Raw genomic sequence first — 57,671 nt, forward strand, 5'->3', positions numbered from 1 at the left:
GAATGATTTATCAGTTTAATTATTGAGGAGAACCCCTATGTCTCGTTTAGCTTCCCGTTTTGGCAATGCTTGCTCTATTCGTCGTGACCGCCCGCTAACCATTGAAGAATTATTCCGCACAGTACCTAGCGTATTTTCAGAAGAAAAACACGAATCCAGAAGTGAACGTTATACTTACATCCCTACGATTACCTTATTGGATAGTCTTCAAAAAGAAGGCTTCTATCCGTTCTTTGCTTGCCAGACTCGTGTACGTGATGCTAGTCGCCGAGAGCACACCAAGCATATGTTAAGACTTCGACGCCATGATCAAATTACAGGAAATCAAGTGCCTGAAATCATCTTACTCAATAGCCATGATGGCTCAAGTAGCTATCAAATGTTACCCGGCTTCTTTAGAGCCATTTGCTGTAATGGCCTCGTTTGCGGTGACACGTTTGGTGAAGTGAGAGTACCGCACAAGGGCGATGTGGTGAATAAAGTCATTGAAGGGGCTTATGAAGTGTTAGATACGTTTGATGCTATCGCTGAAAAACGTGAGCAAATGCAGTCCTTACTATTACCGCCACCAGCACAACAGATCTTCGCCCAAGCCGCTCTCATGTATCGTTATGGCGAAGAACATCAACCGATCACTGAAGCCCAAGTGTTACAACCTCGCCGCTTTGAAGATAAAAAAGACGATCTTTGGACAGTGTACCAACGTTTGCAGGAAAATTTAATCAAGGGAGGATTATCAGGCAGGAATGCCAAAGGTAAACGCGCTCGCACGCGTTCAGTGAATGGAATTGATGGGGATATTAAGCTTAATAAAGCGTTGTGGGTACTGACAGAACAAATGCATGCTCATTTTGCTGGACGCGAACAACTATAGCCACAGCATACGTTAAATAATTGAATCTTACGGTGAACGCGATGAAACTATCAGAACGTCAACTAAAAACCTTGGGTAATGTGAAACTCAATTATGCCTCACTCTGCAACAAAAGGACACTCAACTCGCTGGAGAAAAAAGGAATGATTCAACTACATACATCAAACCATTGGGTCTTAACGGAGTTCGGTTTTCATATCGATAACATGAGTAAACGGCGTTGCTTATAAAGCGTTAGCGCTAACATAAAGACTTATTCCGTATTTTGGTACTTGATAATATCGAGCATACCAACCTATTCAAGAAAGGAGAGAATTCTTTAAACATCATTTTATTCCCTTCCATTTTGACTCACTCTCTCATCAACTCTTTTTCTTATTTAAGCACCAAAACAACAGTTGATCGATTACGCCGATCGATAACCGTTTATTGATAGTTACGATCGATATTACCGATCGTATTTTAATTATTGATAGGTAAAACAGATCGATTAAGTTAAACTGTCTCACGCTAAATTATCTTTATGTCAGTGATATTAAGGTGATTGAGTCAAATCTTTCATGCCTTCCTCTGACATAACGCGATTCAACCATACTTAATGTGATATTGATTAAAAGGAAATCAATCATGAAAAAAGCGTTTATTGTTCCCGCCCTAATGGGGTGCATTTCATTACCAGCATTCGCTAACACGGATGACAGTAAAACGGGGCTTTATGTCACGGGTAAAATGGGCGCATCCATTGTGCAAATGTCTGGCCAGCAGTTTGTCTACAGCGGCTATGCTGATGCCGGTGATAATGGTACAAAAAATGGAGATAGCCATCGTACTGGCGTATTTGGCGGTGGACTTGCGTTAGGTTATGACTTTTCCAATCAGTTTGATATCCCTGTTCGCGCTGAATTGGAATTTATGGCGCGTGATAAAGCGAATTCAACCTACAATATCCTCGACCGTGTGCGTAATGGCGTACATCAAACTCGTGATATTAAAAACCAAATCAAACTCAATACGTTAATGGTCAATGGGTACTACGACATTAAAAATAGCTCAAATTTCACGCCGTATATCTCTGTCGGGCTAGGCTATGCGGCCGTGGATTTTAAAACTACCCGCGCTGATGCTTATACTCCAGGACTCTCTCTGCATGATACTCACACGCATACCGCCAATAACTTTGCCTGGAGTGTCGGTGCGGGGGTGAACTATGCCATCAATGACGATTGGGATATGGGGCTGAGTTATCGCTATTTAGATGCTGGAAAAGCCGACATCACGACAGCGGTAGGCGATGGGGAAAACACCTCAAAAATCAAAGTGAAGGCCAACGATATCATGCTTGGTTTAACTTACCGATTCTAATCTCTGGCATTCAGCCTTAAAGATTACCCTCAACTTACCTAGCCAACATGCCTTTTTGATGTTGGCTATTTTATTGGTTAAACAAAAAAAATAACCACGGTTAAATTTTAACCACAAAAAAATTGTAATAAAAAGAGGTAAAAATGAATTCAATTAATCATATTCGTTTAGGTGTTGAACGAATTTTTTTCATCATTAGCTTAGTGCTAGTATTCGGTTTTACAGTCATCATCGCCAATCACTATAGTATCGACTCATTTATTGGTAAGCCCTTAATGTATCTACTGTATTACCTTATCGCGATGTTAGCTCCACTCTTGATTTCTCAAATATTGTTGTGGGTCATTTATGGGTTTAAGGGTATCCCTTTCCGTTTAATGCTAACGCGAAAAATTTTGGCATTCGTCTTCGCTTTCATCGCCTCTTTATGTGTTATCTACTTATTGCTCATCGGGATTATTCCTTTTATGGTTTTTGACCATGCTTTAATTTTTATACTTTATGAATACTTTTTTATTTTCCTCCTTTTCGCCTGCCTTATCGGACTGAGCGCTGGCGTTATTGTCTATATCCATACCGTTAAAAATGTATCCCATCCATTTCAATACCCGCATCCTATTTTCCGTTTAATGACATTCTTAGCGCTATACCTTGTCATTATGAATGCCTTAGCGATAGGCATTGGCAACCAAATCAATCTCAATATCATGGTGATTCTAGCGGGTACTATCGCAGGTTATGTGGGGTATTGGGGGTATGGCTTCCTACAACAATACACGGCAACGCGTTCTCGGAAACTCAGGATAACCCTGTCAACAATCATTTCCCTTGTTATCTTAGCGCTACTGGCACTCCTTAACGTTCTATTGCCTAACCGATTAAATATGTTCGGATTATTCCTGCTATTTTTTATCGAACTGGCTATTGCAATCACATTAGGTCGACTCACCTATCAGAAAAACAACCATCAGAAAGACGGTTCAACAATGAGGATAAATCATGACTAAATACGTATTTATTTTCATGGTGTTTTGCCTCAATTTTACCGCGAGCGCCTTTAACACGAATGTATTTGATACCGCCATCGATAAAAGTGGTTTTACACCAATGTGTAATAACCAAGCGATTGCCGATAAGGATTGTCGTGTTGACGATTACCTAGAGGGACGTTATGTCGTCACGAGCACAGTAAATCTGGGCGCTAAATGTGCCTTCGTAATTGCCGAAGTGATTGATAGTCAAACCAACCAACTATTTAGTACATCAACTGGCGATTGTGAAGACGGCCCTCTCGATACCTATTACCGCTTATCCCGTATTAACAAAAAAGTGTGGCTGGATGCTTACAGTCAAGGAAAACACATTGACCATGTGGAGGTTATCTTTCAATGAAAAATCGCACATTAAATAGCCTTCCTTTTGTGGGAATTATCGCAGTCGTCATATTGGGGATTTATTTCGGCAAACAACCTAAGCCAACCTATCGAGATTGTGTTGAGTTCAGCCCATTTCCTGTCAGTACGCTTCAGGTTTATGATCAACCCGATAGAGCTTCCAAGTCTATCAACTATCAGCCCACATCAGGAAAAGAACAATTCTGGGTCGCTAAACGAACAGCTGATGAACAATGGGTACAACTCTACCATGCCATAACACTTTTTGATGATTTACCTGAATCAGCTAAACTCGGATGGGTTAGTACCACGAACATAAACACATTGGGGATATTTGAGTGCATGACTAAGAATTAGCACTCATGATAAAATAATAATTGAAGGTGGGTAACCTCACCTTCATTATTGTCCATCTTAATTAGAGTTCACTATATACCTGTATTGCGTCCAATACTCACTAATGCAATAGGAGGGAAGCCAAAATAAAATGGCATACTGGATGGTATACCAATAAAACCCCAAAAAGAAAAATGCCATGCTAATCAATAGCATGGCATCAAATTTTGGCGGAGGAGGAGAGATTCGAACTCTCGGATGGTTTCCCATCGGCGGTTTTCAAGACCGCTGCCTTCAGCCGCTCGGCCACCCCTCCGCAATGACGTGCACTATAAACATCCTCTCATTGGATGTAAACCCCTAATGTGATCATTCGCTTTAAAAATATACGTCTTTCATACTGTTAGGCGAAAATATCAACATTCTAACGACTTTACTTGGGTTACATCTCTATTTTTGCTAAATTTACGTTCTAATTTTATTTGAGTTGAAAAAGAGTATGTTGGTTTTTAATAATCAAGAAATAGAAACAGATGCGCAAGGTTACCTGCTTGACAGCCAACAATGGAGTGAAGAATTAATTCCTTTACTCGCACAGCAAGAAGATATTGAAATTACCAATGAACACCTCGAAATTATCCGTTTCGTCAGGAATTTCTATTTGGAATTTAATACCTCTCCTGCTATTCGTATGTTAGTTAAAGCAGTTTCCCAGCAGTTTGGGGAAGAAAAAGGCAATAGCCGCTATTTATACCGGTTATTTCCTAAAGGTCCTGCTAAACAAGCGACTAAACTTGCAGGCCTGCCAAAACCGGTGAAATGCATTTAATTTCCGCTAATAGCGGACACTAAAGTCCGCTATTGGCTCGGTTTTCCAGTTTTCGGTAAAAAAATGGTCTACCTTTGCCCCTGGAGGCCCCCCAGCTTTCAGCCACTCATCAACAAACTCAATATCTTGCTCTGAGCCATAAATAGCTAGCTTAACACTACCGTCATCCCGGTTACACACAAAGCCTTTTATGCCATTCTGATTAGCCCAATGATAGGTCTGGTAACGAAACCCAACCCCTTGAACACGACCATAAATATAAAAATATCGACCTGATGTAATCATGTGAGCCTCCATTGTCAGAGCATAATGTATTGATACCTTCTTTTAACAGTTGTTTTTTATTCATTGAACAGATAATCTGCTAAATGAGGCACTGCTTTTGATCGTTACGTATAAAGACAGTGTATTGCGTTATTGATAATTGTCTATATCTTAGCTTGAAAACGCGTAGCACTGCCCACATATAGTTTGAAGTATAAGCAAGGCTTTTAGGAGGTCGCTATGATGATCACCAGTAAATATGGAATCGGGCAACAAGTTAGACACAAACTTCTCGGCTACTTAGGCGTTGTTGTCGATGTAGACGCTGAGTATTCGCTCGAACAACCACATGATGATGATATTGCCGCTAACAGCACACTACGCGATCTACCTTGGTATCATGTTGTTATGGAAGATGACAATGGGGATGCTGTTCATACTTATTTGGCTGAAGCTCAAATTACTTATGAAACCGTAGAAGACCATCCAGAGCAACCATCAATGGATGAACTAGCGGAATCAATAAGGTCTCAGTTGCAAGCACCTCGCCTTCGCAACTAACCTTCAAATATTTATATTGTTATTTATGAACGCAACCGTAAAGCAGCTCACTAGCTGCTTTACTTTTTTAACGCTAGAAATACTTTATTTTTCAAGACCTAAAGCAGGTATTTCTTGTTTTGGGCATTTATCCATAACAAACTGCAAACCAGCCTGCAAAGCGATTTGCTGTGCTTCTTCACTAATCACCCCTTTTTGTAACCACAAAACTTTAGCTTTAATTTCCACTGCTTCTCTGGCCACTCCTACTGCAGCTTCTGCATTACGAAACACATCGACCATGTCAATAGGCTCTGGTATATCACTAAGTTTTTCGTATACAAGCTGCCCTAATAAAGTTTGCCCTGCCAATTTGGGGCTCACTGGAATAACGGTATAGCCTTGATGCAAAAGATATTCCATAACTTCATAACTCGGCCTATTTGCCTTATCACTCGCTCCCACTAAAGCAATAGTTCGAACACACTTTAAAATTTCAGCAATTTCTTGATCTCTCATCAAAATATCTCCCAAAACCTATAAACTATTCATTAGCATTATGATATATGTTGTATATCTTTGCTCATTCAATTTTTAAAGATGTTTATCTCGCATCTTACTTAAGGGAATATCATGGAATCAACAACCCGTAAAATTACAGCCTCAAAAAATATTGCTTTGGTTGCCCATGACCACTGTAAACCTTCATTATTATCTTGGACTAAGAAAAACAATGAACGGCTCCAAACTCACAAATTATACGCAACCGGCACAACAGGTAATTTAATCCACCAGCACACTGGGTTGCCAGTCACCAGTACGCTAAGTGGCCCTATGGGGGGAGACCAGCAAATAGGCTCAATGATCGCAGAACAAAAAATCGACCTCTTGATTTTCTTCTGGGACCCTCTTAACGCTGTACCTCATGACCCTGATGTTAAAGCATTGCTACGTTTGGCTACAGTTTGGAATATTCCTGTCGCGACCAACCCTGCAACTGCTGATTTTTTAATCACATCACCCTATTTTGATAATGTAATAGACGTCGTTATTCCTGATTACGAAAGCTATTTAAATAAACGAACTAACTAATCTACCAATGTTAAGCGCCACAGCATTCTGGCGCTTAATACAAAATAAGATTACCTTAAGGTTTCTTTTGCTTTGGAACGCCCAATTGCTTGAGTTCATCAACAAATTCTGACGGTTTTTCTGGGTCATAGAGTAACCAAACTTGCTGCTTAGCCCGTGTTAATGCGACATACAGCAAACGTCTTTCTTCTGCGTGATCAAAATCTTCTGGTTTAGGCAATAAAGCTCGCTCAATGATTGATTCGCGCGCAGGAGCAGGGAAACCATCCTTTCCGCTATTCAGACCACAAATGATGACATGGTCTGCTTGCTGCCCTTTTGAGGCATGAATCGTCATAAACTGAATATTTAATTTTGGCCAGCGAGTTTTGGCTTTATCTAAAATAGTAGGTTTTAAATAATGGTAGCGGGCTAGCACTAATACCGTTTCATCATCAAGCACATAGCCACTCATTTTGTCCAACAAACGTTCAAAGGCATCCTCACAAAGAAGAATAACCGATTTTTTATTCCCTTTCGTTAAGCTATTCAATGGTTTATCTAGCTGCATTGGGTTTTGTAAAATAAACTGGTTAGCCACTTCACCAATACGCTCATTAAAACGATAAGTGGTGTCTAAAGCGCAAAGTTCTCCAATGCCAAAGTTATGCTCAAACGATGTTGTTAAGTCTAATTCTGCACCACTAAACCGATAGATAGCCTGCCAATCGTCTCCAACAGCAAATAACGTCGTTTGCTTATTCTGCTGTCGTAGTACCTGCAATAATTTAGCTCTAAGAGGCGAAATATCTTGGAACTCATCGACTAAAATATGTTTCCATGGGCTAATAAAACGCCCTTTCTCTAAAATATTAATGGCCTGATGAATTAATCCAGAAAAATCAATTGCACCTTCATCTTTCAAAGCGCTTTTCCACACTTTCAATAACGGCGCCATTAAACGAATGCGCTTTTGGAAAAGGTCCCTTATTTCTTCTTCCGTATTATCAATCATGTCCTTCTGGCTACCGCCATGCATACGCATTAAGCTTAGCCAACGGTCTAACCTAGCAGCCACTTTATTGCTTAATTTTTCGTCTTTCCAAAACTCACCGTCTGGAATTTCCCACTGCAATTCTTCAGAAAGCCATTCTCGCCAGCCTTTTGCTTGTGCTTTCTTTGCTGAACATTGTTCTCGCCATTCATTTAATAATAGTGTTTGCCGTTTTTGAGTGTCAGTTTCTAACTCACTAATTACTGGCGATTTTTTGCTACCTTCACGAATAATGTGTAAAGCAAGAGCATGGAAAGTTTTTGCTTCAATATCTTGTTGTAGTCGTGAATGAATACGTTCATTCATTTCATCTGCCGCTTTGCGACCAAAAGCTAACAATAGGATTTGTTCTGGTTTTGCCAAACCTCGCAAGATCAACCAGCCAGCCCTAGCCACGAGGACTGATGTTTTACCACTCCCAGCCCCCGCCAGTACTAATACGTTATCCTCACCATTAATTACAGATAAAGACTGTGAATAATTGAGTGGTGATGTTTCTACTTGCTGGAAAAAATCGTGATAGTGAACTAAGACAGACTCACACCAGTGATCGTTAATTTGCCGTCGACAGTTTTGGCCATTATTTAGCCAATTTAAGCATTCGTGATATTGTGGTGCACAATTTTCAAATAATAAAAGGCGCGCCAAAGGCATAGGTAGCGATGAGAATTTCTGTGATATTTTATCTTTTATCTCGGCTAAGTGGCGCAACGTCAACCAATGATCTTGTTGCGTCAATTGTTCAATCGAATTAACTAATTCACTCAATACACTAGCACTGACGTGGCTCATTTCAGTGCTCCATTGTTGCCATTTTTCATTTAAGTAATGATAAAAGCGCTGAGTTTGCTTCCATTCCGTACCATGTAAACGAACAACCTGCTCATTCACAATTTCAAATTCTAACTCCCCCCAAACAATCCCTCTCTTACAACGAATATCAATGAGTTCATTAAATGGGATAAGATATTGGTGGTTTTCACCACTCACTTCAATACCTGCGTTGAGCAAGCGAACCCGATTGTAGGGATGCTGAGCCAGACGCTGTCCAATCTGTGTTGATTTCAGTTCCATACGTCCTGCACCTGAGAAAATCAATGACAAAAATACGGTTGGCTTGATTCCAAACGGTTTTTTATTCCTTGCAAACAAGCTATCCTATATAGATTAGGGCTTGTCTTACCTTTGAGGTACTTTGTGCTAACACTGCTTACCAGTTATCGTCGTGTGCTATATAACAGCCATATTTTATATTATATCCGAATCTTTATAGCCCTGACAGGCGCAACCTTGGTGCCGTGGTTATTAAACCAAGAGCCTAAAATCACTATCCCACTTACCTTGGGCGTGGTTGCTGCAGCACTGACTGACTTAGATGATAGGCTAACTGGCAGAATAAAAAATTTAATTATTACACTTTTTTGTTTTTTTATTGCATCCGTTTCAATTGAACTGCTGTTTCCATACCCTTTGTTTTTCTTTTTTGGCCTCGCCTTTTCCACGTGTGGTTTTATTCTTCTTGGTGCTTTAGGGCAGCGATACGCAACCATCGCATTTGGTGCACTGTTAATTGCCATTTATACCATGCTCGGTGTACCTATTTTTGATACTTGGTACCAACAACCTGCATTATTACTCACAGGGGCAATTTGGTATAATATCTTAACTTTGATTGGCCATATTTTATTTCCTGTTAGGCCACTACAAGATGCAATAACCCAATGCTACCAGCAACTTTCAGCTTATCTAGATGCAAAAGCCAACTTATTTGACCCAGACTTAGAAGATGACTACCAACGTTCAGTTTATGATTTAGCTTTAGTAAACAGTCATTTAGTTAGCACCATGAACCAAGCTAAAATTGCATTACTGAGCCGATTAAAAGGAGATCGGGGACAAAAAGGCACGCGAAATTCACTGCATTATTATTTTGTTGCCCAAGATATTCACGAACGAGCAAGTTCATCTCACATACAATACCAACAACTTAGCCGTACTTTACGTCATTGTGATATTTTATTTCGTTTCCAACGCCTACTAACCATGCAAGCAAGAGCCTGCCAGCAAGTTGCTCAATCGGTTTTATGGCGTAAACAATACCAACATAACCCTCGTTTTGAACGTACCTTCACTTACATTGAAAAATCGCTACAGCTACTAAAACAGCAATCACCTGAGCTTCATGAAATTAAAGCTCTGTATAACTTGCTTAAAAACTTAAAAGGCATTGACGTTCAACTTAAAGGCCTAAGCCTTGAGCAAAGTACATGGCAGCAAAATAATAAACAAATAGAGCAATTATCTGACGAATCGTTATCAGGTATTAATGATATTATTTCGCGAGTTAAACACCATTTAACCCCGAAATCCTCTTTATTTCGCCATGCGGTCAGAATGTCAATTCTCCTTTGTACTGGCTATATCATCATCCAACTATTTGATATGGAAAGAGGATATTGGATATTACTCACTAGCTTATTTGTATGCCAACCTAACTACAGCGCCACTAAACGCCGTTTAGCTCTACGTATAATAGGCACGATTGTTGGTATTCTCATTGGCTTACCCTTGCTGAATTTAATCCCTTCAATGGAAGGCCAACTCACGCTAATCGTTATTTCTGGTTTACTGTTCTTTATGTTTCGCAGTAGCCAATACGCCCAAGCAACCTTATTTATCACGCTACTCGTCTTGTTTTGTTTTAACCTACTTGGCGAAGGGTTTGACGTTGCACTTCCACGGATCATTGACACATTAATTGGTTGCTTTATTGCATTACTTGCCGTCAGCTTCATTTGGCCTGACTGGAAATTCCGTCAACTTCCCCAGGTCATACAAAAAACCATGGATAGCAACTGCCGTTATTTAGATGCTATTTTACAACAGTACTACCAAGGTAAAGACAACCGCCTTGAATATCGAATCGCACGAAGAGACGCACATAATAATGATGCAGAATTCGCTTCTATTGTCTCCAATATGGCTTCTGACCCTAAGTCTTATCGAATCACTCAAGAACAAGCTTTTCGCCTTCTCTGCTTAAACCACACTTTACTCAGCTATATCTCTGCATTAGGTGCGCATCGTGAAAAAATGCAAAATGAAGGTAATCTTTCATTACTCAACGACGCTATTTGTTATGTTGAATCATCGCTACAAATCACAACCATTGACCCACTCGTTATTGATGAAAAATCAGATAAACTTCGCCACAGTTTATTGCAGCGCATAGATAACATTTCAACCAGTGATGACGAAAAAACGTTACTTATCATGGAACAAACTAAGTTATTGCTCGAACTAATTCCTGAGATAAAACAAATAATTCGAACCATTAGTGCGTCATAAATATACCGATGAGCGGGTATTGAAATTCTAAATACCCGCCCATCTTCATATGGCGTAATGTAATATTAACTACAAAAATACCAGTCCACTTTCGCAGGTTTAGGCTGACGTCAACTCAAAACTATTATACCAAGCAATTAACTCTTGTTTGATATCCTTGGGTAAAACAGCACTATGGCACCCCTCTATTGCAGCGGCTAAGCCAATGAGTAACTTAATACTGGGGTTATTCCTACCATGTTTTTTTAACTTCATAAAACAAGCCTTTGCGCCCATCAAACGCAAATCATCAACATGAGATACACCTATTTTCCCTAGTGCGCGCTCAACCGACATATTCATATTAGGCAAATCTTTTATACGCATAGTCATTGATTGCTTTTGTTTTAATTCCTCGATAGCTGAACGGTATGCCAGCTCAATATATTGAAGAAACAAGGACTCGTCATGCCAAACTTGTTCCGAAAGTTGGTAGTAACGCATTTCCAATGGAATGCCTTTTTTAGTATAAACTAATCGATTAAACCCTGACGCTTCAAAGTGACTTCTTGCCACTAAGCAGCCACGCAAATAAAAACAACCGTCGAGTACCAACCCTACAATTGCATCATCGACTAATAGACAAAACCCACCGAAATGATTTTTACGTTTTAACTCGCCAAACTGACTTAACAAACGGGATAAATAAAAATTTTTTTCTTCTTCTAACAACATTACCAAACTCCTTTTTGGGTATGCTCAATTTTCATCCTTGAGAAAATTAATTTTATAATTTCTTTTTTTACAGATAATTACGCATAACCAATTTTGAGAGCATCCATAAAAAATGCCAAGAAGAATGCAGAAAAAAACAACAAAGTTGCGAAGCGCTTTGAAAAAATAGTCTTGATATTGGATGGATATACAGTTACTGTATGTTCATACAGCATTGTAACGAGGTAAATTATGAGCATCTATTCTTGGAACAACTCAACAGAACATTCTCTTAATAATTACGCACAATCAATCCCTGCGACAGGGCTTACTAACAGCTCTATGCAACAAGGTATGGTGAGCGAACTTGTTTACGATGAAAAACACCCTATTATGGATTACATTTTATTACCCATGCTTCGCCAGTTTGGGGTTCAATCACGCTGGTTACTCTGGCTAAGTCCTAATAAAAAACTCAGTAAACACTGGTTAGAACAATCAGGTATACCCACCAATAAAGTTATGCAATTAAATCATATGGAAGATATCACTACGATTGATGCCATGGAAAAAGCATTAAGAAGTGGTAATTATAGTGTGGTTTTGGGGTGGCTGCCGGAAATAAGCGAGCAAGATTTTATTCGTTTGCAATATGCTGCTCAAGAAGGCCGTTCTATCGGTTTAATTATGCGCCCACAGAAAACATATGATATGGTTAGTACACAAGCAAGACAGTCAAACCACTTAAAAATTCATTCAAATCATTACCACTAGGCAAGATTAAGAATTTTCTTACTAAATTTAACCTTTAGACATATTTGTCTCTAAAGTTAAATTAAAAGTATTGTAGATCAATCAGATAGATTAAAAATAATCATTGCTAAAAATATACATATCTCTCTGATTTATACACTAAAAAAACACTTTTTTTAACGATTATTGCTCACTCTACTTGTATCTTTTTAAGTTCGTTGTAGACTTTAGCTTGTTCGGCTTATGGCATTATTTTTTTACTTTTCTTATTTTTTTGTAGATAATGTCTGCGAAACCTAGCAAGTAAATTAAACCAATGGCATATAATAAGGCTCAGCGAAGCCAAGCCAATATTGGATGATAACGAGGCGTAAAAATGAAAAAAACAGCTATCGCAGTAGCAGTGGCAGTAGCAGCTTTTGCAACCGTTGCACAAGCAGCTCCAAAAGATAACACTTGGTATACCGGTGCTAAATTAGGTTGGTCTCACTATGAAGACACTAAATTCACTTCACCTGAAACTAATCTTCACGTAGGTAATACTACTGACCGTGATACTATCGGTGCTGGTGCATTTGCTGGTTACCAATACAACCAATATATGGGCTTCGAGCTTGGTTACGATTGGTTCGGTAAAATGAAATACAAAGGCGCTGGCAACAGCGGTGACCTGAAATCTATGGGTGTTTCATTAACCACTAAATTAAGCTATCCAATCATGGATGACTTAGACGTTTACACTCGTTTAGGTGGTATGGTTTACCGTACAGAAGCTAAAGCTAACCAAACTCAAGGTCGTTTCAAAGAAACTGACACTGGCGTTGCACCTGTATACGCACTGGGTCTTGAGTACGCAATCACTCCAGAGTGGGCTACTCGTTTAGACTACCAATGGGTTAGTAACTTAGGTGACAAAGACAACATCGGTACTCGTCCAGACAACGGCATGCTGAGCGTTGGTGTTGCTTACCGTTTCGGTCAAGCTGATGCTCCAGTTGTTGCTCCAGCTCCGGTTGTTGCTCCAGCTCCAGTTGTTGAAAACAAACGCTTTACTCTGCGTTCAGACGTTCTGTTTAACTTCAACAAAGCAAGCCTGAAACCAGAAGGTCAAGAAGCTCTGAATGAGCTGTACAACGAACTGAGCAGCATCGACCCAACTCAAGGTCGCGTACTGGTAGTTGGTTTCACTGACCGTATCGGTTCACAAAACTACAACCTGCCACTGTCACAAAAACGTGCTCAGTCTGTAGTTGACTACTTAGTTGCTAAAGGCGTTCCAGCTAGCGCAATCGCTGCAGAAGGCCGTGGTAAAGAAGATCCAGTAACTGGTAACAAATGTGACGATGTTAAAGGCCGTGCTGCTCTGATCGAGTGTTTAGCGCCAGACCGTCGCGTTGAAATCGAAATCCAAGGTACAACTGAAGTTGTAACTCAACCAGGTGCTTAATTCTTAGCCCTAGTTTGAATTTCGAACTGAAAAACAAAAACCCCAATGAATATTGGGGTTTTTTATTGTCAGAAATAACAAAACAGAACAAGTACAACCCCAAAATTTACTTTCAAAAATCTAATTCTGTAATAAGGGTATCTTGCTTGGACACACACGATTAAGCGACGCTCATCACTGATTTTCTTTAATTATCCCTTCCCTTTGGGGTCCCAAGGATCGCTTGTAAATCTTGTTTCAATGAGCTCATCTGGCTTTCATATTTATCTTTATGTTCCGCGTCCTCAATCAACTGAATAATAGTTTCAGACAACGTCTTATTACGCTTCACAGCAAGATTAGACAAACGCTGCCACACCGAAAAGTTTAAATCTATTGATTTCTTACGTGTATGTGGGTGTTCTGCATTAAAATGACGCTTGCGCCTCGCTCGAATACTCTGTTTCATTCGATTATCAAGCTCTGGATTCATATGCAGAGTGATCCACTTTAGTACATCAATCGGTCTATTTTCCATTTTTAGCAGCAAGTCTATCGCTTCTTTTTCTGCGCTTCTTTCTTTATAGCGGGTAATTGCTTCGCCACCCCTTGCCTTATTGACGAGGTATTCCCATTTCCAGCCACATTCAAGATTTTCAAGCTGCTGATATTTCATAATTTTTCCTGAAGAAAATTGAACCTATCTTTATATTAGCAAGATTATATACAAAATACTCAAGCAGATATTCGATTTAGTGGAATATTCACTCTTTCAATAAAGAAGATAACCTGCCCTTGTAAAAATAGTGTACAATCTGCCCCTATCTGTTAACAAATTAATAAAACTGCATGTCCACATTTGAATACATACTCGTCATCTATGGGATTGGCGGTGTATGCGCAATGCTATTTACCCTACTCGTAACAAAAGACCCTAACTGTTTTATGCGCTTACTGAGCGCCATACTTATTGGCTTAACTTGGCCAATGACACTACCAATCGTATTTATGTTTTCATTATTCTAGTCGATAATTCAACAATTATTGCTGCAAGATTGCCTATCAAAGGCTAATATAGCAAGCTTGCCCATTGGGTAATGAATGAGCCTGAAATTTGTTTATAAAACAAACAATGTTATTTAGCAAATTTATTAAATAAACCTTATTCAGGCATATACGCCCAGCTTATTGGCAGGCATTTTATTTATAACCCTATTAATAGCAGATAATTATAGTGATCAGTCAAGAACTAACATGGCAAGGCCTAATTCCTAACTTATCGTCATTTCAGACGAAATTTGTATCTTCAGAAACGTTGCCCCCTACAGTTTTATCAGATATTCAGCCTAGGCTATCTGATGGCATACAACATTTCGTTGATGAATTTGCCCAAACACGCTTTATGTTTATCAAGTCTGATGAAAGTGAGGCGTATCTTAGCCTTTATGCTAATGCAATTACCCCCTTACTGGCAGAGATAAATACCATTGATGGTGATTATCAATTATCTGAAGATAGCCGTCTTTTTCAGTGGAAAAGTGGTGTTAAAAGCCGTTTCTCTTCTCATGAAAAAATCGCTTACCGTAGTTGGATAGAACCCGAACAATTATTTGGCTATGTCACCCCTTCATTGAATTTAGTGCCAGGATTACTTCACCAAATTAATGGCGGGATCTTAGTTATCGCAGCTAGCGCATTAATCAACCAACCTTTAATGTGGGCTCGCCTAAAAAATATGGTTAACCGTCAACAACTTGAATGGTTGCCTTATTCTGAAAATCAGCCTTTACCGATTGAAATTGAGCCACAACCTTTAGAGCTTAAAGTTATTATTGTTGGTGATAGATTAGCTTTAGAAGAATTTGAATTTACATCACCGGAGCTATTTAGCTGCGCTATTTATGGCGAATATGAGCCTGTTATGTTCTTCGAAGATGAGGAACAATTGAGCTTATGGATGCGTTATATAAAATCCATTATTGACTCCAATAAATTACCACATATTTCGCCTGATGGATGGGTCCCTTTTATCCAACAAGCTGTACGTTACTGTGAGGATAAATTTAATCTTCCTCTTGATATTCTTTGGTTAGTTCGCTCTCTTGTTGATGCCAGCCATTACCATGTTAACCATTTGTTGACTCAAGAGTCATTTAAGCAAGCAAATGAAAACCGCCAATGGCGCCACAGTTTTCTTGCTGAACGTACTCAGGACGATATTCTGCAAGAACAAATCTTCGTTAAAACTGAGGGCGAAGTTATCGGCCAAGTTAATGGCTTGTCTGTCTTGCAATATCCAGGGCACCCTGACGCCATTGGTGAGCCATCCCGTATTACCTGTGTCGCACATTTAGGTGACGGTGAATTCACAGATGTAGAACGTAAAGCAGAGCTCGGTGGGAATATCCATGCCAAAGGCATGATGATCATGCAAGCCTATTTAAATTACGAGCTTAAATTAGAGCAACCTCAGCCTTTCTCCGCCTCTATCGTCTTTGAGCAATCTTATGGTGAAGTTGATGGTGATAGCGCATCACTCGCAGAGCTGTGCGCTTTAATTAGCGCATTATCACTACAGCCTATTGATCAACAAGTTGCTATCACAGGTGCGGTTGACCAATTTGGCTATGTTCAACCTATTGGCGGGGTGAATGAAAAAATTGAAGGTTTCTTTGATATCTGTGAAAAGCGTGGGTTAACAGGCAACCAAGGTGTCATTATCCCAATGGCAAATGTTCGCCACTTATGTACTAAATCAGCTGTCGTTGAAGCCGTACAAGAAGGCCAATTCCATATTTGGCCTGTTGAACATGTCGCCCAAGCCATTACTTTACTGACTAAGCAACCTTACTTTGAACAGCAAGCTGAAGAAGAAAATGTACACCTGTTAGCTTTAATTCAAGAAAGAATCAATCAAGCAAACTCACCTGATAAAGCCAGACTTCCTTGGTTCTTAAAATGGATTAGTTAAGTAAAGATTGCGTAAAAAATAGCAGATCGGAGTTGTTCAGCGTACAAGTGTAAGCTATCCTGTAGCCCTACACATAATAAAGGCTATCTTAAGAACATGGTTGAGAAACGCGGATCCTACACAAAAGATGATTTAATTGCTTCTGGTAAAGGCGAGTTATTTGGAGAAAATGGTCCTCCACTCCCATCAGGAAACATGTTGATGATGGATCGTATCGTCAGTATGACTGAAGATGGCGGTACATTTAACAAAGGTTATGTGGAAGCTGAACTGGATATTAATCCAGACCTTTGGTTCTTTGGCTGCCACTTTACAAACGACCCTGTCATGCCAGGCTGTTTAGGCCTCGATGCAATGTGGCAGCTAGTTGGCTTCTACCTTGGCTGGCTCGGCGGCGAAGGTAAAGGACGTGCTCTAGGTGTTGGCGAAGTTAAATTTACTGGCCAAGTTCTGCCTACTGCGAAAAAAGTCACTTACCGCATCAGCTTTAAGCGCGTGATCAACCGTAAGCTGATCATGGGGTTAGCTGACGGTGAAGTATTAGTTGACGGTAAATTAATTTATACTGCAACGGACTTAAAAGTGGGTCTTTTTAAAGATACGAGCGCATTCTAAACATTTGAAATGCAAACCTCCGCAATCGCGGAGGTTCTTAAATGAATTGATATCTTAAACTTAAAAACCCGAAAAATACTCAAGAAAACGAGTACAGGTTATTTAAGCTAAACGATCAAAGAATGTGGGGGGTTACACCACCGCTATGGTTCGATCCTCCATCGCCTTTCGCCAACCACCTAGCCAATGCGACCGAGCATCTACTGCTTGATACGGGCACAACTCTTTAGAGCGCCCTGCTAAACCTGCTTGATAACCTCTTGATAAAGCTCTTTCTAAACGGTCTCGCTTCTGTCTTTTCATGCCTTACTTCCCTCATCATTTAAATGGAAAAGAAAACAGCACCTACTATTTTTAATAGGTACCCTATAGAAATAGCGCCCGTTGATAAAAAAATCAAGTAAAGATTTTCATATATTTGTCATAAATGGCATAAATGTGACTTGTATATGACAATTAACATAACCTATTGATTTTAATTCAAAATAAAAACATTCTTTTATTTATCATAATATTAGAGAACAAAAGCAATTATTATTCACTAATATATAAATTAAAAGAATATCTATATTTAATTAAATTAAAAATGCACCTTGAATATATAAACCACATATATTCAAGGTGCATTTAATATAAATTACTTAAGTAATAACCAAAGATTAGTATTTATCTATCTCTTTCGCAATACTCTCAGCCACTTGTTGCCAACCCATCGATAACGTACGAACCAGCTCAGGGTAGCCATCTTCATTTTGGTCTAGCTGCACATCAAAATTACGGCGGATCACATTTTTATCATGAGAGTAAGTCCAAAAACCTTGGATTAATACTTTGCCGTCATATCGCCCATTAAAGGCTGTTAAAGTAATATCAAGTGTATCCGGTGAGTTCTGTAATGGCTGCAAAGACACCAGTTTTTCAGGTAACGCTGCAGATAATTCACTCACCATCGACTGGCCAAGCTGTTGCTCTAATGGGCTAGCCCATAGATGTGTACTTGCATTGGTATAACTGACATCTGTCGTCTGGTAGGTAATCCCATTTGATGTCAGCACATCTGATAACATAATGCGTTGCAACCATACTTGGCCTTTATTCATCACCTCTGCAGATTGTGTCTGAGGAGTTTTCATTGGCAATTGGTAGTACTTTTTCTCTGGAGTACTACTACAAGCTGCCAATAATAAAACAAATATCGATAGTAAATATCTCATTATTTTTTCACTCCTTTAGGCTCAACATCCTTCGTTGGTTCAGCTTCGAAAACTAACGCATTACTCTTATTATTCAAAGTACGTAAAAGTGGCTGAACTTCTCTCAATACTTGGTCTAAACGCTGCATGTTATCCACCATTTTATTATAGGCTGGTGAACCAGGTTGGAAACCTTGCATTGCACGGTTCATTTCTTGCAGTGTTTTTTGCAAGTCATGAGGTAAATTTTGGAACTCTTTACTCGCCATAACTTTGTTGAGTTGTGCCAACATCGCATTAGCTTCTTTAACAACTTTCTGCCCTTCTGCCAATGTTTGTGTTGTTTGGTTAAGCATCGGTTCAATTGGCATATTGTTGATTTTATCCAACACCGCAATGACTTTTTGTTGAATTTGCGCTAAGCCTGCACTGGTTGTTGGGATGATTTTATAGCCAGCAACCACAGTTGGGCCTTTATAAGGCTCAGCATTTTGCACAAAATCTAGATCAACAAATAATGCGCCAGTGAGTAAATTCCCTGACTTTAATGATGCCCTCAAGCCATCTTTCAAGGCTAAATTTAATTCATTTTTCAAATTAAAGTTCTTACCGACATCCTTAGAGAAACGTTCCGGCTCAATGTGGATCAAAACAGGAATTCTAAAGTCATTATCCAGAGATTGGTCTAAACCTTCCGTATAAAAAGGCACTTGTGCAACGGTACCTAAACGAATACCACGGAACTCTACCGGTGCACCCGGTTGCAAGCCTCGCACTGAGTCTGAGAAAAATAAGACAAAGTCTTGATACTGTGTATACAAGGAGTTTTGAATACTGCTTTGGTTGTCAAACAGTTGGAATTCAGTATTTTCCTTCACATTTGCACCAGGAACCCACCCCGTTGGAACATCAAAACTTACACCACCGGTAAGCAGTGTAGCAATTGAGCCCATTTCAACATGAACACCTTGGGATGACATATCAAAAGCAATACCGCTGTCTTTCCAAAAACGTACATTTGAACTAATCAATTTGTCATAAGGTGCATTGATAAATAATTGATAGCGCATATCGCGTTTATCCATATCAAAGTCGCTGGTTTCAACAGAACCGACTCGATAACCACGGAATAACACTGGGTCACCCGGGTTTAGCTGCCCTGCCTTATCGCTCACCAATACAACACGAATTCCCTTGGCATCTGGTGATGCAAGAGGCGGAGTATCCAATAGAGTGAACTCGAAATGCTCTTTTGCCGCTAACCCCGGCTGAAGCTCAATATAAGCACCTGAAAGTAATGTGCCCAGCCCGGTGACGCCATCACGCCCGATTGTCGGTTTTACAATCCAAAACGCGGAATCGGTACGCAACAACTCTTTCATTTCGTTATTCAAGCGCGCTTTAATGATCACTCGACTAAAGTTATCATCAAGTGTCACACTTTCGACAACGCCAATATCAACGCTGCGGCTTTTAATTTTGGTTTTACCCGCTTCTATTCCTTCGGCATTGTAAGTGATTAATGTCACTTCAGGGCCTTGGTTGCTAAAGTGGTAAAATAAGACCCAAGCACCAAGCAAGACTGTCACTATTGGGATCACCCATACAGGCGACCAACTTTTTAGCTTGCTAATTTTGGCATTGGCCTGTGGTGTTTCTTTATCAGTCACCCGATGACTCCTTCTTGTTCAACAGTATTTACTGCATTTTTTCTTTCACAGCGATCCCAAGTTAATCTAGGGTCAAAAGTCATCGCTGCAAACATTGTGAGAATAACAACCACACCAAAGAAAATAATCCCCATCGCAGGGACAATATTCATCAACTGCCCCATTTGAACCAAAGAGGCTAAAATAGTGATAACAAACACATCTATCATTGACCAACGGCCAACATATTCCACTAACTCATAAATAAAATGCATACGATGTGGGTCGCGATTACCGTACCCTTTGGAATCTAGGCAAAGCCATGCAATTCCAATCATTTTCAATGTAGGCACCATGATACTGGCAATAAAAATCACCATGGCAACAGGATATGATCCGTCTTCCCACAGCAAGATGACGCCATCAATAATGGTCGAATTTAATGCTGTTCCCAACGTATTTGTGGTCATCATTGGCAACACATTTGCAGGGATATACAACATAATTGATGTCACTAAAAGTGCCAAAGTCCATTGTAAACTTTGATTTTTCCGTACACTACCATGAGAGTGGCAGCGTGGGCATTTTGATTGTTCAGCAGGTAAAATTGCCGTACACACAAGACATAAACGTACATCTTGCTTAATACCCGTCTGGCCGACGATTAACGGCCTATCTAATTTAGGTGCTGCTTCAATTCGGTTCCATAGCCAATGGCGGTCTAAGCATTGAAAAGCTCTCACTTGCAGCATACAAAATACACAATAAGGTAAAAAGCTTAACCCAATGCCAATATCGCCATAAGCGATTAATTTAACAAAACTGACTAAGACCCCCGCTAGAAAAATCTCAGCCATACACCACGCTTTCATTTGGAACAAAATACGGGTGATCACCACTTTAATGCCTTTAGGAATATGAACTTGCAACCCTAAAAGGATAATTGTGACCATGCAAAATGCAGGGATAATCAATGAAAAGAATAGAAAAAAGAGTGCCAAACCGCTATAGCGCGTGGCGGCTATAATTTCAATAATTTGGAATAGCGAGATTTCATTTTCAATCCCTGCGGCGCCCATCTTAACAAAGGGGAATAAGCAGGCAACAAATAGCATAATTAATGCGCTGAATGCATATGCTGCTGGCTGCTTATACGGATATCGCCACTTTGAGACCAATGTGGTTTCGCAGCGTGGACATGTTGCCTTGCTTCCTTGCTCCAATTCAGGAACCGCAACCAACATGTCACACTGAGGACAAAGCACATGTTCATGAGACTCATGGTTGCACAAAGTGTATTTGCTCCTTTAATTAAAGCGTTATTAGCCGTTTTTCAGCAATTCAAGCTCTTGCCAACGATCAAACGCTTGCTCCAATTCAGCTTCTTTTGAAGATAGCTGACTCAGCGTTTTTTCTGTCACATCATGTGGTTGGTTGAAAAAATCAGCATCACCAACTTGAGCTTGCAGTGTTTCAATATCACGTTCAAGTTGCTCCAATTTTGCTGGCAATTGTTCCAATTCACGTAATAAATTATAACTGAGCTTATTTGACCGTTTTACCGCTTCTTTCGGTTTCGTCGGTTTATCTTGGCCAGCTACTTTACCTGTTTGTTCTGCTTTCAAACTCACGGTTTGTGCTCTTTGCTGTTGAGCATCGTAATACCCGCCAGCAAAACGGTTAATGACCCCATTACCTTCGAAGATCCAGCACTCTGTCACGCTGTTATCGACAAACTCTCGATCATGGCTAACCAATAAAACCGTTCCTTGGTAACCATCAACTAACTCTTCGAGTAACTCTAAAGTTTCGACATCAAGGTCGTTAGTCGGTTCATCGAGGATCAATAAGTTACTTGGTTTTAGGAATAAACGTGCAAGTAACAAGCGGTTACGTTCACCACCAGAAAGCGCCCTAACAGGGGTCATCGCACGTTTTGGTGGAAACATAAAGTCTTGCAAATAACCAAGAACATGACGTGGCTTACCATTCACCATGACTTCTTGTTTGCCTTCCGCTAAGTTATCCATCACGGTTTTATCTGGGTCCAATGCCGCACGGTGCTGGTCGAAATAAGCGACTTCCAACTTAGTACCACAATGCACTCGTCCGCTATCTGCTTGTAAATCCCCCAGCATTAAACGCAACAATGTTGTTTTACCACAACCGTTTGGCCCAACTAAAGCGATTTTATCACCACGTAATACTTGAGCTGAAAAATCTTTTACCAGTACTTTATTATCAACCTGGTAATTCACATTTTCCATTTCAAACACAATTTTTCCAGAACGGGCAGCTTCACCCACTTGCATTTTCGCTGTGCCCATCACTTCACGACGCTCTGAACGCTCTACGCGTAACGCTTTCAACGCACGAACACGGCCTTCGTTACGAGTCCGTCGCGCTTTAATACCTTGGCGGATCCACGTCTCTTCTTGGGCTAATTTACGGTCGAATTCTGCATTTTGCATCTCTTCAACACGCAAAGCTTCTTCTTTATTCACCAAGTAGTCATCATAATTACCCGGCCAAGACGCTAATTGCCCACGGTCTAAATCAATAATACGCGTTGCCATATTGCGGATAAATGAACGGTCATGGGAAATAAATACGATGCTACCTTGGAAGTCTTTTAGGAAATTTTCCAGCCAAAGGATCGTTTCAATATCTAAGTGGTTGGTTGGCTCATCTAAAAAGAGTACTCGCGGGTTACTCACTAACGCACGACCTAAAGCCGCTTTACGTAGCCAACCACCTGATAATGAAGATAGTTCTGCGTCCGCAGGTAAACCAAGTTTTTTCAGTACATCACTAATACGAGAGTCCAATAACCATAAATTACGGTTATCCAACACCTCTTGTAATTCAGCTAATTTATTGAGATTTTTTTCGCTCGGGTCGGTTTCGACCTCTTTCGCAACATGGTGATAATCTTTAAGGTACTGAGCTTGTTCTGCAACGCCTTCAGCCACAAAATCAAAAATAGTACCTTCAATATTACGCGGTGGATCTTGCTGTAAGCGAGCAACAATCAAGTCTTGTTCGTAAATTAATTGACCGTCATCCAGCGGCTGCTCTTTCGTTAACACACGCATTAACGTTGATTTACCCGCACCATTGCGGCCAACCAAACATACACGTTCGTTATCTTCGATATGAATTTCAGTATTATCGAGTAAAGGTGCATCACTAAACGAAAGGTATGCACCCGACAAATTAATTAAAGCCATTGATTCTATCCTTACTCTGCGTGGCTAATTAGCCAGCAGTTATGTATTTGACGGTTACGAGCAAAATCTTCTGACAGTGTTTTCGCTGTGATTTCTTGTGCTTGTAATCCTAATTCTTTAATTGCTTCAAGATCCATTTTGAAACCACGTTTGTTATTAGAGAACATCACGGTTCCACCACGGCGTAATAACCGTTTTAGATGGGTAATCAACTGGATATGATCCCGTTGTACATCAAATGTACCATCCATACGTTTTGAATTTGAAAATGTTGGGGGATCAATAAAGATCAAATCAAATTGTTCCTGGCTATTCGCCAGCCAACTCAAGCAATCCGCTTGAATTAAACGGTGTTGACGACCTGTTAGCCCGTTCGCTTGTAGGTTTTTTTCAGCCCACTCAAGATAAGTACGTGACATATCAACGGAAGTGGTGCTTTTCGCGCCACCAAGCCCTGCATGCACAGTAGCAGTACCGGTGTAACAGAACAAATTTAAAAAGTCCGCATCTTTACTCATCTGGCCTAACATTTTACGGGCAATACGGTGGTCAAGAAATAACCCCGTATCCAGATAGTCCGTCAAATTCACCAACATTTTCGCATTGTATTCTTGTACTAAAAAGAAATCGTCTTTTTGCGCTAATTTCTCATACTGCTGCTTGCCTTTTTGGCGCTGGCGCGTTTTTAGCACTAGCTGATTCGATGTCAGTTCTAACACATTCATTGTTGCAGTGATCACATCAAACAAACGTTGACGAGCTTTGCGTTCATCTACGGTTTTCGGTGGCGCATATTCTTGGATCACCACTTTATCGCCATAAATATCAACCGCAACATTGTATTCAGGTAGGTCGGCATCATAAACACGGTAGCAATCGATCCCTTGCTGCTTCGCCCATTTACTTAATTTCTTGATATTTTTACGTAAACGATTTGCAAAATCAGGTGAAATTTCCGCAATAGTTTCTGACGGTGTAGCCGCTAATTGATAATTCTTTTGAACGCAATCTAAAGGGCCGTTTTTGGCTTTAAACTCACGCTCTGAACGCAGTTGCAAGCAGCTGAGTAGCTCAGGAGAAGCACTAAAAATTGATAAACGCCACCCGGGGAATCGGGCCTTCACGATACGCCCTAACTGGCTATGTAGCGCAATTAAAGCAGGCTCACTTTCTAAACGCTCACCATAAGGTGGGTTACTGATAATGGTGCCTAGCGTATCAGTATTAACTGGGTTTTCTAATGCTGCTGCATCACCTTGCTTAAAGGTAATTAAATCTTGTAACCCTGCGCGACGCGCGTTAGCACGAGCCATTTCAAGTACACGCTTGTCGATATCAAAACCATAAAAGCGGGATGTCGTCTCTTTCAAACCTTGGCGAAAACGCACTTGTGCTTCCGTAGTTAATTCACGCCAAAGTTCCGCGTTAAATTTAGACCACGCATAGAAACCCCAATGCGTACGGTGTAAGCCGGGGGCTTTATCCGTTGCCATCATTGCAGCTTCAATTAATAATGTTCCTGAACCACACATCGGGTCGACCAATGGGGTTCCTTGCTGCCAACCTGAGCGGTTAATAATTGCCGCCGCCAGTGTCTCTTTTAAGGGCGCTTGGCCTGCCAAATCACGGTAGCCACGAATATGTAATGAATCACCACTTAAATCGAGTGCCACACTGGCTCTCTCTTTATTCAGGTAGACGTTGATACGAATATCTGCTTGTTGACGAGCCACATCAGGGCGCTGGTCAAGCTTGCGTACGAAGCTGTCAACGATAGCATCTTTCACTTTCAATGCACCGTATTGGCTATTGCGAATTTCTTCATTAGTCCCAGTAAAATGAACAACAAAGGTATCATTAACTGAAAAAATTTCACTCCAGTCGATAGCTTGTACACCCAGGTACAAATCTAAGTCACTGTAGACATCAAAATCATTCAGTGGCAATAAAATACGCGATGCCAGCCGACTCCACAGTAGGCTTTGGTACATGACACGTTCGTCGGCTTGAAAATAGACACCCCCTTGGGCCACTTTGCATTGGCTAGCGCCAAGCGATTCTAATTCCGTTTTCAGTAGTTCTTCAAGGCCGCGAGCTGTGCTGGCAAACAGAGAATTCATAGTATTTATTACCAATTTGGATGAAAAATTGTTGCGCATTATAGCTAATCTTATGCAGTTGTCATAAAGTTGCTACGCACAATTATAAGGATTAAAAAATGATAACGCTTTCGCGCCTTTACACACACCCAGTTAAATCTATGCGAGGAGTTCGTTTATCCCACGCCTTCGCTGATATTAGCGGTTTGACTTTTGATCGTAATTTTATGGTAACCACGCTGGAAGGTAAATTTATTACGGCGAGAAAATATCCACAAATGTTACTTTTTACACCGGTAATGCTCAATAATGGTCTTCACTTGCGAGCACCAAATGGCGAAAGTGCAACGGTATTGTATCAGGACTTTAACGATAAGCAGAGCCCTACTGAAGTTTGGGGCAATCATTTTCATGCACTTATTGCGCCTGAAGCGATAAATAGTTGGTTAAGTACCTTTTTTGATGAGCCCGTACAACTACGCTGGCTGAGCCCACAGCTTTCTCGCCGTGTCAAAGAACACCAAGATGTGCCGATGTCTTTTGCTGATGGCTACCCTTTCTTACTGATCAACGAAGCTTCAGTCCAAGAACTACAGCGCCGTTGCCCTGCTAGTATTAAATTAGAGCAGTTTCGTGGCAATTTAATTATTACAGGTGCCAAGCCTTTTGAAGAAGATACATGGAAAACCATTCAAATAGGTGATGTCGTCTTTACATTAGATAGGCCATGTAGCCGGTGCATTTTAACGACCGTTAGCCCAGAAAAAGGAATTAAACATCCTCACAGTGAGCCACTTGCAACACTGCAAACCTTCCGTTCAGATGAAACTGGTGATGTCGATTTCGGACAAAATGTAATTATTAAAAATACGGGGGTTATTCGTGTTGGTGATACCCTGACGGTATTAGAAACTAAACCAGCAAAACAATATTTAGTTCAAGAACGGGAAAGTGATCTAGCTGCTAATAGTTTAAAAACTCAAGCCAATAATGTCAGTTTAATTTTTGAAGAAACAGAATATGAAGGTGATAACCAAAATGTGATCCTTGAGCAATTAGAATCCAATGGTCTAACGATCCCTTATTCATGTCGTGCTGGTATCTGTGGCCGCTGTAAAATTAAACTGATTTCGGGGGAAGTCACCCCGTTAAAACAAAGCGCCATTAAAGAAAATGGTTATATACTCGCTTGTAGCTGTATCCCGAAAACATCCGTTAAATTAGCATTTAATTAAGCGTTGGTTTTGCTTTTTAACACCATCAAGGGTTCAATTCTATGATGGTGTTAAACACTCAAAACGAGATTAATTAAATTAACAAAAGCCTATTTATTTAGTTATTCTTTTTTCCACGATCTTTGGCGATCACCTAAATAGCATTACCGTATAGTTGACGTTTCACTTTAGATGAATATTCAAGCATGCGATCGTTCATGATCTTAATTGGATCGCAAAACCGTAAAGTTCGATCGGGTAATTCTAATATTGGTTCAGCTAATAAACATAAACTCGCAGATGGACCAGCTTCCGCAATAATAAATGTGAAGTAACGGTTCGTATTTTCTAAACACACTTGAATTATTTGCCCTTGCTTAGGCTCACGAATATAGTGAAATGAAGAAAAATACCAACTCTTTGGCATCTGTGGTTTTAAAAAACGAAAAGCAACTAAGCTATTTAAGACTAATTCAGCTCTTTCTTCATGAGTAATATTTAATCTTTTAGCCTGCTCATCAAATAAATAATATTCACCCGCATCTTCGATACTAAATGGCATCTCATTACGAGCAAAAACCGTTAGCATCTTAGCAGGAAAACATGAACGAAATATCATGCCGTTGGCGAGATCTAACATCACCCTATTATGGTCATGATCAAAATACCAACGCCAATGATCATCAGGTTTAATATTCATAAACGATCCTTTAGCGATTTACCGGTAAATATAATAGAAAGGATCGGTATCATGATCTTCTCTAAATTTACTCTAAAGCGTATTTTTATGCGCTAAATTATCTGCTAAATAAATTACTTTATAAATAGTCGGATAATGTCGTTATCTAAATAGCAAACTAGCTGCAAATTGGTATCAATTTGATATAAAAATAGCCACTATTAGCAATATAGTTTAAAAGGGGGAATAAATAAACCCCCTTGATACGTAAATTTACAATTTATTACTAGATATGATTAACAATATCTTTAATTAATTTTGGCCCATGGTAAATAAAACCAGAATAAATTTGAATTAAAGAGGCACCCGCTTCCATTTTTTCACGTGCCGCGGTAAGGGAATCAATTCCACCGACTCCAATTATTGGCAGTTTTCCATTTAACTCACGTGAAATAAGTTTAATAACTTGCGTACTTTTTAATTGCACAGGACGACCACTTAACCCACCCGCTTCATTACAATGATTAATCCCTTGAACCAAAGAGCGGTCTAACGTGGTATTCGTTGCAATAACGCCATCGATATTATGTCTAACTAGGCTATCTGAAACTTGGATAATTTCCTCTTCAGATAAATCAGGCGCAACTTTGACAGCAACTGGCACATATTTTTGGTGCTGTAATTGTAATTCAAGTTGTTTTGCTTTTATGCTACTTAATAAATCATCCAGTGCTTCGCCATATTGTAATGTTCGCAACCCTGGTGTATTTGGGGAAGAAATATTAATAGCAATATAATCGGCATGTGCATAGACCTTATCCATGCAAATTAAATAGTCATCTTTACCTTGTTCGACAGGCGTATCTTTATTTTTACCAATATTGATACCGATGATCCCACCGTAATTCGATTTTTTAACATTCTCGACAAGGTTATCGACACCTTTATTATTAAACCCCATCCGGTTAATTAAACCTTCAGCTTCTACAAGTCGAAATAACCGCGGTTTGTCATTACCAGACTGAGGACGAGGAGTTACCGTACCAATTTCGATAAACCCAAACCCCATGGCACCGAATGCATCAATACACTCACCATCTTTATCTAAACCCGCTGCGAGTCCTAGTGGGTTTTTGAAGGAAAGTCCCATGCATTGAACGGGCTTAGTGGCAACAGATTGGCGAATAAGGCATTGAAAAGGAGAATGGTTTAAACGTTGAAGCTGGCGAAAAGTCAATTCATGAGCTTTTTCAGGGTCGAACTGGAATAGTGCCTTGCGGGCAAGGTGATATAGCATATCCAATAACCTATTTTTACTAGTACGTTTCAATAGAGTAGACATCATGTCGCATGCTAAAACCCCGCCAAATACGATTTGCCGAGCTGCCATTCATACATGCGATTTTTTTCGTCGGATAAAACGCGCTATAGATTACCCTATCTCACCGCCCTTTTACCATGAAAAAATCAATAAAAATTCATTTGCCTAGTTTTTTGAGGAAAACAACCACTTCATGATAGTTATCTCTCATTTAATATTCCATTCTTGCCATAAACAAATAAGCCGCTAAATTAAATTTTAGCGGCTTATTAAAACTAATAATTGGTTAGCTATATATAAATCAGCTTTCTAACGCTTTGGTAATTTTTTCAAATAGATCACCAGAAAGGTTATCGAGCGCTTTTAATTGCTCAAGCGCTTTGCGCATCTGCGCTTGACGCTTTTCGTCATAACGTTTTAAACGGATCAACGGTTCAATCAGTCTTGAAGCCACTTGCGGGTTGCGTGTATTCAGATCGACTAAAATTTCATACAGGAATTGATAACCACTGCTATCTTCCGCATGGAAATTAACAGGATTCCCCGCTGTGAAAGCCCCAACAAGTGAGCGAACACGGTTAGGGTTACTCATGCTAAATGAGCGGTGCCCCAATAATTCACGTACATTAGCAAGGGCTTCTTTCGCAGGGTTCGCCCCTTGTAGGGTAAACCACTTATCCATAACTAACCCGTCATGGTGCCAACGCTCATCAAAGTCTGCCATTAACTGTGCTTTACAAGGTAACAGTGATTCGTTAGCTGCGGTCAATGCGGCCAATGAATCCGTCATGTTATCGGCAGATTGGTATTGTTCCAACACTAATTTGTTCGCCAGCTCGCTATCATCACCCGCGGCTAAGTATTGCAGGCAAATGTTACGCAATGAGCGTTTAGCGATATCTTGGTGATCAACACGATAGCCATCAATATTAATGGAGCGATAAACCGAGAGAAGTTCATCATGCATTTCTACCGCTAAATGATGATGAATAAAGTTTACAACTTCGTGGATCGCAACAGGGTCGATAACCGTAAATAATTCTGCCAGCTCATTTTCGGAAGGTAACGTTAAGATCAATGCGACTAATGCAGGCTCAATCGAATCACTTAATAATACACCGCGAAAAGCATCTACCACGGGCTCAGGTAAAACTAATGTTTCACCTTTTTGATAATGAGCTACATTAATTTTTACATAATTATTAATGAGTTGCTGAGCCGCATCCCAACGAGCAAATTCATTACTTGCATGCTGCATCAAGAAAGCTAGTTGCTCATCTGTATAGTTGTAATCTAATTTTACAGGGGCTGAAAACTCACGCAATAAGGATGGAACTGGGCGGCTTGTCACCTCATCAAAAACAAACGTTTGAGTTTCTTGCGTAATGTTTAGCACCGAATTTACCACGCTACCCTCACGTTTTAGCGTGATAATTTCACCTTGTTCATCATAGAGCTCAATATCCAATGGGATATGCAATGGTTGCTTTTCAGCTTGATCTGCCGTAGGTGGCGTCATTTGGCTAACATGTAGCGTATATTGCTGTTTTTCTGGCACATATTCATCACGAACAGTTAAAACTGGTGTCCCTGATTGGCTATACCAACGACGAAATAATGATAAATCAACATTTGACGCATCTTCCATCGCCTGCACAAAATCGTCACAGGTTGCCGCACTGCCATCATGGCGATGAACATAAAGTTGTATACCTGCTTGGAACATCTCCTCACCCAGCAGAGTGTGGATCATGCGAATGACTTCCGATCCTTTTTCATATACCGTCAAAGTATAAAAGTTGTTCATTTCAATAACTTTGTCTGGGCGAATTGGGTGCGCCATTGGGCTTGCATCCTCAGCAAACTGAGCCGAACGCATTACTTTGACATTGTTGATACGGTTAACAGAGCGAGAGCCTAAATCTGAACTAAATTCTTGGTCGCGAAAAACGGTTAGCCCTTCTTTAAGGCTCAATTGGAACCAATCACGACAAGTAATGCGGTTTCCTGTCCAATTATGGAAATACTCGTGGCCAATTACGGATTCGATATTCAGATAGTCTTTATCCGTCGCTGTCTCGCTTTTAGCTAAAACATATTTAGAGTTAAAGACATTCAACCCTTTATTTTCCATTGCTCCCATGTTGAAAAAATCAACGGCAACAATCATATAGATATCAAGGTCATACTCTAAACCAAAGCGCTCTTCATCCCATTTCATGGCATTTTTCAGGGACTGCATTGCCCAAGGTGCGCGGTCTAAATTACCTTTATCAACAAAGAGCTCTAACGCAACTTCACGACCACTGCGAGTGACAAAGGTGTCTTTTAAAACGTCAAAATCACCTGCAACTAAGGCAAATAAATAACTTGGTTTTGGGAATGGGTCTTCCCACTTCACCCAATGGCGCCCATCATTCAGTTCACCTTCTGCAATACGGTTGCCATTTGAAAGTAAATAAGGATAACGTGATTTATCAGCTGTAATTGTGGTGGTATAGCGCGCTAAAACATCTGGTCGGTCTTGATAATAGGTAATATGGCGGAAACCTTCCGCTTCACATTGTGTGCATAACGCCTCACCTGAAACATATAACCCTTCTAGGGCGGTATTTTTCTCAGGGCTAATTTCATTCACAATCCGTAGTGTGAAAGATTCAGGTAATGATTCAATAATCAATTTACCTTCAGATTCTTTATAGTTTTGCCACGCTTTACCATCGACTTCGATGCTGACTAACGATAAATCTTCGCCATTGAGCTCAAGCGTTGATGATTGTGGATTAAGGCGTTTTACCTTACTTACTGCGGTAACAATCGTTTTCACTGGGTCAAGATTAAAATCGAGGTCAATCTCTGTAATTGTGTAATCAGGTGCTTGATAATCCTGACGATATTTCGCTTGTCTTAACTGGGTCATAAGTAACCTTTTAATTCGTTATATTCAATATCGTACTGCTTTATTACTTATACAATACTATAAGCCACAATAATGTGAATGGATTTGAGAAACATTTTCATCAAAAAATGTTATCTATTTTTATGGTTATGTTAATTTTATATGGCTCACCGTACTTAATTTTGTTAAAAACTCGTTTGCTTGTTGGTGCTATAGCACTATTAAATATTCTATGGCGTGTTAGTATCTTTTGGTGATTAATGCTTTTGTCTGTTTCTATGGGACACAATTTATGAGACACAATACGAATGAAGCGTATTTATTTGATTTCATAGTAATACAGAAAATAGTTATACAGAAAAGCAATGCGCGAATTTAGATTGCCGTGCTCCTTGAAAGCAAGAGGTGGAATAACACTTCTATCTTTTGCTAAAGTGGGTATACTTTTGCAACTTTAACGATTTAGCTAACAACTATTGCCGCTTTTATCTCATTGTGACTTTTGAAAATCAAACAGGTTTCAAGGGAAACAAGAGTAAAAATTAACAGCATTAGTGGTAAAGATAAGCTCCGCGAGGATGTCTGCGTGCCATGAATTTAGACGCTACACCAATTATTACATCACTGCTTGATACCGATGCTTACAAGCTTCATATGCAGCAGGCCGTTTTCCACCGTTACTATCAGGTACCGGTTGTCGCTGAATTCCGCTGTCGTAGCAGTGAGATCTTAGGTGCTTACGCCAATGAAATCAGGCAACAAATTCAGTTGATGGCTAAGTTATCACTTTCTGATGATGAACTGAATTTTCTCCGCTGTTTACCTTTCTTCCAAGAAGACTATCTTATGTGGTTAAAGTCATTTCGCTTTAACCCAGAACAAGTTGCTGTCAGTGTCACAGACCAAGGCCAATTAGCGATCCGCATAAGCGGGCCTTGGCGTGAAGTCATCATGTGGGAAGTTCCTCTCCTTGCTTTAGTCAGTGAAATTGTGCAAAAAGACCGGCACCCAGATATCACTGCTGATGATGCCGTTCAACAACTTAGAAAGCTACTGAATGTGTTCTACCGACAAGCCGATGAACACCAACTCGATTTGTCTAAGTTTAAGCTGATGGACTTCGGGACACGCCGCCGTTTTTCCTACGATGTGCAATCCGCCATCGTTTCGATGCTTAAACAAGAATTTCCTCATCTTGTAGGAACAAGCAACTACAAACTTGCTCACGAGTTAGACTTAGCCCCTGTTGGCACACAAGCCCATGAGTGGTTCCAAGCCCACCAGCAAATCAGCCCGGAGTTAGCAAATAGCCAACGCGAGGCATTACAGAGTTGGCTAGATGAATATCCTAATCACTTGGGTGTCGCATTAACTGACTGTATCACCATGGATGCCTTTTTGCGTGATTTTGATGCTAACTTTGCGAACCGCTACCAAGGATTGCGTCATGATTCGGGGGACCCGATCGAATGGGGAGAAAAAGCCATTGCTCACTATCAAAAATTGGGTATTGACCCTATGAGCAAAACGCTGGTGTTCTCAGACAGTTTAGACTTGCAAAAAGCACTTGAATTATATCGTTATTTTCATCAACGAGTTAACCTTGTTTTTGGTATCGGCACGCGTCTAACCTGCAATATACCAAATGTAACCCCGTTGAATATTGTGATTAAGCTAGTGGAGTGCAATGGTAAGCCTGTCGCTAAGCTATCTGATAGCCCAGGAAAAACTATTTGTGAAGATGATGAGTTCGTCAATCAACTCAGAAAAGCGTTTGACCTGCCTAAAATGGAAAAAGCCAGTTAATTAAGTCGCTTTTCCCCAGCTCTGGGTAAGAATTTGCACTTTTCTTGCCCAGAGCTTCAAAACCCTCTTTTTCTTTTATTCACTTACTATTACTATAGCTTTTAAGCTCAATAACCACGCTTCGCTTCAACAGAAATGTTTTATCGCGATTTTTTACTTGTTTCCTAATAAATGGCAAGTAACATAGAGCTTTGGCCCCTGAAAAATGGGATTTCGTTAATATCCCTACTTTAACTATTTTAATCGCCATAAACCGATGACATTTTTTGAATAATATTCATAGATATAAGCGGTCGAATGGATTTAAAACAATTTGAATTACATCCTAAATAATTCGAGTTGTAGGAAGGCGGCAAACAAAGTGAGCCCTAGGAGCATACATGAGTATGTGACTAGGGTCGGTTTGTGAAGCCAACGCATCTACGGCTCGAAGTATGACGGATTGAGATAGTCGAAGTAGATATCGTTAAATATGAAGAGAGTGAATTATATGATAGTAGCGCCTGTAGTCGACGTACTGCAAGGCCGAGTGGCGGTAGGCACAGAAGTCACCGTTCAAGGCTGGGTACGTACAAGGAGAGATTCAAATGCTGGTTTTTCTTTCCTCGCCGTTTATGACGGTTCTTGCTTTAATCCGTTACAGGCTATCATTAATAATAATTTACCTAATTATAATGACGAAGTCCTGCACCTCACAACTGGCTGTTCCGTTGAAGTTACGGGTACCGTAAAAGAATCCCCAGGCCAAGGCCAATCATTTGAACTTGAAGCCACTGCTGTAAAAGTCGTTGGTTGGGTTGAAGACCCTGACACCTACCCAATGGCAGCAAAACGCCACAGTGTAGAGTTTTTACGTGAAGCAGCGCACTTGCGCCCGCGCACTAACTTAATTGGTGCTGTTGCACGTGTGCGCCACACTTTAGCGCAAGCAATCCACCGTTTCTTTGATGAACAAGGCTACTTCTGGGTTTCTACGCCAATCATTACCGCTTCCGATACCGAAGGCGCAGGTGAAATGTTCTGTGTCTCCACACTGGACTACAACAACTTGCCACGTAATGACAAAGGCGAAGTAGATTTCAGCGAAGATTTCTTTGGCCGCGAAGCTTTCTTAACCGTTTCAGGCCAACTGAATGGTGAAGCTTACGCAACCGCAATTAGCAAAGTCTATACTTTCGGCCCAACTTTCCGTGCTGAAAACTCAAATACCAGCCGCCACTTGGCTGAGTTCTGGATGGTTGAACCTGAAGTTGCGTTTGCAAACTTAGATGATGTCGCAGGTCTGGCAGAAAAAATGCTGAAATTCGCATTCAAAGCTGCTCTTGAAGAACGCCGCGACGACTTAGAGTTCTTTACTCAGCGTGTTGATAAAGACGTTATCAACCGCTTAGAAAGCTTTGTGAATTCAGACTTTGCACAAGTTGATTACACAGACGCCATTAAAATCCTTGAAACTTGTGGTCAAAAATTCGAAAACCCAGTTTATTGGGGCGTCGATATGTCGTCTGAACATGAGCGCTACTTAGCAGAACAACACTTTAAAGCACCTGTTGTTGTGAAAAACTACCCGAAAGACATCAAAGCTTTCTATATGCGTCTCAATGAAGATGGTAAAACGGTTGCCGCGATGGACGTATTAGCACCGGGTATTGGTGAAATCATCGGTGGCTCACAGCGTGAAGAACGTCTTGATATGCTAGATGCACGCCTTGAAGAAATGGGTATGAATAAAGAAGATTACTGGTGGTACCGTGATCTGCGTCGTTATGGCACCGTTCCTCACTCAGGTTTCGGCCTTGGTTTTGAGCGTTTAGTGGCTTATGTCACTGGAGTGGGTAACGTACGTGAAGTCATTCCATTCCCGCGTACCCCACGTAATGCGGCATTCTAAGTGCATTCTTTACACTCTAAATAATTCGAGTGGCATGTAGGCGACAAGTGAAGATAGCCGATAAGCATACACAAGTATGTGATTCGGCAAGCTGAACACAGTCAACACCCATGCGGCTTGAAGTATGACGAGTATCGGGCCAATCTTGTATTGGCCCGTTATCTTTTCACTCTAATATATTTTTAACTGCGGACTATTTCAGTCCATTACATAAAATTGCAGCAGCATGATAACCCGATCACAATTTTTACGTTATCACCTTATAATTCACCCCAAAATGGCACCAATCTGCTACCACTAAGAATAATCTGCTTTTTTATGTCACAATTCTCTTTTTGCGAGTGGTAGATAACCGCTTTACATTCGCTAAACTGCTCAAAAAAAACTCAATTTGTCTTTTGAAAAAGTTCCCTAATTTTTGTAATATTTTTTAAACTGGTACGATGAGTGGTTGTTTATTGCTCTATTTTTTACATTTTGAAACACATTGTTACCATTTGTTTCAGAAACTTTGATTTTGTAGCACTTTGAGGGTAGATAATTTTATTTAGCAATGGAACACTGGTCGCCGACATAGACGACACTAATCTCTCACAAATAGTTCCAATTATTTTTTGCGAATTATTTTTGGCAGTGGCAGGTGTCCGAATAACACCAATGAGGGTAATAATAATGATGAAACGCAATATTCTTGCAATGGTTATCCCAGCTCTGTTAGCTGCTGGTGCAGCAAACGCAGCTGAAGTATACAACAAAGACGGCAACAAATTAGACGTTTACGGTAAAGTTGACGTTCGTCACTATTTTGCTAACGCTGAAAGCGGTGAAGATGGCGACGATTCACGTGTTCGTTTAGGTGTTAAAGGTGATACTCAAATCACTGATCAGTTAACTGGTTTTGGTCGTTTCGAGTGGGAAACTAAAACTAACAAAACTGAAAACAACAACGACAACAAAAACCGTTTAGCTTACGCTGGTTTAAAATTTGCTGATTTCGGTTCAATCGATTACGGCCGTAACTACGGTGTTATCTATGACACGAACGCATGGACTGACGTTATGCCTTTATGGGGCGGCGACACTATGGCTCAGTCTGATGTATTCATGACTAGCCGTAACCGTAACCTGTTAACTTACCGTAACAACAACGCGTTTGGTTATGTTGATGGCCTGAGCTTTGCTCTGCAATACCAAGGCAAAAACACTGAATCTAATAAATCAGGTGTATCTGCTGCAAATCCAGCACCAGCTACTGGCTGGAAAAACGCTCATAAAGACAATGGTGACGGATACGGTTTATCTGCAGCATATGACTTAGGTTGGGGCGTAACACTGGGTGGTGGTTATTCTAACTCTGCTCGTACTACAGCTCAGAAAGAATCTGACGCTACTGGTAAACGTGCTCAAGCATGGAACGTTGGTGGTAAGTTCGACGCTAACAACGTTTACTTAGCTGCTATGTATGGCCAAACACTGAACACAACTTACTTTGGTAGTGATAACGAAATTGCTAACAAAACTGAAAACGTTGAGTTAGTTGCGCAATACCTGTTCGATTTCGGTTTAAAACCATCTATCGGTTATAACCAATCTAAAGGTAAAAACATCGCTGGCGGTAACGGTGATATCGTTAAATACATCTCTTTAGGTTCTTACTACTACTTCAACAAAAACATGTCTGCAGTTGTTGATTATAAAATCAACCTGTTAAAAGACAACGACTTCAGCAAAGACCACGGTCTGATGACTGACAACGTTGTTGGTTTAGGTTTAGTTTACCAATTCTAATTATCAGTTAACTGATAAGTTAGAAAACAGTAACATGTTTTTGTAAGCAGCGCTTCGGCGCTGCTTTTTTATTTTCCCCCTCTCTCAAACTTCCCCCCTAAAAAACACCTAAATTATCGGTAAGACAGACTGATTCACCACCTTTATAGATATTTATGGTTAGATTACATGCAATTTCTACCTAGCTCACAAGATCTCGCCAATTTTTGGTAAAACGGTTGGCAAAAAGCCTTTATCACGTTAACCTGAGAACTCGACTCGTTCGACTAAACCCGTTTTCAGCTATATCCATCAATTTCAGTTGTATGGGCTGTTTACAAGCAAGGATAGCCAAACGCATTCTCACTTACGCCTTCATACACTGTAAATTGTCTTGGGTACCACTACAGAGCTTTGGAATCGACAACATGTTTGAAAAAATTACTTCTGCCCCTGCTGACCCAATCTTAGGTCTTGCTGATAGTTTCCGTGCTGATCCCCGCGATAATAAAATCAACTTAGGTATTGGCGTCTATAAGGACGAATCAGGGAAAACCCCTGTGCTTGATACCGTTAAAAAAGCAGAAAAATTCCTGCTGGATAACGAAAACACCAAAAACTATCTTGCGATTAGCGGAATGCCAGAATTTGGCCGTGTAACACAAGAACTGTTATTCGGTGCACAACATGAAATTGTCACCTCAAAACGTGCACGTACAGCACAAGCACCGGGTGGTACTGGTGCACTGCGTATCGCTGCAGATTTTATCGCTAAACAAACCAATGCAAAGCGTGTTTGGATCAGCAACCCAACTTGGCCTAACCACAAAAATATCTTTGAAGCGGCTGGTTTAGAAGTTTTAACTTACAACTACTATGACGCTGCCAAACATGGTATGGATTTCGACGGTATGCTTAACAGCCTGTCATCTGCTGTGGCCGGTGATGTGATTGTTCTACACGGCTGCTGCCATAACCCAACGGGTATTGACCCAACGGCTGAGCAATGGACAAAACTAGCTGCATTATGTGCAGAAAAAGGTTTATTAGCTGTTTTTGACTTTGCCTACCAAGGTTTCGCAAAAGGCTTAGATGAAGATGCCGAAGGCCTGCGCATTTTCACCAAAAATAACCCTGAAATGATTGTTGCGAGCTCGTTCTCTAAAAACTTCGGTTTATACAATGAGCGTGTTGGTGCTTGTACCATCATTGCCAAAGACAGTGATAACGCAGAGCGTGCATTTAGCCAAGCTAAAGCGGTTATTCGTGCCAACTACTCAAACCCACCAGCACACGGTGCGGCAGTGGTGACAACTATCCTTTCTGATGAAGTGTTAAAAGCGGAATGGATCCAAGAATTAACCGCAATGCGTGAGCGTATTAAACGCATGCGCCAACTGTTAGTGAAAACATTGGAAGAAAAAGGCGCTAAACAGGACTTCAGCTTCATTATCAACCAAAATGGGATGTTCTCCTTCAGTGGCTTAACAAAAGAGCAGGTAGAGCGTCTACGTAGCGAATTTGGTATCTATGCTGTTAGCTCTGGCCGTATTAACGTGGCAGGCTTAACCTTAGAGAACATGGTTCCTCTGTGTGATGCTATCGTTAAAGTGCTGTAATCATTCAAATTTGTTGATACTTAACCTTTTGAAAAGAATAAAACAGCATCTTTAATATCATGCCAGTCAGTAGCATTACTGACTGGCTATTTTTATCAACAACTATTTAAGGTGGCTAAGGAAGCGCTCAGTTATGTGTACCGCCCCCCAATTCTTTCTATGATTACTGTTATTTATACTAAGGTCGAGATTACTTTCATAATCAATTCGCTCCTCAACAAGCAACTGAACCAAACGGTCGACGGTTTGCTCTATATGTTGTTTTGATAATTGCTGGTAACTATTGAGATGACGCACCTGCATGACACTATTCATTGACCCAATATGGTTGTTATGGGATAGCGTCACCTGCCTGCCGCTCTTTGAGCGATATGTTGTTTCAGCAACCTTATCTGACAATTGTTCATAATTGACTTCATCAGTATCAAAATCAGTGATCTTCACATCTCCTTTACCATGACCACTGACAATATAGAGGTCGTCCCCTTGAGCTGCCCCTAATTGGTCTTTTCCATCTAAAGAGATGAGCACATCTCGATGCATACCTTGAGCCAATAAAATATCATTACCTTGCCCACCATATAGCACATTTTCACCACCAAGGGTTATCAACTTATCGTTACCACTCTCACCTTTGATAATTCGCCCATGTTGAGTCATATCCATAACGCTATCATTGCCAGCTAACGTATCAATAAGCCAATTATTTCTAGGGTTTTCTTGATGTAATACAATACCATCATCTCTCGATGTTAGGTTTAAAGGTCTAGCTTCACCCTTATTGACTACCACGCCATTTAATGTGCTTGCAAGCTCATCAATCGGTTTCCAAGTCGTGAATTCCCCTGATTGTTTTGCTCTATAGAGTTTTTCAGATAAATAATTAGTGAGAGTAGTCATCCCGTCAGCGGTAGAGGAGTTAAATTTTTCGTCCAGCCTTTCATAGTGATGAATGTTAAAGTTCCCTTCATCATCATGAGATACCTTTATTTTTACCAATTTACCGGCTGCTGAAACATAAAGTTGATATTTTGAATCACCACCTTCAATTTGTTCGCGTTTAAAATTGACCAAGTGAATATGGTTATTTCCAATCAGGTCTTCAATATAAACAACACCAGGCTGATGACCATCAATTAAGTAGTGGTCATCACCTGCACCACCCATTAACGTATCGTTTCCTCGACTGGATAACAGTAAATCATCCCCCGAGCCACCACTAATAAAGTTGTCCCCAGCACCACCATATAATAGGTTATTTCCACCGCTGGCTTTAATATTATCATCACCATCTCCTCCCAGCAGGACATAGCTTTCTGAGCCCTTATTGATAATAGTGTCATCACCATTTTGAGCATCAATGATATGCTTTTCGGATTGATAGCCCATTGGCAATATAATTTGATCGTCACCCGCACTACTTTCTTTAACTGGGTTTACTGGTGATAGGCTATTTTCCTGTAAATTGGCTTTAAATAAGTTGCTATGCTTATCTTGAATTAAGACAATATCAGAGAGATTATTGCCCACATTAGTAAACTTAATAGTCAATTTTTTTTGCCCAAATTTATCTAAGCTGTATAGCTGTCCATCATCCATATTCAGCGAATAACCATTTACAGTAGGCAATAATAGGCACAAGCTGTCCTTATCCGTATAGCTGTTATTAACTTTAGAAAAATCGAACTCAACCTCACCGTACTCATCTTTATTTTGTACAATTTGATAGGTATCTATTCCATGGCTAACTTCAATGTAACTACCTAATTTTATTAGTAGTAATACATTGTTTTGGCTATTTCCACGGTAGGTTAAGTGTTCAGCATGACCTATTGGAATAAACCGCCCCCATTTAGGCGCTTTATAATGGCGGGATTGATCTATCGTTATGGTACCCGTTGACTCATCTATTTTGACAGACTTTTCTGTCTTTAGATGCTAATTGATCCCCTTCTTGTATATAGCTTAAATTGAAATACTGGTTAGGATGTTTTTCATCTATTACCGTTGTCATCATCCAACCATCAAGGGTTTGTAACCGATATACATGGTGGGGCGCCTTCGATCTCGCATCTTGCACATTTTCGAGAACAATAATGACTTCACTTTCCACATTTTGAAAAAATGTGGCCATCAATACTATTTTTGGGTTGTTTAACTGTTAAAACCAAGTTGTTACCGTCTAGCTGAACTTGCTTTATTTCATTAAAAAAATACTCTAAAGAGACTCGACTTTGTTGGCAATTAGCTTCTTTTATAACCACTTTCGCCTGAAAATTATGGCGACTTTGTGTATAAATAGGGTTTAGCTGTTTTCGCGTTTTAACTGCTTTTTCTTTTCCATCAAAATAGCGCTCTGTAAGATACAAGTTGTCAGCATGGTCAAGCCATTCATAACGGCGAATATGGTAACTATCATTTCCCTCACCACCAACAGCAATACCTTGAGTTAAAATGAGTTTATCATCTCCTCCTTTCCCCTCTAATCTATCGTTACCTAACCCACCATCTAATATGTTTGCCGTATCATTTCCCTGTAAACAATCATTACTACTCCCTCTTACCATCAGGTTTTCCATGCTTTGTAAATGGGCAACGGGAGTATAGGGATGATTTCCTTGTCGCTGATAGTGCAATATATTTCTGTTGAGATCTGCATACACACGATAGCCATCTGGTAGGCTATCAATAATGACAGTATCCTGTCCTCCTTGGCCATCTAGGTACTTAGTCGGCTTATTTCCCCCTCGAGAGGTTAGCGATGCTAAACAGCTATCTCGAATAAAAAATAGATCGTTTTTATCTCCCCCTGCAAAATACTTCTCACCTGATAGTACTTGAAAAGCATTTTTCTGTGTTTTTTTACCAATTACAACGTCATTACCATTAGCCGTATTCCAGCTAGTCCCTTTACTACTGGCATTTTCAATATATAAGGCTGTTCGTTGAATGTTATTCACTAAATGCTCACTGAAAATACGTTCGTTTTCTCTGAATATCTGTTGCCCTAATACTCCAAATTCGGTTTTTTTCGAATAAAAACTAATTTGTTCTGGATTGGAATTTATTAACTGACCTTGAAAAGGTATTGATAATTCATCATTTAAAATTTGGTGTCGTACTTTAAATTCATCTAATAACAAGTTTTTATAAGTAGAATTTAAAGAATAACGCTCATGAGTAGCTATACTACCGGTATTTTTAAGATCAAAAACCTCTTTCTCTTTTGATTTAATAAAAAAATCATGGTGAATAGACAGCCCTATATCTTCATAAAGATGCCCTAAACTTCTAAACCACGCAGTTGTTCTGACAATTTCATTTTGTAAAATGAACTCAATTTCTTCAGCAGTAAATGAAGGCGCTTCTTTGCGTAAAAACCGCACAGTCGTATTTCCTGCCTCTACATATAAATTCCCCAACTTGCCATAGAAATAGTTATCATTATTATCAACCAGATAATATCGAAGCTCATTTTCATAGGTAGGTTTTTCAATAATACTGAGATGGTGATCAAACCCGGCTTGCGCAATATTATTTTCAAATAAAGCCAGATCCATATTCCAATCTTGCTCTTTGAAAGCATTAATATAATGTTGTGTATTCATTTCTTGCTGAGTACGTATGGTTGGGTCTAAACCTAAAGCACCACGGATCCCCTCCTCTAATTCACGATCCCAGTCAATATCAATAACTCCTTTGATGTTTTCAACCGCACGAACACCGTTATAAACCCAGCCCCCCACCAGCAATATACCTCCAATAACTAACCCAGCGACAGGAATAACAGAAGAACCCACTAAAATACCAATAATGGTAACCCCATTGACCACTGCGCTAGCAATAGAGAAAGATGCGTTTACGATAAGATCTTGGCGTTGTTTCGGGTCTGTGACACTGTCTAATTTAGATAAACTATCGTAGGCTTGGTAAACATCAATTCCCATCCCGACCAAATTGAAAATCACGACTGTTCCCGAGGCAATCCTCGCACGAACCAACGAAGTTGCTCCCTTACTGGAGGCAATATTTAATAGCATCGGTCGCACTATCATATCGCCATAATTAAACAAGGCAGATGCTGCAAGTAAATAAAACTGTTTTTCTAACTCTTTAATTTCCTCATCACTAATATCGGGGTTATCTAATTTATCCAAAATTGCATACGCGCTAATCAAACTTTGAATAGCTCCGGCTGTCCCCATTATTTGCCCTGAACGATTTGTCAAACGTCGAAGTTGAGAAAGCCTCTTACCTTCTTGACGAACCTTAAATAAAACAGAAGAAGAGATAGCATCTTGCTGAATATCAATGTTATTCGCTAAGTATTCAAACTGTTTTCTTAATACACCCGACTCAGTAAAGTTAGTTTGGCGCTCAATTAATTGGTGGATATCCGCAGATTTTAATTGCTCATGGAACACTTTAATAAAAGAGAGATCTTCTTTCCCACCTTCCATTAATGTGAAATACATCGCTAGCTTATCTGGGGAAAAACGAATTTTATGATGTAGATCAGGGCTATTGATATCACTTAAGGAAATCGTTTTTCCATCAATAGTGGCACCTAATTGTTGTAATTTGGCAAACGCAATTTTTTCACCGTTAATAGTGACCCAGCAGTTTTTTGGTAATGTAAATTCAGGTTGTTCAATAATTGATTGTCGTTGGTTACGTAAAGAAGATAATGCACTTTTAAAATCCGTAGAGTCTAAATCAATAAACTGGAGATCGGCTCTAAATTCACCATCAGAAAATTCGACATTTTCATTAAAATAATGCTTAATTCGCTGTTTGAATTGTTGTTGAGCTTGCCAAGAAGTCTTATTTTTTACACTAAGCTGGAGTCCTTGGGGATCAAACAAGCTAATTTCGTAACCGCCATAACGTTGCACATGAGTTACCGTGTAAGTGACCGATTTACCCTTTAAGAATATTATTACGTTATTGGTATCCTTAACTGTTGAAAATAAATTTCTTATCGGTTGATCCGCTATTGATATTCCATTTTTATTAATTTCAGTATTAATATCTTGGCTGTACTGTGCCATCTTCATCAACAGAGATTTTTCTGAAGATGTCGATACCTTTTTCACTGTGACTCTCTCTATTTGTGCTTTGCGTTCTATAAAATTTCGAGCTGAGTCACTCCCCGCCAAATACAATTCAACCGCGTATATCCCCCCCAAAATTTGATCCATCACTCGACTTTGAGGGCCTGAACGAATAACCCCATGGTCCACTAATTCAACTTTACTACCATTAATTAATTGTTGGTTAAATTGAGCCAATCTCTGTTCTTGGTTATCTTCATAAATACTAAATGCCTCTGCAAAAGAATATTGTTTTAACGGCGCATTTTCTCCAATAAAATTGGTTGGAGATAATTTACTAAACTCCATCAATTTATTATTAAATAGAATAAATTTATGATCATCTGCAACTATCGCTAAAATTTTTCCTTTATCGACCCCACTACCTGCAGGAAATAGCTTCATTAATAACGTCTGTGAACGCTCACTTAAGTGATTTAATATCGACATGTCATCTCTTATCGCGGACAATAATGTCTGAATGTCAACTGCTTGTTGTTGATAATGACTTGATATTTCTAATTCTAGAAATGGCTTCAGTAATAGTGAATTAGCTTCAAATTTTTGACTTAACGTTGCATTTAGCTTTCGGTTTACTAACGGATCAGAAACTGCAATGTTTAATTTTTCAACATCTATGTTTCTATTTTCATCTGAAAAATACTTCAATAAATAGGCATGTTCAGTCTTATTGACATTTTGAATAGAAATTTCTTTTAGTGCTATTTTTTCTAATGTATTAATAATCGAATGATGTGAATTTTCAACTATTTCCAGTCCATTTGTTTTTTTGTTTTTATTCAAATGGTTATCAAAGAGATCTGCATTCTTGATTTCTGTTCCGTGCTCTTCTGCAAGAGTAGGTTTACGCTTATTGTCATCTAGATGGATATCTTTGAATTCATCATCAATATCTGTAATAAATTTATCATTGGATTTTTTATTACTTTCTTTACTTTCAGCATTATCATTAATGCTTTTTTTTCGGTTAATTAATGCTAACCCTTTTAAATAACTATCTGATATTTTCCTTTTTGGTTCAAATAATTTCCCATTATCACCTTCGCTCCATCTTTTATTTAATGGGGCACGATATCCCTGATTAATTAACAATTGTTGAAAATTAGATAATTGTTCTACATTATCAATAATAATAGAGCCATTAGAATTCATTGGAAAATAAGTCTCAATTGATTCAGTTGTCCCTTTAAGTTTATTTTTTCCTTTCAAATTTTCAGGTAAGAAAAAAGTTATCGGAAAATTTTCACTCATAACGCTGGCTGGGTTAGCATCATCAGCACCGTGATGGACTAATTCAAATCCACTCTTTCGGCCTAGCTGGTGATTCATCTTATCCTTGAGCTGTTTTATTTTCTTATTACTAAAGCCGTTATCCTGTCCCTCATAGCGATCATATTCAGCTTTATTATTAAATAATTTTTTTTCCTTTACTGATAATTCATCATAATTGACACTAGCCTTCCATTTTTCCCAAGATGGCATTTCTCTCACATTGATATAATGCTCTAAATCTGATATTGGAAATATAATGCTAAATAAATCATAATCTGCCGTGATTGGCCTACCCGTTTTAGTATCACCAATAACAAAGAACTCAGTAAACTGTTCGTTTTCCAGATAGTAAACTTTCCAGCTATCTGATGTTTTATCCGCATTTTTTTTCAAGAAAAAAACTTTTTCGATGCCATCAACAATGGATGTAGTACGATAATAACCCTCATCATTGATGAGTTCTAATGGTGAGACAGCACTAAGTTGACATAATTCATTTATTCGCTGAGTGCTAATCTCTAAATGGACACTAATTACCTTACCGGATTGAATTAGCCCTTGAAGCTGGCGATTAAGTTCGTCACTGTTAGTTCTGCCTGATTTTTTAGCAAACTCCTGTTGTACTGGGATAAAACCACTATGAGGCCCCCAATCTGCACTTTTACCTTTGATAGCCAATCCCTTACTACTGTACTCCCCCGACTCAATTAAATTCGTTGATTTAGCATCTATCGGCCGTATACCAATAATAATATTTTCTTCACTCGCTATTTTCGTAAAAATGTGTTGATGACTAACTGGAATGCCCGTTTTGACTTGCGGGGTTGTTTCTGCCAACGGTTTAAGTTGTAAATTGATACTCGAATAGTCTCGTCCTGTTTTGCCATTACCTTGAGTTGCAGCGTTAACATCCTTATCATCCATGCTCTTATTTCCCTGAAGATTGTAATTTCACTAATTATTTCAATTAATTATTTGTTTATTATTAAAACAAACAATTATTTGTTCGATAAGAAAATAGCAAAATTCCAGGCATTCCCAAACTAAGTTGGGAACAATTAGGACATAGTGTTAGTGATTATTTTTTATAAGATGATTAATAGTAAGTTATAAAAACCCCCTGTAATTAAGGGGGTTAAGTCAGATTAGATAATTACCAAACGGGTAACTCATCTTGCAAGAAAGGGTTTGTTTTACGCTCAAAACCTAAATTTGACATGGGGCCATGTCCTGGAATGAACTGAAAATCATCACCTAGAGGTAATACTTTGTTTTTTATAGAGGAAATTAAGTCTTGATGGTTACCGCGTGGAAAATCACTTCGGCCGACGCCCCCTTTAAAAAGGACATCACCCATTGAAATTAATTTATCGGTGTGATTCACAAAAATAATGTGGCCGGGTGTATGACCAGGACAATGCAGTACATCAAATGTAATATTGCCGCAAGTCACTTTGTCCCCTTCTTCTAACCAGTAATCCGGCGTAAAGTCAGGGCATTCACCAATATAAAACATCGCATTTTGTTCCGCGAGGTTTTCAATCCAAAAGGCGTCTTCTTTTTGTGGGCCATAAATAGGCACTGAAAAATGCTTAGAAAGGATAGCTGATGCGCCGATATGATCAGAATGGCCATGCGTTAACAGAATTTTAGTTAACTTCAGCCCAAGGTTTTCAATAGCAGAAATTAATTTTTCAGCTTCTCCGCCGGGGTCAACAACGACTGCATCTAACGTATTTTCATCCCAAATAACGTGGCAATTTTGCATAAATGGTGTTACTGGGATAATAGTATATTTCATCGAGCAATTACTCCGTAATCTGTGTCACCTATGCACAGATTACCACGTTCTTGCAGGTCCTGTATCAATATGTATAAAATTGCTTCGAGGATAATAACCAACGCCACCCGCTTTCATTTTTAGCGCAGCCTTGCGGATATTACTCAGTTGTAGCCCTTCGATATGGAAATCCATCGCTTGCCCACGGGTATGGTAACTTTTCTTTGCCACGCCAGAGCTTTTACTACGCAATTTATTGTTAGTCTCTAAAGAACGATAACCAGAGATCAGTTGGACAGGTTTGTTTGTTCCCATCATCATTTGTAATAAATAGATTTGGTCAAACAGTTTTGGGTCAATAGTTTTTACTTTGTCGCAACGGTAGTCACGGAAAAAATGATTTAAACGCGCTAATTCAGACTTATTATAACGGCGCCCGTCAAAAAACTCGGTTTTTAGCGATTCGCCTGTATTAATGTTTTGAAAACGCAAAATACGTGGTCGAGGGGTCGTCATCGCAGCAAATACATGGCTTGGTAATAAACTAAGGCCAACTGTTGCGGCCCCAATACCTAACCACTTTCTGCGGGATTGATCAATTATATCCATAGGTGATAGCTCAGACTCTAATATTTTCAGTATTAATCGATAAAATTTTGGCAACCTATTGAGTCTAGCAAATCATGCTTATCTTTAATGTATAATTATGTAAAGATATGCATACTTCGCGGAAATTTTATTGCATTTTTCGTCAAAAAGAGAGTTTTATCACTAGAACTGCTCGAAACATGCAATTTAAGACACAAAACATGCTGCCTTTATCAAAGATAAACAAAATAGTAATGATTGAGGAACCATAAAACAACGGAATAAATAAGATAAAAACGGATTCTAGAGGTAAGGTCACAGAATGGAAATGTGTAAAAAACAGCGCTCAAGCAGTTAACTCTTAAAATAATTAAGGGGAGAAAATCCCCCCTTCAAATTAAAACCTACAATTAGTGTAAAATCTTTTTCAATATTGGCAAATATTTATCTGCATTATTAATCGAATTATCATACTGATAAATATCGGCTCGATATTGTGGTTGCTGGTCTTTATCTACCCAAGCAGTTTGATAGTACAGAAAAACTGGGATCCTATCGGGTATATTCACATACCGTGTTGACCCCTCTTTCAACGCACCATCAATGCGTTTTTGTTCCCAACCTGCATCACCTAATAAAATACTGGCTAATTCACTTGCCTTATTCACTCGCACACATCCAGAGCTTATTGCACGCGCATTGCGATTAAATAAACTATGGTTTGGTGTATCGTGTAAATAAATCGCATCTGAACTCGGCATATTAAACTTATAGCGCCCTAATGAGTTAGTCGGGCCCGGTGCCTGTCGAATGCGATATGGAAAATTAGCTGGGGTGATATTATCCCAATCAATAGCATATGGGTTGATTTCATATGAGTCGGCTCCCCAACCTGAATAAACCGTATACCCTTTGCGGCTAAAATAACTTGGATCTTGTTTTCCTCTTGGAGCAATATCTTTACGTGCCATACTGGTCGGCACACTCCAAGGCGGGTTAATGACTACGTTATTTAGCGCACTGCTCATGATCGGTGTTTTGCGATCAGCACGGCCAACAATCACTTTAGAGTCTAAAATCACTTCGTCATTTAAATAGAAATCTAAAGAGTAGCCAGGAATATTAACTAAAATCCCTGTCCCACTACTTGCAGGTATAATACGTAAGCGTTGAATATTGAGTGCCATTAAACCTGCTTTCTGCTTAGGCTGCATGTTTAACCAAACACGCGTGCCTTTTCCAACAACACCGTCTGCTTCTAAGCCATATTGCAATTGGAATTTTTTTACCGCATCGACGAGTTCTTGATCATATACTTTCGACACGGAGCTCGCAGGTGCATCAAGTGTTCCTGTCGATTCAGCGGTTTGTTCAGTTGCCAGTTCTGCAACTTGAGCCATTGTTTCAGGAGGTGCGATGTCTTCGGTTACATTTCCACCTTCAAGTAACCCTTCACGTTGCAAGATTTGACGCAAAATAACCACATCATCGCTAGACTGCCCTGGCTTTAATGTTTTCGTCCCCACAATTTCCAGGTTATCTTCCGGGATCGCCAATAATTTCAACATTTCTTTGCGCATTGGCAAATACATTGGGTGACTCGGGGCTTGCGATTTAACCCAGCCACTTAAATTATTAGACTCGACGGCATCTATCCATGGTTTCATTTGAGCGGCCGTTGGAGCAATAATTTTATAAGGCCGATTGGTGTATAACCAATATTGCCCACTCGCTTCTATCGAAGATAAATACTGTAAATAGCCAAGCATGGCATCAGATAAAATAACGTCACGGCCTAGCTCATTTAACTGGTTATTTTCCAGTATCGCTAGCCACTCCCCAAATTGAGGCTGAACTCCAGAAAGGGATAATTCTGCCAGTTGTTGCTGAAATTGGCTAATTGCCGTTTCATCTTGCCACAATAACTGCATTTGCCTATCAGCGTATAATTTTGCTAATTGCGTAGAAAAAATAGGTTTCACATCCGCAGGAAGCGACTGTGTTATTTTGACTAAACTTTCTGTAGGTGTTACCGAAGCTATCGTTTGAACTTCAGAAACACTTTGCTGCGTATTTTCTTCATTTGAGAATGCGGGAAACTGTAACGCCATCAACCCGCATATTACCGAGACTTGCAGAGCTCTCACTCTTCTCTTTGCCATACATCCACCTTAATTTACAACATGGATAATAATATTTTTATTATAATTACAATTTTATTGTATTTAATTTTAGCAGTAATGTTATAGGAATAGGCTAATTTTCCTTTTTTCAGATTATGTACAGCTAAGCTAACGATTAATGAGAAAAAGAATTATTTTCATCATAATGAATTCAAAAGTGTATTAGTGGTTTAAACATAGATGAATTTTATTTTAATTAAAAGTTTTACCTGACGCTTTCTTTGCCGCCTAATTAGCATATAAAAAAAACCGATATTTATTCCTAAATACCGGCCTTTGTTTCACTCACAAAAACTATTACTGCAATGTTGGGGCTTGTACAGTCGGGTTTTCTTGCCCAAAGCCTTTTAAGCCAACTACATGCACATGTTCATGATTACCGACCACTTTACGAACTAGCTTATAGGTTGTGCCCTTCTCAGGACTAATATTCTCTGGCGCCGCAATAATTAGCTGCATTTCTAATCTGTCGCACAGTTCAAATAGGGTTGCAATTGATTTAGCATCTAATCGTGCAGCTTCATCTAAGAATAATAAACGGCAAGGAATAATATCTTTCGCACGCAAACGGCGGGACTCTTCTTCCCAGCTTTGTACTACCATCACTAAAATGGACATCCCCGTACCAATCGCTTCACCGGTTGATAACGCACCACTTTCTGCTTTTAACCAACCATCAGAGCCTCTGTTAACCTCAACTTCTAACTCTAAGTAGTTACGATAATCGAGTAATTCTTCACCGATAGTTTGCGGCAAGCGTTGCCCAACATCCACTTGAGGGTTGAGGCGTTGGTATAACTTAGCCATTGCTTCAGAGAATGTTAACCGTTGGCTGGTGAATAAGTCTTGATGCATTTCGCTCTCTTCAGAAAGCACACTCAGTAACAATGCATGACTTTCACGAATATTCACATTGAGGCGAACCCCTTTAACCTGACCAAATGCTACAGCTTGCAGCCCTTGGTTTAGCATACGAATGCGATTCTGTTCGCGCTGAATGGTTTTACGAATAATATTCGCCACACTTTTTGAACTGATCGCCAATTTTTGCTCACGCGCTGTTAGCTCTTCCGTTAAACGCGCCAGTTCAATTTCCATTTGCTCGATTGCATCAATCGGGTCATCAGTTCGAATAATATCTTGGCGAATACGTTCACGTAGGTGTTGATATACTGCGATAAAGAATTTTATCTTCCGTTCTGGGTGTTTTGGATCTTCGGATAAACGCAGTACATCGCGTAAATGTTCGTTATCTGCAACCGCTAAACGCAACGCTCCTAAGGCTTTATCCGACATCGAACGTAAGCTATCACCGTCAGTATAAGCCAGCTCACGCCGGTGTAGACGACGCTCAACGCCATTGTCTTTCACCAAGCGCATTACCGCACACCAACCTGCTTTTGCTGTCACGACCTGCTCACGCAGCATATAGTAGTCTTTTTCTAACTTACGAAGGCGCTTCTGTAAGTTATCCATTTCAGCTTCACATAATGTCAGCTGTTTTTCTAACTGGTTAATACGACTACGGTTTTCCATAACCCGCTGGTGCAGCTCATCGCGTCGGATACGAGCGCGCTCTTGGGCGTCAGGGTCGGCTTTTACGCCAATTTCTTGCATCTCGACTTCGAGCTCTTTTAGCATCTCTTGTTTGGTATCGAAAGAACTGCGTAACGAGGCAAGAACTTGATGGAACTGTGCACTTTGTGCTTGGTGCTGGCGTAATTGTTCACGAGCACGTGTACGCTCGGTTTCTGCCTGCTCTAAACGCTGACGTAGTTTTTCATTCAGGTCCGCGTTTTCATTCACCATTCCGGTTGAATCACTGTAACTAAAGTGAGCACGGCGCTGAACAACCTCTACTAATGCAAAAGCTTGCTGTTTCGCATTTTGCTGGCTGTGTTTTGCTGACTCATAATCTTTGCGTAATTGCTCGTGTTGTTCAGGATCACTGAGTAACACCGTCACAATCGGCTCTAATTTCTCTAACGCATCACCATGTTTATTCAGGAAATGTGCCGCTTCTTCCGCTTCCGTTAGCTCTTCGTTTATCTCTTCAACTCTGTCCGCCAATGTTTCATCGAGTAATAACCCCATTTGAGGTAATAAGCGATTAAGAGCCGCAAGGCTTTCTTTACCTTGGGCAAATTGTTGACGTTGCTGCTGAGTTTGCTCTTCAAATTGAGCTAAAGCACGTTCAATTTCCGAACGTTTTTGGTTGAGTGTACGAATTTCAGCTTCTGGATCATCTTCAAAGGCCACCGAAATGTGTTGGCCTATAAACCGGCTGAATGCTTGGTGTGAACGCTGAATTTTCTGTACGTCAAATGACAGATTCGCATAGCGCTCAGCGAGCTCATCACGTTCAGCCGTTAACGACTCTAAATGGCTTTCACGTGCGGCACGACCAAACAAAGGCAACTCAGGATAACGAGAGTAACGCCATTGACGCTCAGACGAACGGACTAATACCGCATTTTCAAACTCTTGCGCATCAAAAACGCTATCGTCGAAAGAAGATGGATCTCCCTCGATAAAATACACATCATCTGGGCAATCTTGTAACGAATCCAGTTGATTGCGAACTGCATCAAGGTCTTGCACCACAATTCCGTGACGCGCAGGACCATATAGCGCGGAGAAATAAGCTGCGTCTTCGATGGTAATATCATCATAAATTTCAGATAACAACACACCATTGAAACGCTCTGCCAACGCTAACATGCGGCTATCTTCCGCACCACTTGGCTGGCTTAGTCGCTCAATTTGCTTTTCGAGATCTTTACGTTGCGCAGCAACTTCATCTCGTTCAACCGTTATTTCCCGCTCTTGTTCGAGGAGTTGCTGCATAAACTCAGTCACAGCAGTACTTGACTCAAACGTTTCATGGGACTGTTCATTAAGCTGTGTTAGCGCTTCTTGAGCCATAATCCATGCAGGGGCTTTAGATGAAAGTTGGCTAATACGCTGGCGGATCTGCTCCAATTCTTGGCGCATTTGCATCCGTTTTTCGCCACTCTCATTCACACCAATACTAAGCTCTTCTTGCTGTGCTTCCAGCTCAGCCATTAATGCATCAAGCTCATCGGGCTCATAACTTTGGCCATGACGCTTACAAAACTCTGCCAATAAGCGTTCAGCATTTTGCTGGCTATTCAGACGTTGTTGCAATTCAGATAGCTGCATACGCAATGGCTGTACGCGATCCGCTAAATGTTGTTGTGAGGACCAATCACGTAGTAATGTACGCGCTTGTTGGTATGCATCACTGCGGCTAACTTCCCCTATCATACTTCTAACTAATTGATAGGCTTGCTCAAATTGGCTATGTGCGGCATCTGCCACACTCATTTTTTGCTCAAGCGCTAATAACGCTTGGGTTGCTTGCTGTTCGCGTGCTTCGAAGGTATCTAACCATTCATCTGCATTATCAATGGATAATTCAGGAAGTTGGCACAATTCACGAGCACGCGTTAAGGCATGCAAGGCTTGCTGGTACTGAATAGCGCGTGTTTGTTGTACATCCAGAGCTTGTTGGTAATCGGCGAGTTGATTTTTTAATTCGTCAACTTCAATTTCAGCAGCTTCAGCTCGCGCTTCATATTCTTCTTGAGTTTCAGTTGCTTCAGCAACGACTTCACTTTGTTCTTCAAGACGATACGTCAGTTCTTCGATATCCGCTTGATAACGGTCAATTTTCTCTTGCTGACGCAGCGCGGCTTGTACTAAATTCAAGTGGTCACTGGCCGCTTGGTAGTCTGCTTCTAATTCTGTAGAAGCGCCATTTTGCTCATTCAACTCACGCGCCATTTCGACGCTTCGAACCTGTTCAACACGCAATTGTTTACGGCTGGCTAATAGCTCATTGCGTGCAGCCAGTGCTGCATCAAGGTGAATACGTCTTTCATTGGAATGGCGCATATAATCCGCAGAAACGTAATCAGTCGCTTGGCTAATCAAATGCTTGAATAAGTCACGGTCTGATTGCGTTACACGAATGGCTTCTAATGTTAAACGGTTTTCACGCAAAGCCGCTTCCATATCTTGGAATGCTTTACGTACCCCACTGTTTTCAGGTAATAAATAATCACGTAATGAGCGAGTAATGGCACTAGAAATACCACCATATAGTGACGCTTCAATCAGGCGATAATATTTGCTTCGGTCACTCGCGGAACGTAAACGTTTAGGTAAAACCCCTAATTCAAACAGAATCGAATGGTAGTCAGTAATTGAGTTAAACTGCTTGAACAAAACGCCTTCCTGTTCCTCAAGGCGCTCTTTTAGTTCATTAAGTGGGATCACTTTTGCTTGGCGGCCATCGATAACCTCTGTCAATATTTCCGTAGGCACCGTCGCCAGTGGAATGCCTTGTACCATAAACGGCTTAATATCAACTTTTTTATCGCGCCCTGCGACTTGTTGTAAACGCACACCCACCATGACACGCTGGTGCTTCGAATTTAACACATCCAAAATTGCGTAACAGACACCTGGGCGTAATTTCCCGTGTAAGCCTTTATCACGAGAACCAGAGGTCGCGCCCGCTTCCGTTGTGTTACGGAAGTGAAGTAAGGTTAAATCAGGGATCATCGCGGTAATAAACGCCGCCATTGTGGTTGATTTACCCGCACCATTACCACCCGATAATGTGGTCACTAATTCATCAAGGTCAAAAGTTCGGGCAAAAAAACCGTTCCAATTCACCAGCGTCAGTGAGCGAAATTTTCCGCGTTCAATCATTATTCTTCATCCTCATCACTTTCTGCCGGTTCTTGATTCTCTTCGCCACCCTCTTCTTCACTGTCTTTCAGCGATAATTCCCCTTCAAGAGAGATAGCTTCACCATCACGGATCATCCGTAACTGTGCATCTTGTGGGTTATCACCACTACGCACATCAGCGCCAAAACGAAATACAGATTCGCTAATAATAAATTTACTCGGATCATTCTGCAGAAAGTGCACCATTCCCAAGCGACGTAAACGGTTAAGTGATGTTCTGAGTTTTTCCTGCAGTTTTTGTTTATCTAAGTCAGAACCTGTCGAACGTTGATTAACAAATTTAAGTAATTTGCTTTCATCCGCTAATGATAATAATTCTTCAAATAACTCTTGTGAGGTAAAAATACCTTGGTTACTCAAGCGTTCAGGGCTGAGATAGAGATAACAAAGGATTTTCCCAACCATCATATCTAATTCAGACAACACCGAGCGTGGTATGAGAGTTGTTGAGCGTGGGCGTAAATAGAAAAACCCCTCAGGGGCACGAATTAATTCTACGTTATATCGTGCATAAAATTGTTCTAATGCTTCCTGAAAATCCATCAAAAATGCGTGGTTATCAAGGTCATCAACACTAATATGGCGACCTGAACGCAATTGGCTGTCTAGCTCTGGAAAAATCGGGTTAGCTAATGCTTGAGCCAGCTTAACTGGCATAAATTGTTCAATATTTGTCGATGACATGTGCCTGTACCTTGGCTCCGTGATCATTAATAGCTTGCCATTCTGCCGGTAACCCCGCCAAATCAGCCTCTGCGATACCTAATTTAACAGCTTGGTCGATAATAATTCGAGCTACATCAAAATGACGTTTTTGTGGATATTGCAGTAAATAGTCATGCAACACACGGCCAACATCGAGCGGCCGTTGCTCTGCTTTATAAATGGCTAACTCAACTTCCATTAGCTCTGCAAGCTTGTCATTCAATTCACTAAACTCTTCAAATTCAAGCTCTGGTGGTAATTCACCCATCACTTCTTCATCATGCAATGCGAGTTCTTCATCACGCATATCGAATAACCGATCCGCATTGGCGTAAGTGAGTGCCCAAGGGCTATCAAGGTAGTGCTGAACGGATTGACGTAACCGCTGAGAAAATATTCTATTTTTATCCATATCGATAGCTGTACGGATAAACTTATGAACATGACGATCATAACCAATCCATAAATCGATAGATTGTTGACCCCAGCTAACAATACGGTCTAGTTTATTTTGCAGGTCAAAAACCAACCTATCCACTAAGTCAGAGAACACCGGCGCATTCATATTGGCTTCTTGAATACGTAATAAATTCGCTTGCAGTTTATCCCCTGCGGCTTCCAATGTGTCTTGCAACTCACGCAATGTACCTGATGTTTCTGATAGTAATTGCTCACAGTTAGCAATAGCTGCCTGCCAGTCTTGATTTAATAATGCCGCAATATCTTCTTTTACCGAATTTTGTTGTTCATCCATAATGCGTTGCGATAAATCAATACTGTCAAAAATTTCAGCAACTGAATATTTTAGTGGAGCAAACACGTAACGATGCCAATAAAATTCATCGCCCCCTTCTTCTGCGGCTTCAGCGGCACGTTGCAGTTCTCCTGCGACAATAGAAAGCTGCATAGAAAGTCTTAATGTTGAGAACTCTCGCTGACGAATATAATAATCGCTGATACCGATCCCCAGAGGGGTTAAGCGGTAAATGGCATTACCTTCAACAATGTCACTGGCAAAACGGTTAAATATCTTCTGGCGAACCATATCATTGATGGCATTATTGGCTCTTACTGCCAAAGATTCTGTGGTCTGTTCAAACCCTTTGCAGACCTCACGAAAGGCATCAACCAGCTCCACTTCACTCATTTCACCATTGACTCTTTCACTATTTAATACCGCCACCGCAAGCAAAAATGCTAAACGTTCAGCAGGAAGTGAAATCGAAAAATCATTTTTTCGTGCCCAAGACACAAGTTCAGGGACGGTCTGGGAAAAATCACTCATAAATCGTCCTTTTGTATTTGTTTGCGTGCCATGACATGAATATAACGACCCATACTAATATAGGGTTCTTCACGGCAATACTGCTGCTCTAATGCTAACAATGCTGGAAAATCTTTTTGCTGTAACTGCCGACTCTGTAAATAGTCATGAAATACCCTAACACCACTTTTACCGATAATTTGCATATTACACTCACTCAACCAAGCATCAACTTGATGAGGAAAAAGCGGTTTTTGCGGTGATAACGAGCGTTTACGACGACGTTGAATATGTGGCGTTGCAAGATGAAAATTTCCCAAAATTGCGTTACGCATCACCAGACCATTTGCATTATAGAACATGACAGAAAATACGCCTTCTGGTCTAATTATATCTACCAGTTGTTCAATTGCATATTTTTGATCGCTAATCCATTCAAGTACCGCATGAAACAGAACAAGGTCAACAGGTTCATCAATGTATTGTGCAACATCTTGCACCGCACAATGTACAAAACGCATGTTATCGCTAATACCTTGTTCCTTGGCAAGCTCACTGCCTCGTTCTAACATCTCTTCAGATAAATCGCAAAGTATCACCTGATGCCCCATTTCGGCGAGTTTGCGTGAAAAGTGCCCTTCACCACCGCCTGCATCAAGTATTTTTAGGGTTTTACCCTCAAATTGGCTGTGCAATAATTGAGTTAAATCTTGCCAAACTACCGCTTCTCGTATTTTTCCTTTTGTCGTTCCGTAGATATTTTTTGCAAATTTATCGACAATATCATCAAAGTTGCGGTCTGCCATGTGCTATCCGGTTACCTATCATCTATTATTTAAAGCGGTTTATGAGCCAATTTGTCGCGAAAAAACGTAAAATGGTTGATTACATCTTGATTATGGAGAAAATCAACGCTAACCAGAAATATTCTCACATTACATTGCACTTATCACATACAATGCGAGGCGACTGTTAAAACAGGAATTATAACAGATAATAGCTATATTTTTGCATAGTACTTTATTGTGCCCAGCAAATTTCATTTTGGCGCTATTAAACACCATGTTGTTATTTTTCCTCTAGTTTA

General features: G+C 40.1%; 43 protein-coding genes and 1 tRNA gene. 19 read left to right on the forward strand and 25 right to left on the reverse strand.

Features of this window, described 5'->3' with window-relative positions; all coding sequences use genetic code 11:
- Nucleotides 1-37: 37 nt before the first annotated feature.
- From G6Q48_RS18920 to G6Q48_RS18940, 5 genes are all read left to right on the forward strand, one after another.
- Nucleotides 38-874, forward strand: coding sequence for a DUF932 domain-containing protein (locus G6Q48_RS18920; protein WP_076914184.1), 837 nt, complete (start codon nt 38-40; stop codon nt 872-874).
- A 627-nt stretch (nt 875-1,501) separates the two neighbouring features.
- Nucleotides 1,502-2,236, forward strand: coding sequence for an outer membrane protein (locus G6Q48_RS18925; RefSeq protein WP_166268048.1), 735 nt, complete (start codon nt 1,502-1,504; stop codon nt 2,234-2,236).
- A gap of 143 nt (nt 2,237-2,379) precedes the next feature.
- Nucleotides 2,380-3,243: a hypothetical protein gene (locus G6Q48_RS18930; protein ID WP_154639978.1), complete on the forward strand. Its 864-nt coding sequence runs from the start codon at nt 2,380-2,382 to the stop codon at nt 3,241-3,243.
- A complete protein-coding gene (locus G6Q48_RS18935; RefSeq protein WP_036967295.1) occupies nt 3,236-3,628 on the forward strand; it encodes a hypothetical protein in 393 nt (130 codons plus the stop codon). The genes G6Q48_RS18930 and G6Q48_RS18935 overlap by 8 nt, the downstream gene beginning before the upstream one ends.
- Nucleotides 3,625-3,987 (forward strand): hypothetical protein, encoded by a 363-nt coding sequence (locus G6Q48_RS18940; protein WP_166268050.1) that lies wholly within the window; start codon nt 3,625-3,627, stop codon nt 3,985-3,987. The genes G6Q48_RS18935 and G6Q48_RS18940 overlap by 4 nt, the downstream gene beginning before the upstream one ends.
- A gap of 207 nt (nt 3,988-4,194) precedes the next feature.
- Here G6Q48_RS18940 and G6Q48_RS18945 read toward each other — a convergent pair.
- Nucleotides 4,195-4,282 (reverse strand) — tRNA-Ser (locus G6Q48_RS18945).
- Nucleotides 4,283-4,465: 183 nt separating this feature from the next.
- On the opposite strand from G6Q48_RS18945, the gene G6Q48_RS18950 reads away from it, so the two are divergent.
- Nucleotides 4,466-4,795 carry a TusE/DsrC/DsvC family sulfur relay protein gene (locus G6Q48_RS18950; protein WP_004256090.1) on the forward strand — a complete coding sequence of 110 codons (330 nt, stop codon included), beginning with the start codon at nt 4,466-4,468 and terminating at the stop codon, nt 4,793-4,795.
- 6 nt (nt 4,796-4,801) lie between these two features.
- On the opposite strand, the gene G6Q48_RS18955 is transcribed toward G6Q48_RS18950, so the two are convergent.
- Nucleotides 4,802-5,080, reverse strand: a complete 279-nt coding sequence (locus tag G6Q48_RS18955) for an acylphosphatase (protein ID WP_195698474.1) — start codon at nt 5,078-5,080, stop codon at nt 4,802-4,804.
- 219 nt (nt 5,081-5,299) lie between these two features.
- On the opposite strand from G6Q48_RS18955, the gene hspQ reads away from it, so the two are divergent.
- Complete coding sequence (gene hspQ / locus G6Q48_RS18960) at nt 5,300-5,620, forward strand: heat shock protein HspQ (protein ID WP_004256095.1); 321 nt, start codon at nt 5,300-5,302, stop codon at nt 5,618-5,620.
- Nucleotides 5,621-5,704: 84 nt separating this feature from the next.
- Here hspQ and G6Q48_RS18965 read toward each other — a convergent pair whose 3' ends face one another.
- The gene (locus G6Q48_RS18965; RefSeq protein ID WP_102138516.1) at nt 5,705-6,118 is read right to left on the reverse strand and encodes a CoA-binding protein; all 414 of its coding nucleotides are present in this window, start codon (nt 6,116-6,118) and stop codon (nt 5,705-5,707) included.
- A gap of 114 nt (nt 6,119-6,232) precedes the next feature.
- Here G6Q48_RS18965 and G6Q48_RS18970 point away from each other — a divergent pair, with 114 nt between their 5' ends.
- Complete coding sequence (locus tag G6Q48_RS18970) at nt 6,233-6,691, forward strand: methylglyoxal synthase (protein WP_166268053.1); 459 nt, start codon at nt 6,233-6,235, stop codon at nt 6,689-6,691.
- Nucleotides 6,692-6,746: 55 nt separating this feature from the next.
- Here the strand turns inward: G6Q48_RS18970 and helD are convergent, their stop codons facing one another.
- Entirely contained in the window at nt 6,747-8,798 is a 2,052-nt protein-coding gene (gene helD, locus G6Q48_RS18975) for a DNA helicase IV (RefSeq protein WP_166185300.1), read from the reverse strand.
- A 123-nt stretch (nt 8,799-8,921) separates the two neighbouring features.
- On the opposite strand from helD, the gene yccS reads away from it, so the two are divergent.
- A complete protein-coding gene (gene yccS / locus G6Q48_RS18980; RefSeq protein WP_166268054.1) occupies nt 8,922-11,072 on the forward strand; it encodes a YccS family putative transporter in 2,151 nt (716 codons plus the stop codon).
- A gap of 99 nt (nt 11,073-11,171) precedes the next feature.
- Here the strand turns inward: yccS and G6Q48_RS18985 are convergent, their stop codons facing one another.
- Complete coding sequence (locus G6Q48_RS18985) at nt 11,172-11,786, reverse strand: TfoX/Sxy family DNA transformation protein (protein ID WP_102138513.1); 615 nt, start codon at nt 11,784-11,786, stop codon at nt 11,172-11,174.
- 231 nt (nt 11,787-12,017) lie between these two features.
- Between G6Q48_RS18985 and sulA the strand changes: the two genes are divergently transcribed.
- Nucleotides 12,018-12,539 carry an SOS-induced cell division inhibitor SulA gene (gene sulA, locus G6Q48_RS18990; protein WP_166268055.1) on the forward strand — a complete coding sequence of 174 codons (522 nt, stop codon included), beginning with the start codon at nt 12,018-12,020 and terminating at the stop codon, nt 12,537-12,539.
- Nucleotides 12,540-12,894: 355 nt separating this feature from the next.
- Nucleotides 12,895-13,965, forward strand: coding sequence for a porin OmpA (ompA, locus tag G6Q48_RS18995; RefSeq protein WP_166268056.1), 1,071 nt, complete (start codon nt 12,895-12,897; stop codon nt 13,963-13,965).
- Between the two features lie 187 nt (nt 13,966-14,152).
- Here ompA and matP read toward each other — a convergent pair whose 3' ends face one another.
- A complete protein-coding gene (gene matP, locus G6Q48_RS19000; protein ID WP_166268057.1) occupies nt 14,153-14,620 on the reverse strand; it encodes a macrodomain Ter protein MatP in 468 nt (155 codons plus the stop codon).
- Nucleotides 14,621-14,793: 173 nt separating this feature from the next.
- Between matP and G6Q48_RS19005 the strand changes: the two genes are divergently transcribed.
- The 3 genes from G6Q48_RS19005 to fabA all read left to right on the forward strand — a co-directional run bounded on the left by G6Q48_RS19005 (nt 14,794) and on the right by fabA (nt 17,530).
- Entirely contained in the window at nt 14,794-14,970 is a 177-nt protein-coding gene (locus G6Q48_RS19005; RefSeq protein ID WP_004909646.1) for a GhoT/OrtT family toxin, read from the forward strand.
- Between the two features lie 208 nt (nt 14,971-15,178).
- The gene (locus G6Q48_RS19010) at nt 15,179-16,915 is read left to right on the forward strand and encodes an AAA family ATPase (RefSeq protein ID WP_166268058.1); all 1,737 of its coding nucleotides are present in this window, start codon (nt 15,179-15,181) and stop codon (nt 16,913-16,915) included.
- Between the two features lie 96 nt (nt 16,916-17,011).
- The gene (gene fabA / locus G6Q48_RS19015; RefSeq protein ID WP_004909641.1) at nt 17,012-17,530 is read left to right on the forward strand and encodes a bifunctional 3-hydroxydecanoyl-ACP dehydratase/trans-2-decenoyl-ACP isomerase; all 519 of its coding nucleotides are present in this window, start codon (nt 17,012-17,014) and stop codon (nt 17,528-17,530) included.
- 132 nt (nt 17,531-17,662) lie between these two features.
- On the opposite strand, the gene rmf is transcribed toward fabA, so the two are convergent.
- From rmf to rlmKL, 6 genes are all read right to left on the reverse strand, one after another.
- Nucleotides 17,663-17,833 (reverse strand): ribosome modulation factor, encoded by a 171-nt coding sequence (rmf, locus tag G6Q48_RS19020; protein ID WP_004256131.1) that lies wholly within the window; start codon nt 17,831-17,833, stop codon nt 17,663-17,665.
- Between the two features lie 356 nt (nt 17,834-18,189).
- Nucleotides 18,190-18,744 carry a membrane integrity-associated transporter subunit PqiC gene (gene pqiC, locus G6Q48_RS19025; RefSeq protein ID WP_166185312.1) on the reverse strand — a complete coding sequence of 185 codons (555 nt, stop codon included), beginning with the start codon at nt 18,742-18,744 and terminating at the stop codon, nt 18,190-18,192.
- Nucleotides 18,744-20,393, reverse strand: a complete 1,650-nt coding sequence (gene pqiB, locus G6Q48_RS19030; protein ID WP_102138507.1) for an intermembrane transport protein PqiB — start codon at nt 20,391-20,393, stop codon at nt 18,744-18,746. The genes pqiC and pqiB overlap by 1 nt, the downstream gene beginning before the upstream one ends.
- Nucleotides 20,390-21,664, reverse strand: a complete 1,275-nt coding sequence (gene pqiA / locus G6Q48_RS19035; protein WP_102138506.1) for a membrane integrity-associated transporter subunit PqiA — start codon at nt 21,662-21,664, stop codon at nt 20,390-20,392. The genes pqiB and pqiA overlap by 4 nt, the downstream gene beginning before the upstream one ends.
- 30 nt (nt 21,665-21,694) lie before the next feature.
- Nucleotides 21,695-23,602, reverse strand: a complete 1,908-nt coding sequence (locus G6Q48_RS19040) for an ABC transporter ATP-binding protein (RefSeq protein WP_102138505.1) — start codon at nt 23,600-23,602, stop codon at nt 21,695-21,697.
- 11 nt (nt 23,603-23,613) lie between these two features.
- Complete coding sequence (gene rlmKL / locus G6Q48_RS19045) at nt 23,614-25,722, reverse strand: bifunctional 23S rRNA (guanine(2069)-N(7))-methyltransferase RlmK/23S rRNA (guanine(2445)-N(2))-methyltransferase RlmL (protein WP_166185314.1); 2,109 nt, start codon at nt 25,720-25,722, stop codon at nt 23,614-23,616.
- A gap of 98 nt (nt 25,723-25,820) precedes the next feature.
- Here rlmKL and G6Q48_RS19050 point away from each other — a divergent pair, with 98 nt between their 5' ends.
- Nucleotides 25,821-26,936, forward strand: coding sequence for a YcbX family protein (locus G6Q48_RS19050; RefSeq protein WP_166268059.1), 1,116 nt, complete (start codon nt 25,821-25,823; stop codon nt 26,934-26,936).
- Between the two features lie 133 nt (nt 26,937-27,069).
- On the opposite strand, the gene G6Q48_RS19055 is transcribed toward G6Q48_RS19050, so the two are convergent.
- The 3 genes from G6Q48_RS19055 to pepN form a co-directional block, all read right to left on the reverse strand.
- Nucleotides 27,070-27,615 carry a cell division protein ZapC gene (locus G6Q48_RS19055; protein ID WP_102138502.1) on the reverse strand — a complete coding sequence of 182 codons (546 nt, stop codon included), beginning with the start codon at nt 27,613-27,615 and terminating at the stop codon, nt 27,070-27,072.
- Nucleotides 27,616-27,880: 265 nt separating this feature from the next.
- A complete protein-coding gene (gene pyrD, locus G6Q48_RS19060) occupies nt 27,881-28,891 on the reverse strand; it encodes a quinone-dependent dihydroorotate dehydrogenase (RefSeq protein ID WP_166268066.1) in 1,011 nt (336 codons plus the stop codon).
- Nucleotides 28,892-29,216: 325 nt separating this feature from the next.
- A complete protein-coding gene (gene pepN, locus G6Q48_RS19065; RefSeq protein WP_166268060.1) occupies nt 29,217-31,835 on the reverse strand; it encodes an aminopeptidase N in 2,619 nt (872 codons plus the stop codon).
- 570 nt (nt 31,836-32,405) lie between these two features.
- Between pepN and pncB the strand changes: the two genes are divergently transcribed.
- The 4 genes from pncB (at nt 32,406) to G6Q48_RS19085 (ending at nt 38,897) form a co-directional block, all read left to right on the forward strand.
- The gene (gene pncB, locus G6Q48_RS19070) at nt 32,406-33,620 is read left to right on the forward strand and encodes a nicotinate phosphoribosyltransferase (protein WP_102138499.1); all 1,215 of its coding nucleotides are present in this window, start codon (nt 32,406-32,408) and stop codon (nt 33,618-33,620) included.
- A gap of 490 nt (nt 33,621-34,110) precedes the next feature.
- The gene (asnS, locus tag G6Q48_RS19075; protein ID WP_166268061.1) at nt 34,111-35,511 is read left to right on the forward strand and encodes an asparagine--tRNA ligase; all 1,401 of its coding nucleotides are present in this window, start codon (nt 34,111-34,113) and stop codon (nt 35,509-35,511) included.
- A gap of 672 nt (nt 35,512-36,183) precedes the next feature.
- On the forward strand, nt 36,184-37,299 hold the full coding sequence (locus G6Q48_RS19080) for a porin (protein WP_272524429.1): 1,116 nt from the start codon (nt 36,184-36,186) through the stop codon (nt 37,297-37,299).
- Nucleotides 37,300-37,706: 407 nt separating this feature from the next.
- Nucleotides 37,707-38,897 carry an amino acid aminotransferase gene (locus G6Q48_RS19085; protein WP_102138495.1) on the forward strand — a complete coding sequence of 397 codons (1,191 nt, stop codon included), beginning with the start codon at nt 37,707-37,709 and terminating at the stop codon, nt 38,895-38,897.
- A gap of 102 nt (nt 38,898-38,999) precedes the next feature.
- Here G6Q48_RS19085 and G6Q48_RS22305 read toward each other — a convergent pair whose 3' ends face one another.
- The 10 genes from G6Q48_RS22305 to cmoM form a co-directional block, all read right to left on the reverse strand.
- On the reverse strand, nt 39,000-40,496 hold the full coding sequence (locus tag G6Q48_RS22305) for a calcium-binding protein (RefSeq protein WP_242685842.1): 1,497 nt from the start codon (nt 40,494-40,496) through the stop codon (nt 39,000-39,002).
- A 304-nt stretch (nt 40,497-40,800) separates the two neighbouring features.
- A complete protein-coding gene (locus G6Q48_RS22945) occupies nt 40,801-41,031 on the reverse strand; it encodes a hypothetical protein (protein ID WP_242685843.1) in 231 nt (76 codons plus the stop codon).
- Complete coding sequence (locus G6Q48_RS19090) at nt 41,000-46,207, reverse strand: anthrax toxin-like adenylyl cyclase domain-containing protein (protein ID WP_242685844.1); 5,208 nt, start codon at nt 46,205-46,207, stop codon at nt 41,000-41,002. The genes G6Q48_RS22945 and G6Q48_RS19090 overlap by 32 nt, the downstream gene beginning before the upstream one ends.
- A 229-nt stretch (nt 46,208-46,436) precedes the next feature.
- Nucleotides 46,437-47,084, reverse strand: coding sequence for an MBL fold metallo-hydrolase (locus tag G6Q48_RS19095; protein WP_102138493.1), 648 nt, complete (start codon nt 47,082-47,084; stop codon nt 46,437-46,439).
- Between the two features lie 39 nt (nt 47,085-47,123).
- Nucleotides 47,124-47,672, reverse strand: a complete 549-nt coding sequence (locus G6Q48_RS19100) for a YcbK family protein (RefSeq protein WP_102138492.1) — start codon at nt 47,670-47,672, stop codon at nt 47,124-47,126.
- A 389-nt stretch (nt 47,673-48,061) separates the two neighbouring features.
- A complete protein-coding gene (gene ldtD, locus G6Q48_RS19105; RefSeq protein WP_166268062.1) occupies nt 48,062-49,813 on the reverse strand; it encodes a L,D-transpeptidase in 1,752 nt (583 codons plus the stop codon).
- Nucleotides 49,814-50,131: 318 nt separating this feature from the next.
- Complete coding sequence (mukB, locus tag G6Q48_RS19110; RefSeq protein WP_166268063.1) at nt 50,132-54,574, reverse strand: chromosome partition protein MukB; 4,443 nt, start codon at nt 54,572-54,574, stop codon at nt 50,132-50,134.
- Nucleotides 54,574-55,299: a chromosome partition protein MukE gene (gene mukE, locus G6Q48_RS19115; protein ID WP_102138489.1), complete on the reverse strand. Its 726-nt coding sequence runs from the start codon at nt 55,297-55,299 to the stop codon at nt 54,574-54,576. Before mukE ends, mukB begins: the two co-directional genes overlap by 1 nt.
- Nucleotides 55,280-56,605 carry a chromosome partition protein MukF gene (gene mukF, locus G6Q48_RS19120; RefSeq protein WP_102138488.1) on the reverse strand — a complete coding sequence of 442 codons (1,326 nt, stop codon included), beginning with the start codon at nt 56,603-56,605 and terminating at the stop codon, nt 55,280-55,282. Before mukF ends, mukE begins: the two co-directional genes overlap by 20 nt.
- A complete protein-coding gene (cmoM, locus tag G6Q48_RS19125; RefSeq protein WP_102138487.1) occupies nt 56,602-57,390 on the reverse strand; it encodes a tRNA uridine 5-oxyacetic acid(34) methyltransferase CmoM in 789 nt (262 codons plus the stop codon). Before cmoM ends, mukF begins: the two co-directional genes overlap by 4 nt.
- Between the last annotated feature and the right edge of the window lie 281 nt (nt 57,391-57,671).

This window comes from Providencia sp. M-27 (genome assembly GCF_011077905.1).
Lineage (GTDB): Bacteria > Pseudomonadota > Gammaproteobacteria > Enterobacterales > Enterobacteriaceae > Providencia > Providencia huaxiensis.

What these genes read in the sequence shown, in the direction of transcription:
- G6Q48_RS18920 (WP_076914184.1), top strand. Translation starts at nt 38, where the DNA reads ATGTCTCGTTTAGCTTCCCGTTTTGGCAATGCTTGCTCTATTCGTCGT.
- pncB (WP_102138499.1), top strand. Translation starts at nt 32,406, where the DNA reads ATGAATTTAGACGCTACACCAATTATTACATCACTGCTTGATACCGAT.
- mukE (WP_102138489.1), bottom strand. Translation starts at nt 55,299, where the DNA reads ATGTCATCGACAAATATTGAACAATTTATGCCAGTTAAGCTGGCTCAA.
- fabA (WP_004909641.1), top strand. Translation starts at nt 17,012, where the DNA reads ATGGTTGAGAAACGCGGATCCTACACAAAAGATGATTTAATTGCTTCT.
- G6Q48_RS18925 (WP_166268048.1), top strand. Translation starts at nt 1,502, where the DNA reads ATGAAAAAAGCGTTTATTGTTCCCGCCCTAATGGGGTGCATTTCATTA.
- ldtD (WP_166268062.1), bottom strand. Translation starts at nt 49,813, where the DNA reads ATGGCAAAGAGAAGAGTGAGAGCTCTGCAAGTCTCGGTAATATGCGGG.
- G6Q48_RS18930 (WP_154639978.1), top strand. Translation starts at nt 2,380, where the DNA reads ATGAATTCAATTAATCATATTCGTTTAGGTGTTGAACGAATTTTTTTC.
- G6Q48_RS19080 (WP_272524429.1), top strand. Translation starts at nt 36,184, where the DNA reads ATGATGAAACGCAATATTCTTGCAATGGTTATCCCAGCTCTGTTAGCT.
- G6Q48_RS19095 (WP_102138493.1), bottom strand. Translation starts at nt 47,084, where the DNA reads ATGAAATATACTATTATCCCAGTAACACCATTTATGCAAAATTGCCAC.
- G6Q48_RS22305 (WP_242685842.1), bottom strand. Translation starts at nt 40,496, where the DNA reads ATGGATGATGGACAGCTATACAGCTTAGATAAATTTGGGCAAAAAAAA.
- G6Q48_RS19040 (WP_102138505.1), bottom strand. Translation starts at nt 23,602, where the DNA reads ATGGCTTTAATTAATTTGTCGGGTGCATACCTTTCGTTTAGTGATGCA.
- matP (WP_166268057.1), bottom strand. Translation starts at nt 14,620, where the DNA reads ATGAAATATCAGCAGCTTGAAAATCTTGAATGTGGCTGGAAATGGGAA.
- G6Q48_RS19100 (WP_102138492.1), bottom strand. Translation starts at nt 47,672, where the DNA reads ATGGATATAATTGATCAATCCCGCAGAAAGTGGTTAGGTATTGGGGCC.
- G6Q48_RS18965 (WP_102138516.1), bottom strand. Translation starts at nt 6,118, where the DNA reads ATGAGAGATCAAGAAATTGCTGAAATTTTAAAGTGTGTTCGAACTATT.
- G6Q48_RS18955 (WP_195698474.1), bottom strand. Translation starts at nt 5,080, where the DNA reads ATGATTACATCAGGTCGATATTTTTATATTTATGGTCGTGTTCAAGGG.
- G6Q48_RS19050 (WP_166268059.1), top strand. Translation starts at nt 25,821, where the DNA reads ATGATAACGCTTTCGCGCCTTTACACACACCCAGTTAAATCTATGCGA.
- G6Q48_RS18950 (WP_004256090.1), top strand. Translation starts at nt 4,466, where the DNA reads ATGTTGGTTTTTAATAATCAAGAAATAGAAACAGATGCGCAAGGTTAC.
- sulA (WP_166268055.1), top strand. Translation starts at nt 12,018, where the DNA reads ATGAGCATCTATTCTTGGAACAACTCAACAGAACATTCTCTTAATAAT.
- helD (WP_166185300.1), bottom strand. Translation starts at nt 8,798, where the DNA reads ATGGAACTGAAATCAACACAGATTGGACAGCGTCTGGCTCAGCATCCC.
- G6Q48_RS18935 (WP_036967295.1), top strand. Translation starts at nt 3,236, where the DNA reads ATGACTAAATACGTATTTATTTTCATGGTGTTTTGCCTCAATTTTACC.
- pepN (WP_166268060.1), bottom strand. Translation starts at nt 31,835, where the DNA reads ATGACCCAGTTAAGACAAGCGAAATATCGTCAGGATTATCAAGCACCT.
- hspQ (WP_004256095.1), top strand. Translation starts at nt 5,300, where the DNA reads ATGATGATCACCAGTAAATATGGAATCGGGCAACAAGTTAGACACAAA.
- mukB (WP_166268063.1), bottom strand. Translation starts at nt 54,574, where the DNA reads ATGATTGAACGCGGAAAATTTCGCTCACTGACGCTGGTGAATTGGAAC.
- ompA (WP_166268056.1), top strand. Translation starts at nt 12,895, where the DNA reads ATGAAAAAAACAGCTATCGCAGTAGCAGTGGCAGTAGCAGCTTTTGCA.
- G6Q48_RS18985 (WP_102138513.1), bottom strand. Translation starts at nt 11,786, where the DNA reads ATGTTGTTAGAAGAAGAAAAAAATTTTTATTTATCCCGTTTGTTAAGT.
- cmoM (WP_102138487.1), bottom strand. Translation starts at nt 57,390, where the DNA reads ATGGCAGACCGCAACTTTGATGATATTGTCGATAAATTTGCAAAAAAT.
- pqiC (WP_166185312.1), bottom strand. Translation starts at nt 18,744, where the DNA reads ATGAGATATTTACTATCGATATTTGTTTTATTATTGGCAGCTTGTAGT.
- G6Q48_RS19055 (WP_102138502.1), bottom strand. Translation starts at nt 27,615, where the DNA reads ATGAATATTAAACCTGATGATCATTGGCGTTGGTATTTTGATCATGAC.
- G6Q48_RS18970 (WP_166268053.1), top strand. Translation starts at nt 6,233, where the DNA reads ATGGAATCAACAACCCGTAAAATTACAGCCTCAAAAAATATTGCTTTG.
- G6Q48_RS19005 (WP_004909646.1), top strand. Translation starts at nt 14,794, where the DNA reads ATGTCCACATTTGAATACATACTCGTCATCTATGGGATTGGCGGTGTA.
- G6Q48_RS19085 (WP_102138495.1), top strand. Translation starts at nt 37,707, where the DNA reads ATGTTTGAAAAAATTACTTCTGCCCCTGCTGACCCAATCTTAGGTCTT.
- G6Q48_RS19090 (WP_242685844.1), bottom strand. Translation starts at nt 46,207, where the DNA reads ATGGATGATAAGGATGTTAACGCTGCAACTCAAGGTAATGGCAAAACA.
- G6Q48_RS22945 (WP_242685843.1), bottom strand. Translation starts at nt 41,031, where the DNA reads ATGGCCACATTTTTTCAAAATGTGGAAAGTGAAGTCATTATTGTTCTC.
- G6Q48_RS18940 (WP_166268050.1), top strand. Translation starts at nt 3,625, where the DNA reads ATGAAAAATCGCACATTAAATAGCCTTCCTTTTGTGGGAATTATCGCA.
- asnS (WP_166268061.1), top strand. Translation starts at nt 34,111, where the DNA reads ATGATAGTAGCGCCTGTAGTCGACGTACTGCAAGGCCGAGTGGCGGTA.
- pyrD (WP_166268066.1), bottom strand. Translation starts at nt 28,891, where the DNA reads ATGCTATATCACCTTGCCCGCAAGGCACTATTCCAGTTCGACCCTGAA.
- rlmKL (WP_166185314.1), bottom strand. Translation starts at nt 25,722, where the DNA reads ATGAATTCTCTGTTTGCCAGCACAGCTCGCGGCCTTGAAGAACTACTG.
- rmf (WP_004256131.1), bottom strand. Translation starts at nt 17,833, where the DNA reads ATGAAAAGACAGAAGCGAGACCGTTTAGAAAGAGCTTTATCAAGAGGT.
- mukF (WP_102138488.1), bottom strand. Translation starts at nt 56,605, where the DNA reads ATGAGTGATTTTTCCCAGACCGTCCCTGAACTTGTGTCTTGGGCACGA.